Here is a 57080-nt window from a genome sequence, read left to right as displayed (position 1 = left end):
TGGCGAAGATCGCGGCCTATGCAAGTGCGGGCGTGGACCCGGCGATCATGGGTATTGGCCCGGTTTCGGCTACCCAACGCTGCCTGGACAAGGCGGGCTGGCAGCTGGCGGACCTGGACCTGATCGAAGCCAACGAGGCCTTTGCCGCACAGGCGTTGGCGGTGGGCAAGGCCCTGGAATGGGATGCGGCGCGGGTCAATGTGAATGGCGGGGCGATTGCCCTGGGCCACCCGATCGGTGCGTCGGGGTGCCGGGTGCTGGTGACCCTGTTGCACGAGATGATCAAGCGAGATGCCAAGAAAGGGCTCGCCACGTTGTGCATTGGTGGTGGCCAGGGGGTAGCGCTGGCGATCGAGCGTTGATCCGTCATTGATGCCTGCAGGCCCGGCCTCTTCGCGAACAAACCCGCGAAGAGGCCGGGCCTGGTTACTCAGAAGCGCTCATCGGCAATCGCTGGCAGTGTCAGCTCACGCACATAACTGGCCGCCGACAGTTCCAGCATCGTGCGCACCATCAGCACCACATCGTGCAGCGGAATCAGCCCCCCTTCCCCGCGCGCCGCGGCTTCTGCCACTGGCACATCCAAGCCATCCTCGGTGTTCAGGTAGCCCAGGTTCAGGCACGTCACACCAAGCCCCTGCTCGCGATACCCTTCACGCAAGGCTTCAGCAATACCGCGCAGGGCAAACTTGGACGCGGCAAAGGTCACTTCAGGGCGCCCGCTTTGCGGCAGACCCGAGGTGGAACCGGTAAGCAGGATCCGTGGCTTTTCGCTTTCGAGCAGCATCGGCAGCAAGCGCTTGATCAGCAGGATGGTGGCCGTGATGTTGCAGTCGACCATGCCTTGCAGTTCGGCATCGCGGTCGGCAAGAAAGCTGTAGTGCTCGGCAAACGCCTCGGCTTCCCACAGCCCGAGGTTGTAGATGAGGGTATCCACGCCACCGCCCGCCAGCGCCTGGGCAATGGCCTCGACGGCGGCGGCCGGCTGAGCGAGGTCGGCCGCGATCCACTGCACCTCGACATCCTTGCTGGCCACCACCCGCTCGGGGCGCGAGCGGGACACGCCGATCAGCGTATCGCCCGGTTTGCCCAGCCCTTCCATGAAGGCCTTGCCCAGCCCCTTGCTGGCGCCAACTACCAGAACTCTCATCGCATCATTCCCTGTCGATTACCTTTCGAGCCGGCATTATAAGCACCCGTAGCGGCCCGATGATCAAGCCGTGGCGCGCAACGCGCGGGCAGCCTCTGGCGCGTTGACCGCTTTGCTCAGCGCGGCCACTTCCTGGCACTTCTGCACGGCGAAGGCCAACCCGCCTTTGCGCTCGGCGTCGAGCTGGTCTTCACAGGCCAGCCCCAATGGGTTGTGCAACAGCGAGCAGGACGGCGCGACCCACAGGCGGTCACCCAGGCGTTCGGCCGCGTGCTGCAGCACAGCCAGGGCTTTTTCCAGGTCGCAGGCCGAGACACTACAGCCGTCGACCAGGCCCAACGACAGGATCTTGTAAGCCGGCAGGCGGTCGAGCAGGGTCGGGTACTGGTCTGGCGCACGCACCAGGTCGATGTGCAGGCCATCGACGGGCAGGTTCGCCGCCAGGCCCAGGTTTTCTTCCAGGCCACCAAAGTAGGTGGCGATCAGTTTTTTCAGCGGCGCACGTTGCAGGATGTTGTAAACGCGCTCGTAGGCATTTTTCCATTCTTGCGGCAAATCCAGCACCAGGATCGGCTCGTCGATCTGCACCCATTCAACGCCCTGTGCGGCCAGGCGGTTGAAGATTTCGTCGTACAGCGGCAACAACCGGTCGACCAGCTCAAGCTTGTCGACGTCGGCGCCTTGGGCCTTGCCCAGCCACAGATAGGTCAGCGGGCCGATCAGCACGGGTTTGACCGCATGGCCCAGGGCCTTGGCTTCTTCGACCTCTTCGAACAGTTGCTCCCAGCTCAGGGCAAACTGTTGGTCGGCGGTGAATTCCGGTACCCGGTAGTGATAGTTGCTGTCGAACCAGCGGGTCATTTCCTGGGCGTGGGCACCGCTGCTGTCGCTGCGCTCGGTCGTGCCTCGCGCCATGGCAACCACGGTTTGCAAAGTGGGCTTGGCACCGTCGTGGCTGCGAAAGCGCTGCGGGACGACACCGAAGGTCAGCGAATGGGTCAGCACCTGGTCGTGCCAGGCGAAATCGCCCACCGGCAGCAGCTCGATGCCGGCGTCCTTCTGCACCTGCCAATGGCTGGCACGCAGCGCGCGGCCCACAGCGCGCAGGCCGGCTTCGTCGAGTTCACCTTGCAAGAAGGCTTCCTGGGCTTTTTTTAGTTCGCGATCATGGCCGATGCGTTGAAAGCCCAGGGAATGTGCCAGTGCCATGTCTCGTGCCTCAGAATGTCTAAATGAATGTGGGCATTTTCGGGACCAACGAGCGCTGAGACAAACTCATTTAATTTGATATGAAATCAAGATTTACTCATGTTGATGTGTCCACCTGCATGTCTCGTTCAGAGCAGCACCCTACGCATCCGGACATGACCCCATCGGCCCTTTGCCGCACAATGCCACCCTGCCCCAACCCGGTGCCCGATCCATGAGCCTGCTGAAAACGGCGCTGCACGAAAAAACCTTCGTCTGCGTCATGGAGTTCGTCCCCAAGCCCTCGGCGGAACGTTTCGCCGCCATGGAAGCGATCATGGCCCGTGCGCACCTGTGTGGCTGGCCGATGACCCTGGCCATCGGTGATCGCGTCGGCAGCCCACTGGACCTGTCGCCCCTGGACGCCCTCGCCAGCTTCAGCTCACCCGTGCCTGCCCTGCCGCACTTTTCTGGCAAGGACCGCGAACGGCACCACTTGCTGGCGCAACTGCAACGCATGGATGCCGACGGGCTTGACCAACTGCTGCTGCTCACTGGCGACCGCCTGCCTGGGCATCAACCCGCAGAGCGTCCGGTGCGCTACCTGGAATCGGTGGCCGCCCTGCAGCTCGCGCGCCAGGCTTGTCCACACTGGTTGCTCGGTGCCGCGCTCAACCCATTCAAGTACTGCGAGGAAGAAGGCGGCGCGCAGTACTTCAAGGCCGAGAAAAAACTGGCTGCGGGCGCCGACTTCCTGACCCTGCAACTGGGCTTCGATGCCAGCAAGCACCAGGAAGCCCAAACCTGGATGAACCGCCAGCCGCACCCGAAACCCTTGCTGGCCTGCCTGATGAGCCTTACCCATGGCCGCGCCGCAATGCTTGATCACGTGGCTGGCGTGACGGTCACGCCGTCCATGCGCGACATGCTCGAAGCGGAAGCAGCCGTGTCCAAGGCCCACGCCCAGGCGCGCAGCGTCGACCGGCTGGCGCTGCAGGTGATTGGTGTAAAACTGATGGGCTACGCCGGGGTGCACGTGTCGGGCATTCACGAACTCAAGCAGCTGTTGGCCCTGGAACAACGCATCGAACACTGGCAAGCGCAGATCCACTCACTGGAACAGTGGGCGCCAGCCTGGGCGGCCAGTTGGCAGGTGCCCGGCCTGCCTGCCGTGGTCTTTCATCCACCGTCAGCGAGCTGGCGCCAGGGCGAGTCGAAGGTCAGCGCGTCGAACAAAGAGAAGGCGCGGTACCACCTGCTGCACGCGTCCCATGCCTTGCTGTTCAGCCGCAGCAACTGGCTGAGCCAGGCATTCGGCTGGGCCGTTCGCCAACCGTTGTGGGCAACAGCCCGCGGTGCGCGCGTGCTGCACGGGGTGGAGCGTGCGCTGAAGCGACCGCTGGTGGGCTGCGATACCTGCGGCCGCTGCCGCCTCGAAGACACCCTCTACATCTGCCCGGAAACCTGCCCCAAGGGCCTGGCCAACGGCCCCTGCGGCGGTACCTCGCTGAACCGCTGCGAATTCGGCGACCGTGAATGCATCCACAGCGTCAAGTACCGCACCGCCAAGGCCGTGCGGCAGACGGCTGTGCTCACCGAGCGGCTGATCCCGTGCATCGAAGTGCAAACCCGCCACCGCAGTTCATGGCCGGCCTGGTTCGCGGCCCAGGCACCTCACCGGCTCAAGCCCTGCTCAAAGCCTCGAACCCAGCCCGAATCGTAGCCTCGGGCAGGTCATCGGCAATGAACACCAGCACGCTTTCGCGGGCCTCGCCTGCTGCCCATTCGGCATCCCAGTCAAAGCCGTAGAGCTTGAGCACGCCCTGAAACACCAGGCGACGATCGTCCCCGGCAATGTTCAGCACGCCCTTGTAACGCAGCAATTGCTTGCCGTGGGTTTCCAGCAGCGCGTTCATGAAGTCGCTGAGGCGGTCGATATCCAGCGGGGTGTCGGTGCGCAACACCAAGGTCGAGATACGGTCCGGGGTGGCCGGCTTGAGCACTGGGCGCAGGGCCGGTTTGAGGCTGGCGCCCAGGTCGCTATTGAGGTTGAAACCGCGCACATCGAGTAGTTCGGCCAGGTCGATGCGCCCCTGTTCGACCACACGAATGGCGGCACGGCCGTTGATGCGCGACAGGCGCTCGCGCAGGGCATCCACCGCCGCAGGTTCGACCAGGTCGGTCTTGCTCAGCAGCAGGCGGTCGGCAAAACCGACCTGGGCCTGGGCAATGGCCTGGGTCAGGTGCAGCTCGGCATGGGCGGCGTCGACCAGGGTGATGATGCCGTCGAGGATGTAGCGATCACGCAGGTCCTCGTCGATGAAAAAGGTCTGCGCAACCGGTGCAGGGTCGGCAAGCCCGGTGCATTCGATCACCAGGCGGTCGAAGGCGATCTCGCCGGCGTCCAGGCGCTCCAGCAGCAGGTACAGGGCGCGGGTGAGGTCACCATGGATGCTGCAGCACACGCAGCCGTTGGCCAGGGTCATGACCTGTACCGGCTCGTCGCCCAGCAGCTGGCTGTCGATACCGGCCTCGCTGAACTCGTTCTCGATCACGGCGATCTTCAGGCCGTGCTCGGCCTTGAGCATGTGCTTGAGCAAGGTGGTCTTGCCGGCACCCAGAAAGCCGGTCAGTACGGTGACGGAAATAGGCGATTGCACGCAAAAAGCTCCTGAAGCTGAAAATGAATGTGGGAGCCCGGCTGCCCGGGCTCCCACAGGTTCACAGGTGTTGCAGGCTCAACAGCACTTGGGCCCGGACTTGCCACCGTAACGCGCTTCCTGGCGTTCACGGAAGAACGCCTCGTAGCTCATCACCGGTTTGTCCGGGTGCTTGTTCTGCATGTGTTCGACATAGTTGTCGTAGTCGGGCATGCCGACCATCAGGCGGGCTGCCTGCCCCAGGTACTTACCCAGTCGACCCAGGTCGTTGAACATAGCTGCAGTCCTCTCGTTTACGCGTCAGGCAGCGCCTGGAACGGGGTTTCCTTGTCGGTGCGTTCCTTGCGGCCCCAGGCGGCGTAGCCGACCTTGATGGCGAAGAACAGGATGCTGAACACCACCAGCAGGAACAGAATCGTCAGGCCCGCGTTGGTGTAGGCGTTGTAGATCACGTGCTGCATCTGCCCGATGTCCTTGGCCGGGGCCAGTACCTGGCCGGCGTCCAGCGCAGTGCTGTACTTCTTGGCCAGGGCCAGGAAGCCAACGGCCGGGTTCGGGTCGAACAGCTTGATCAGGCCTGCAGCAGTGGTACAGATCAGCAGCCACACGGCCGGCACCAGGGTGACCCAGATGTAGCGCTGACGCTTCATCTTGATCAGCACCACAGTACCGAGCATCAAGGCGATACCGGCCAGCATCTGGTTGGAGATGCCAAACAGCGGCCACAAGGTGTTGATGCCACCCAGCGGGTCGATCACGCCCTGGTACAGCAGATAACCCCACATTGCCACGCAGCCAGCGGTGGCGAGCAGGTTGGCACCCCACGATTCGGTGCGTTTGAGCGCCGGCACGAAGCTGCCCAGCAGGTCCTGCAGCATGAAGCGCCCGGCACGGGTACCGGCGTCCACGGCGGTGAGGATGAACAGGGCTTCGAACAGGATCGCGAAGTGATACCAGAAGGCCATGGTGTTCTCACCCGGCAGCACCTGGTGAAGGATCTGCGCGATACCCACCGCCAGCGTTGGCGCACCACCGGCACGGGCCAGCACGGTGTGCTCGCCAATGTCGCGGGCAACCGCTTCGAGCTGCTCAGGGGTGATCAGGAAGCCCCAACTGCTGACCGTCTGCGCCACCGTAGCAACGTCGGCGCCAACCACCGCAGCCGGGCTGTTCATGGCGAAGTACACGCCAGGCTCGATCACCGAGGCGGCGACCATGGCCATGATGGCGACGAACGACTCCATCAGCATGCCGCCGTAGCCGATGTAACGGGCGTTGGTTTCGTTATCCAGCAGCTTGGGCGTGGTGCCCGAGGAGATCAGCGCGTGGAAGCCCGATACCGCACCGCAGGCGATGGTGATGAACAGGAACGGGAACAATGTGCCCTTCCAGACCGGCCCAGTACCGTCGGTGAACTGGGTCAGGGCCGGCATTTTCAGCTCTGGCGCGATGATCAGGATACCGATGGCCAGGCCAACGATGGTGCCGATCTTGAGGAAGGTCGACAGGTAGTCACGCGGTGCCAGCACCAGCCATACCGGCAGTACGGCAGCGACGAAGCCATAACCCACCAGCATCCAGGTGATCTGCACGCCGGTGAAGGTGAACGCCGGGCCCCAGACCGGGTCCGCAGCGATCACGCCGCCCAGCCAGATCGACGCCAGCAGCAGCACCACGCCGACCACCGAAATCTCGCCGATGCGGCCCGGGCGGATATAGCGCATGTAAATGCCCATGAACATCGCGATCGGAATGGTCGCCATCACCGTGAACATGCCCCATGGGCTCTCGGCCAGGGCCTTGACCACGATCAGCGCCAGCACCGCGAGGATGATGATCATGATCAGGAAGCAACCGAACAGGGCGATGGTGCCCGGGATCCGGCCCATTTCCTCGCGCACCATGTCGCCCAGCGAGCGACCGTTGCGGCGGGTAGACATGAACAGGACCATGAAGTCCTGCACTGCACCGGCCAGCACAACGCCGGCGATCAGCCAGAGCGTGCCGGGCAGGTAGCCCATCTGCGCGGCGAGTACCGGGCCCACCAGTGGGCCGGCGCCGGCAATAGCGGCGAAGTGGTGGCCGAACAGGATGTGCTTGTTGGTCGGGACGTAGTCCAGGCCATCGTTGTTGAGCACCGCCGGGGTGGCTCGGCGCGGGTCGAGTTGCATCACCTTGGTGGCGATGAACAGGCTGTAGTAGCGGTAGGCGACCAGGTAGATGGCCACTGCCGCGACCACGATCCACAAGGCGTTGATCGCCTCGCCGCGACGCAGGGCGACAACACCCAGCGCGCAGGCTCCTATGACCGCCAACGCCAGCCACGGGATGTGGCGTAGCAGGCTGTTATTGTTGTTCATGGCATGCTTCCAGCTAAGTGGTTGGAATAGACAGCCCCTTGAGTCTAGGGCCTGCTTGACGGCTTTACCATCCCGATTTGGCGCTCAGCCACTGACCAGCACGCGCTCTAGCACGCTGCTACCCGAACTACCCGCAGTCCGTGGCGACAACGTTACTTCGGCTGACCTGTCATTTCTGCCAGTTGCGCAGGGAGGCCCCCGCGCATTCAATGATCAGGCAAACCCGTTGTCACGACATGACGCACGGGTTCAAGTGCGCAAACGCTCGAACCGTGCGTCGAACATTTGATAACCAGCAAGCAGGGACCGATGATGACTCAGGATAAGAGCAGCTCCACGTGTGACTCAGACTCAATCGAACTCAAACATGGCTCGATCTCGACGCCCAAGTCCCGAGCGACTTTCGCTGAAGAGAGACGCCTCATTGAGGGAAATCTTCACAACGGCATCGAAAGCGGCAAATTCTTCCCTCAGACCACGGGCGGGCTGGCCGATCCCTACGCCAAGGACGACGTGAGAAGTATGGCGCCACCGGTCGATGGCAAGATTGCCAGCGGCGAGAGGCCGGGCGCTGCCTACCTGGACCGCACAGATGTCGACTGGGACAAGCATGACGTTACCAGCGACACACCGCTGGAGTTCGTCTGGAGCTTCAGCGCGCGCCACAAGTACCGCCGTTTCAACTACTTCATCACCAAAGCCGGATGGAACCCGACTCAGCCGCTTTCGCGTGCACAGTTCGAATCTGAACCCTTCGCCACTTTCCTCAATGAACGCCAACCCTATTGGAGTTACTCGGACGAAGAAATGTGGCCGGAGCAGCCGACCAGACACACCCTGACGTTGCCTGAGCGCGACGGTTATCAAGTGCTGCTTGGGGTATGGGAAATTGCCGAGACCGATAAAGCCTTCTATCAGGTGGTTGACCTGAATTTCGTCTCCAAGTAAGGGTGGCACCGGGCGACGCCCGCTGACGGTACCTTGTCGCTCGCCCTCAGGCAGAAAAGGCCATGGCTGGTCTATAGTCAGAACATCTGACGAGGGGCCCGCCATGACCACTTCTTCCAATAATCGCCGACGCTTCCAGCGCATAGACTTCGACGCCCCCACCGAACTGCGCCAGGGTGACCGCCGCTGGCCGGTCAAACTGCTTGACCTGTCGCTCAAGGGCCTGCTGGTCGAGCGCCCCCAGCCGTGGAATGCCGACCTCTCACAGGACTTCGATGCGGTCATCCACCTTGACCCGCATACCCACGTGCGGATGCAGGTGGAGCTTCGTCATGAAGAAGCACAGCGCCTGGGCTTCGTCTGCCTCTACATCGACCTCGATTCGATGAGCCATTTGCACCGTCTTGTAGAACTGAACGTGGCCGACAGCACCGAAATGATGCGTGAGCTGCGAGAACTCATCGAATAATGGGATCTCTTAGCTAGCTAACATCCTTCCCACCTAGCGTTTCCTGTCTACCCAGACAGCTTTAAGCCTGGGTAGCAGCTCTTTGTACACACCCCTCTAATACAGCCTTTCATGACTTGGTACGCGTTCTGCATTGGGTTTCAGGCCACCCTGAAGCCGGGCTTGTTCGCGCTCCGATCAAAATATTGTATACAATTCTTGTAGCAATCAATGGTGGGAAGTGTCTACAGTAGCGGCACAACAATAAACGCAGAGAGCCTGCTCCATGACTACGTCCCCTAGCACGTCTCCCGCCAAGCGCCCCGAGGATGAAAACCTCGGCCTTGGGGCCAACCTGGCCTATGGTCTGCAGCATGTGTTGACCATGTATGGAGGGATCGTTGCGGTACCCCTGATCCTGGGGCAGGCCGCGGGCCTGAATGGTGCCGAAATCGGCATGCTGATCGCCGCGTCATTGTTTGCCGGTGGCCTGGCCACCTTGCTGCAGACGCTTGGCCTGCCATTCTTCGGTTGCCAGTTGCCGCTGGTGCAGGGCGTATCGTTCGCCGGCGTGGCAACCATGGGCGCCATTCTCAGCAGCGAAGGCGGTGGTGGCCTGCCGGGTGTGCTGGGTGCGGTCATGGCGGCCTCGTTCATCGGCTTCCTGATCACGCCGGTGTTCTCGCGCATCACCAAGTATTTCCCACCGCTGGTAACCGGCATCGTCATCACCACCATCGGTTTGACCCTAATGCCGGTGGCCGCACGCTGGGTGATGGGCGGCAACAGTGCTTCGCCGGAGTTCGGCAGCGTGGCCAACATCGGCCTGGCGGCACTGACCTTCGCCATCGTGCTGCTGCTGAGCAAACTGGGCAGCGCGACCATCTCGCGCCTGTCGATTCTCCTGGCCATGGTGTTTGGCACCCTGATCGCCTGGGCGCTGGGCATGACCGACTTCAGCAAGGTCACCCAAGGCCCGATGTTCGCGTTCCCCACGCCGTTCCATTTCGGCATGCCGGAATTCCACATCGCCGCGATCCTGTCGATGTGCATCGTGATCATGGTGACCCTGGTGGAAACCTCGGCCGACATTCTCGCGGTGGGCGACATCATTGAAACCAAGGTCGACTCCAAGCGCCTGGGCAATGGCCTGCGTGCCGACATGGCGTCGAGCATCCTGGCACCGATCTTCGGCTCGTTCACCCAGAGCGCCTTCGCCCAGAACGTCGGCCTGGTGGCCGTGACCGGGGTCAAGAGCCGCTACGTGGTGGCCACCGGTGGCGTCATTCTGGTGGTGCTCGGCTTGCTGCCGGTCATGGGCCGGGTAATTGCCGCCGTGCCTACCCCGGTATTGGGCGGCGCGGGCATCGTGCTGTTCGGCACCGTGGCAGCCAGCGGCATCCGTACCCTGTCCAAGGTCAGCTACAAGAACAACGTCAACCTGATCATCGTCGCCGCTTCGCTGGGCTTCGGCATGATCCCGATTGCCGCACCGACCTTCTACCACCACTTCCCGAACTGGTTCGAGACCATCTTCCACTCGGGCATCAGCTCGGCGGCGATCATGGCGATTCTGCTGAACCTGATCTTCAACCACTTCACCACTGGCAACTCGGACCAGCAGTCGGTATTTGCCGCAGCCTACGAACGCACCATCCAGTATTCGGACATTTCTGCACTGCGCGATGGCGATTACTTCAAGGATGGCAAGCTGTTCGATGCCGAGGGTATTGAAGTGCCGATGCTGGAGCTGGACGAGCATGGCAACGAGGCGCCCAGGCGCAGCCCGGTTGCCGAGCATTGACCGCTGATTGAGCGGTTAAGCAAGGGGAGCCGATGCGCATCGTCGGCTCCCCTTTTTGTTTGCCTTTACAGGCAATACATCACTCGAACAGGGCATCCAAAGCCTGTTCCAGCCGGGTCACGGCGATCACCTGCAACCCTGCCGGCGGCTCCTTCGGCGCATTGCCCTTGGGCACGATGGCCCGCTTGAAGCCATGCTTGGCCGCCTCTTTCAGCCGCTCTTGGCCACTGGGCACCGGCCGCACCTCGCCCGACAAGCCAATCTCGCCAAACACCAGCAACCCATGGGCCAACGGCCGGTTGCGCAGGCTGGACATCACCGCCGCCAACAAAGCCAGGTCAGAAGCCGTCTCCAGCACCTTCACGCCGCCCACCACGTTGAGGAACACATCCTGGTCATGGGTAGGAATGCCGCCATGCCGGTGCAGTACCGCCAACAACATGGCCAGGCGGTTCTGGTCCAGGCCCAGGGTCACCCGCCGCGGGTTGGCCAGGTGGCTGTCATCGACCAGCGCCTGCACCTCGACCAGCATCGGCCGAGTGCCCTCCCAGGTGGCCATCACCACACTGCCCGGCACCTCTTCCTGGGTGCGATTGAGGAAGATCGCCGAAGGGTTCGAAACCTCCTTGAGGCCGCGGTCGGTCATGCCGAACACGCCCAGTTCGTTGACCGCACCAAAGCGGTTTTTCACCGCCCGCAGCAGGCGCAGGCGGCCATCGGACTCGCCCTCGAAATACAGCACGGTGTCGACCATGTGCTCCAGCACCCGCGGCCCGGCCAGCGAGCCTTCCTTGGTGACGTGGCCCACCAGGAAGATGGCCGTGCCGCTCTGCTTGGCGTAACGCACCAGCAACGCCGTGCTCTCGCGCACCTGGGCCACGCCACCGGGCGCTGATTGCAGCTGTTCGGTGAAAATGGTCTGGATCGAGTCGATGACCATGACTCGGGGCTTTTCCTGGCGAGCCGTGGCGATGATGGTCTCGATACAGGTTTCGGTCATCACCTTGAGCTGGTCCTGGGGCAGGCCCAGGCGGCGCGAGCGCATCGCCACCTGCTGTTGCGACTCTTCGCCGGTGACATACAGCGCAGGCATGTGCACGGCAATGTTGCACAGGGTCTGCAACAGAATGGTCGACTTGCCGATACCCGGGTCACCGCCGATCAGCACCACCGAGCCATCGACCAAACCGCCACCCAGCACGCGGTCCAGTTCGCTGCTGCTGGTGGTGAAGCGCGGGATCTCTTCCACGCTGACTTCGGCCAGGGTCTTGATCTGCGCCTGTTGCCCGGTCCAGCCGGCCCGGCCACTGCTGGGCGCAGCCGCCCCGCCGCTCTCGATCATGGTTTCGACCAGGGTGTTCCAGGCCCCGCATTCGCCGCACTGGCCGGCCCATTTGGGGAAGGTCGCGCCGCATTCGGTGCAGCCATACAAGCGCTTGGCCTTGGCCATGGGCGGTTTCTCCTGGAAAAAACCGCCATGATAGCCGAGCGAGACGTGTCTCGAACGCTTCGGCGTGCGACAAAACTATTCGTTCTAACCGCAGTCACTACCCCTGAACACAACGCATGAAGCGTTTTAGTGGCTTACACTGCGTTAACCTCACCATTTGTTACAAAGGAATCGAACATGGGCATGATCAGTGAGTTCAAGGCCTTCGCGGTCAAAGGCAACGTCGTCGACATGGCGGTCGGTATCATCATCGGCGCGGCCTTCGGCAAGATCGTCTCGTCCTTCGTGGGTGACGTAGTCATGCCACCACTGGGCCTGTTGATCGGTGGCGTGGACTTCAGCGACCTGGCCATTACCTTGAAGGCTGCAGAAGGCGACGTTCCGGCAGTAATGCTGGCCTACGGCAAGTTCATCCAGACCGTGATCGACTTCTTGATCGTTGCGTTCGCCATCTTCATGGGCGTGAAGGCGATCAACCGCCTGAAGCGCGAAGAGGCCGTGGCACCGAGCGCGCCACCCGTGCCAAGTGCCGAAGAGACGTTGCTGACCGAAATCCGCGACCTGCTCAAGACGCAGAACCAGAACCGCCTGCCTTGAAGGTGCCGGGGCCGCGTTGCGGCCCCCGTGTCACCAGTAGTTTTCTACCGCCACCTGCCCTGGCCGCTTGCTCAGGCTCAACTGCAGATCACGCGCCTTGAGCACCTTGCGCGTTTCATCGATCATCTCCGGGTTGCCGCAGAGCATCACACGTGAATGCTCGGGCGACAGCGCAAGCCCCGCCGCCTTCTCCAGCTCACCGTTCTCGATCAACGTGGTAATGCGTGCATTCAACGCGCCCGGATGCTGCTCACGGGTCACTATCGGGATGAACTGCAATTTGCCGGCGTGCTCTGCCAGGTAGTCGCGCTGCTCCAGCTCGGCGATTTCCTTCACGTAGGCCAGCTCCTTCGCTTCGCGCACCGAGTACACCAGCTTGATGCTGTCGAAACGCTCCCAAGCCTCGAAGTCCTGCAGGATGGACATGAACGGTGCAATGCCGGTGCCGGTGGCCAGCAACCACAGGTCGCGGCCGCCAATGAAGCGATCGAGTGTCAAAAAGCCAAAGGCCTGCCGGTCGATCAGCAGGCTGTCACCCTCGCCCAGCCGGCTCAGCTCGCTGGTGAACTCCCCGCCGGGCACCACGATCGAGAAGAAGTCGAGGTACTCGTCATGGGGCGCGCTGACCATGGAATAGGCGCGCCACACCACACTGCCATCGGCCTTGGTCACCCCGAGACGAGCAAACTGGCCGGCCCGGAAGCGAAACCCCGAATCGCGTGTTACCCGCAGGCTGAAGAGGTTCGGCGTCAGTGGCTGAACATCGAGCAGGGTCTGGCGGGTGAACTTTTCGGCGCTGGCAGTCATATCGGGCTCCAAGGTTGACGTGCGCACAGTGTCGCGCAAAGCGGCCTGGATAAAAACCACCCGTTTGTAAGGCCTCACCACCTCGATGCTGCCGATGTCGCAGACAAACATGATCGCTATAACAAAAAATTCCCAACGCTTTAGTAGGTTTTTCCTACAATGATGCGGGTATGCAAACGGATTGGATCCTGTTGCCCCATCCATAGGAGCGTTACGGATGCCTCACTGGAAACCCGAGCATCTCCATCAATTTGTCAGCGAGCGGTGCCCGCGCAAGTTGTTCAACATCGCTGTGCATCTGGTGCAAGACTTGGGTATGGAACACTTGGGGCTGAACATTCGCATCCAGATTGCCACGCAGACACCCCGGCTTTACCTCTACAGCAATTATCCAAGCGAATGGATCGAGCGCTATCAGCGCGATGATTTCTACAAGCAAGACCCGGCCGCACGCTTGAGCCATGGCCAGACCACACCTGTATTGTGGACCGACGAACTGTATTGCGAGGCCCCGCAATTTCGCGAGGCTGCCTGCCAGCACGGGCTGCGTCATGGTTGGACACAGTCGCTGCACGACCTGCAGCACAATGAAAGCCAAGTCAGCGTCGCCAGGCCAGCAGGCCAGATTGCAATCAACGAACTCTACGAAAAAGCCGCCAGCGTGCAGTGGCTGTGCCACACCCTGCACTCGGTACTGTGCGAGCACCACCTGGACGCGCTCTGCCCGCCTCAGCCGAAAATGAGCGAGCGGGAGCTGGAAGTGCTGAGGTGGTCAGCTGCAGGCAAGACCGCCGCCGACGTTGCCTCCATCCTGTCGCTGTCACAAAGTACGGTCAACTTCCATATCCGCAGAGTGATCACCAAGACCAACGCCTCCAACAAGGCAGGCGCCATCGCCATAGCCGCCCTGCGTGGGTGGATCTGACAGCCCCCCCTGCGACTACCGGCAAAGCCCTGTAGAATGGCACGGCAAAGCCCGTGGCGATCCGCAACGGGCAGATTCGTACCCGAGCCAGACGCCATGCCCTTGTTGACCACCCCCTACGCCGAACTCGACCTGATCCGCCAGCCGGACCAGGCCAACGAACCTCTGCAGGCATTCGACGCCGCTGACGAGTACCTGCTCGCGCACTTGCATGAGCAGGCGCCTGACGCCAGCTGCCGGGTATTGGTGCTCAATGACAGCTTCGGTGCCCTGGCCGCCAGCCTGGCCGGGCAGCTTGCAGTGACCAGCAGTGGCGATTCGCACCTGGCGCACCTGGCCTTGGAAAAAAACCTCGCGCGCAACGGCAAGCCGTTCGACAGCGTGCCGTTCGTACCGGCCAGCGAACCGTGGCAGGGTCCGTTCGACCGGGTGCTGGTACGCGTGCCCAAGACCCTGGCCTTACTCGAGGAGCAACTTATTCGTCTGCAGGGCCACCTGGCGCCCGGCGCGCAGGTGATTGCCGGGGCGATGATCAAGCACCTGCCCCGTGCCGCCGGTGAGCTGATGGAAAAGTACATCGGCCCGGTTCAGGCCTCGCTGGCGCAAAAGAAGGCCCGACTGCTGACGGCCACCGTTGCCGACCGCCCGGCCGCGCGCTCGCCCTACCCTAGCCGCTATCAGCTCGAAACGCCGGCCCTTGAGCTGCTCAACCACGCCAACGTGTTCTGCCGCGATGGCCTGGATATCGGCACCCGTGCCTTTCTCCCGCACCTGCCGCGCAACCTGGGCCAGGCCCGTGTTGCCGACCTTGGCTGCGGCAACGGCATCCTGGCGATCGCCAGCGCACTGGCCAACCCCGAAGCGCATTACACGCTGGTCGACGAGTCGTACATGGCGGTGCAATCGGCGCGGGAAAACTGGCAGGCGGCACTGGGCGAGCGCCCGGCATTGATGCTGGCGGCCGATGGTTTGGCGGGGGTAGAAAAGCAGTCGCTGGACGTGGTGCTGTGCAATCCGCCGTTCCACCAGCAACAGGTGGTGGGCGACTTCCTCGCCTGGCGCATGTTCCAGCAGGCCCGGGAGGCACTGGTGGTGGGCGGTGCGTTGTATATCGTCGGTAACCGTCACCTGGGTTACCACAGCAAGTTGGCGCGGCTGTTCCGAGGGGTGGAACAGGTGGCGGCAACGCCGAAGTTCGTGATTCTCAAGGCCCGCAAGTAAGTGGCTGGGGCCGCTTGGCGGCCCCAGCCCCTTTAATGGGTAGTCAGCCCGGCTGCCCCCATGAACAGCCGCATTACCCAGGCCGCCACCCCCAGGGCCGCCACGCTCATCGCCCAGATCAGCACCAGCCAACCCAGCCGCTGCCACAAGGGCTTTTTCTCTTCTACACCATGCTTGCCGGTCATCATGCGGCCCTCCTAGTGATAGCCGTCTTCGTGAGTCACCTTGCCGCGGAACACGTAGTAGCTCCAGAAGGTATAGCCAAGGATGAACGGCAGGATGAACAACGTCCCCACCAGCATGAACCCTTGGCTCTGCGGCGGCGCCGCTGCATCCCAGATCGAGATCGACGGCGGGATGATGTTCGGCCACACACTGATACCCAGGCCGCTATAGCCGAGGAACACCAGCACCAGGGTCAGCAGGAACGGCGTGTAGTTGGCATTGCGCGCGACTGCCTTGAGCAACCCGTAGAAGGTCACCAGCACCAGGATCGGCACCGGCATGAACCAGATCAGGTTGGGCATGCTGAACCAGCGATCGGCAATCTGCGGGTAGGCGAGCGGCGTCCACAGGCTGACGATGCCGATTACCACCAGCAGCACCAGCGCCAGCGGCCTTGCCAGGTCATGCATCTGCAGTTGCAGCGGCCCCTCGGTCTTCATGATCAGCCAGGTGCAGCCCAGCAGGGTGTAGGCGACGATCAGGCCCAGGCCGCTGAACAGGCTGAACGGGGTCAGCCAGTCGAGCGTGCCACCGGCATAGTGGCGGTCGACCACCTTGAAGCCCTCGATGAACGCGCCCAGGGCAACCCCCTGGAAGAAGGTGGCGATCAGCGAACCCCAGATGAACGCCTTGTCCCAGATGTGGCGCTTGTCGTCCTTGGCCTTGAAGCGGAACTCGAAGGCCACGCCACGGAAGATCAGCCCGATCAGCATGAGTATTAGCGGCAGGTACAAGGCTTCGAGCACCACCGAATAGGCCATCGGGAAGGCCCCGAACAGCCCGGCGCCGCCCAGCACCAGCCAGGTCTCGTTGCCGTCCCATACCGGGGCGACGGTGTTCATCATCACATCACGGTCACGCTCGCCCTTGACGAAGGGGAAGAGCATGCCGATGCCCAAGTCGAAACCATCCATCACCACGTACATCATGACGCCGAAGATGATGATCACGGCCCAGATCAGCGGAAGGTCGATACCCATGGCTCAGTTCCCCTTGCTCAGGCTGGCAGTGTCGGCCTCATGGCCATCATCGGCGGCGGACAACGGCCGCGCCGGCGTGCGTTTCTGGCCTGGGCCACCCGGGTTGGGTTCATCACCCTCGCCCGTCTGCGGCCCTTTGCGCACCAGGCGCATCATGTAGCCAAGGCCGGTGCCGAACAGCGCGAAGTACACCACCACGAACGCCACCAGGGTAAAGCCGAGCTGCGCATAACTGTGGTTGGACACCCCTTCGGAGGTGCGCATCAGGCCATACACCACCCACGGCTGGCGGCCGATTTCGGTGGTGAACCAACCCGCAAGGATGGCGACAAGGCCAGAGGGGCCCATCCACAAGGTCAGGTACAGGAACGGCCTGGAGCTGTAGAGCGTGCCGCGCTTGCGCAGCCACAGGCTCCATAGGCCAACGAAGATCATCAGCAAGCCCAGCCCGACCATGACCCGGAACGACCAGAACACGATGGTCGAGTTAGGCCGGTCCGCCGCCGGGAATTCCTTCATCGCCGGCACTTGCTTGTCCAGGCTGTGAGTCAGGATCAGGCTGCCAAGCGCTGGGATCTCGACCTTGAAGCGCGTGGTCTCGGCTTTCATGTCGGGGATGCCGAACAGGATCAGCGGGGTCGGCTCGCCCGGCACGTTCTCCCAATGGCCTTCGATGGCCGCGATCTTCACGGGCTGGTGCTTGAGCGTGTTGAGGCCGTGGAAGTCACCGATCACCGCCTGGACCGGCGCGACGATCAGCGCCATCCACATGGCCATCGACAGCATCTTGCGCACGGCCGGGTTGTCACGCCCGCGCAGCAGGTGCCAGGCCGCCGATGCACCGACGAAGAAGGCGGTGGCGACGAACGCGGCGGTGGCCATGTGCATCAACCGGTAGGGGAACGAGGGGTTGAAGATCACTGCCAGCCAGTCCACCGGCACCACCCGGCCATCGATGATTTCGTGGCCTTGCGGGGTCTGCATCCAGCTGTTGGACGCCAGAATCCAGAAGGTCGAGACCAGCGTGCCAAGCGCCACCATGACCGTGGCGAAGAAGTGCAGGCCACGGCCCACACGGTTCCAACCGAACAGCATGACGCCCAGGAAGCCTGCCTCGAGGAAGAACGCCGTCAGCACCTCGTAGGTCAGCAAGGGGCCGGTGACGGCGCCGGCAAAATCGGAGAAGCGGCTCCAGTTGGTGCCGAACTGATAGGCCATGACCAGGCCAGAGACCACGCCCATGCCGAAGTTGACGGCGAAGATCTTCGACCAGAAGTGGTAAAGGTCACGGTAGACCTGGTGGTGGGTCCGCAGCCAAAGGCCTTCAAGGACCGCCAGATAGCTCGCCAGACCAATGGTGATGGCCGGGAACAAGATGTGAAAGGACACGGTAAACGCAAACTGGATTCGGGCGAGATCTAGGGCCTCTAAACCGAACATAGTGCTTCCTCTTCAGATAATCCGGCGTTCGGGCTCGTGGCCTTTGCGCCTACTGCCCCCACGGTATCGAGTGCGGCGAGTTTGAATTGTTCTGTGCAATCGCAGGGATTCCGGCCCAAGGGCCACATCGTTGCCGGTTCGTTGCAAATACAACGATTGATCCAGATCAACGACTGACTGCAAGCATAGTCCTGAATAGCCAGCCGGGCCGTGTGGTTGATTGCCGCGTGACCTGTTGCCCCACCCTCTTTCAGAACCTGTGAAAAAGTGCCGATCACGGCAAACAGTAACTGCTTGTTACAAACAGATGATAATCTGCCGGCCCCTCTACTGCGCCGAGGCCACAGGTTTCCGATGCCCGATTCCGCACCGCAGTTGTTGCGCCATCATCGCCCCTTCCTCGCCTTCTGGCTGGCCCGTGTGTTCACCGCCAGCGGCTTCCAGATGCTCACCGTGGCCATTGGCTGGCACCTCTACCAGCTCACCGGCAATGTGCTCGACCTGGGCCTGGTCGGCCTGGTCGAATTCGCCCCACGGGTGCTGTTCATGCTGCACACTGGGCATGTCGCCGACCGCTATGACCGGCGCAAGGTCGCTGCCCTGTGCCAAAGCCTGCAGGGGCTGATTGCCCTGGCGCTGGTAGTGGGCAGCGCCACCGACAACGTCAGCCGCGAGCTGATCTTCGCCCTGGCCTTCCTGCTGGGCGCCACGCGCTCGTTCGAGATGCCGGCCACCCAGGCCCTGCTGCCCAATGTGGTGCCGCCGGGGTTGTTCCCACGGGCGGTGGCGGCCTCGGCCTCGGCGACCCAGGCAGCCACCATCGTCGCCCCGGCGGTGGGCGGGTTGCTGTATGCCTTCGGCAGTATCTGGGTGTACGGCCCGACCGTGGCGCTGTACGCCATTGCCTGTGCGCTGACATTGAGCCTGGACGCACGCCAGCAAGTGGCCCAGCGTGGCCGTGCCAGCCTGGAGTCGCTGCTGGCCGGCATCCGCTTCATCCGCAGCCGGCCAGACATCCTCGGCGCCATCTCGCTGGACCTGTTCGCCGTGCTGCTGGGCGGTGCCACCGCGTTGTTGCCGGTGTTCGCCAAGGACATCCTGCTGACCGGCCCCTGGGGCCTGGGCCTGCTGCGCTCGGCACCGGCGGTGGGGGCGTTGCTGATGTCGCTGTGGTTGGCGCGCTTCCCGTTCGAGCGCAAGGTAGGCCGCACCATGTTCACCGCCGTGGGCGTGTTTGGCGTGGCGACCATCGCATTTGGCCTGTCGACGTCGTTCTGGTTCTCGCTGGCGGTGCTGGTGTTACTGGGCGCGGCGGACATGATCAGCATGGTCATTCGCAGTTCGTTCGTGCAACTGGAGACGCCAGATGAGATGCGCGGGCGGGTGAGCGCTGTGAACGGGCTGTTCATCGGTGCCTCGAACCAGCTCGGTGAATTCGAATCGGGCGTCACCGCGCACTGGTTTGGCACAGTGCCGGCGGTGGTGCTGGGGGGCGTGGGCACGCTGGTGGTGACCGGGGTGTGGATAAAATTGTTCCCGACCCTGGCCAAGCGCGACCGCTTGCACAGCGGTTGATGGCTCGGCGGTACTGGCCTCTTCACCGCTAAACCCCACTGCCACAGGCGATGGAAAAGCCATTCCCCGAAGGCCATAGGCCCCTGCCGAGCATGCTGGTATGATGCGCGGCTTTTTTCCGCCCCAGATAAAACCACGGCAACCGGTACGGTCTGTGCTTTGCTGATGGGGTCGATACATATCACGGCGCCGGGGGCGCCTTGGGGAGCGGGCATGCTGGAAAGGCTGTTTCAACTAAAAGCACACGACACCAATGTGCGCACCGAGATTCTTGCGGGCGTCACCACCTTCCTGGCCATGGCCTACATCCTGTTCGTCAACCCCAGCATCCTGGGCGAGACCGGCATGGACAAAGGTGCGATCTTCGTCGCCACCTGCCTGGCCGCGGCCATCGGTTCGGCGACCATGGGCCTGATCGCCAACTACCCGATCGCGCTGGCGCCGGGCATGGGCCTGAACGCCTTCTTCACCTATACCGTGGTTCTGCACATGGGCCATACCTGGCAGGTTGCGCTGGGTGCGGTGTTCCTGTCGGCGGTGATGTTCTTCCTGTTGTCGATCTTCCGCATCCGCGAATGGATCGTGAACAGCATCCCGCTGCCGCTGCGCTCGGCCATTGCCGCAGGCATCGGTTTGTTCCTGGCATTGATTGCCCTGCATAACGCGGGCATCGTCGTCGATAACCCGGCCACCCTGGTGGGCATGGGCGACCTCAAGCAGCCCTCGGTGATCCTCGCCACGCTGGGCTTCTTCCTGATCGTCGGCCTTGAGTCGCTGAAGGTGCGCGGCGCGGTGCTGATCGGCATCCTGGCCGTCACTGTCGCGTCGATCGCGATGGGCGTCACGCCGTTCGGCGGCATCGTGTCGATGCCCCCTTCGCTGGCACCGACCTTCCTGCAACTGGACATCGCCGGTGCCCTCGATGTGGGCCTGATCAGCGTGATCTTCGCCTTCCTGTTCGTCGACCTGTTCGACAACTCCGGCACCCTGATCGCCGTGGCCAAGCGCGCCGGCCTGATGGGCAAGGACGGCCACATGCCGAAGATGGGCCGCGCCCTGATCGCCGACAGCACCGCGGCCATGGCCGGTTCGCTGCTGGGCACCTCGACCACCACCAGCTACATCGAATCGGCTGCCGGCGTGAGCGCGGGCGGGCGTACCGGCCTGACCGCCATCGTGGTGGCCGTGCTGTTCCTGCTGGCGCTGTTCTTCGCACCGCTGGCCGGTAGCGTACCGGCCTTCGCCACGGCCCCGGCGCTGCTGTTCGTCGCCGTACTGATGGCTTCGGGCCTGGCGGAAATAAACTGGGATGACGTCACCGAAGCCGCGCCCGTGGTGGTGACGGCCCTGGCCATGCCACTGACCTACTCGATCGCCAACGGCATCGCCTTCGGCTTCATTTCCTGGACTGCCATCAAGCTGATTTCCGGCCGCCACCGCGACCTGAACCCGGCCCTGGTGATCCTTTCCATCCTGTTCGTCATCAAGCTGGGCTGGTTCAACGCATGAGTGCTGCTTTCGACCCCTCCTCCTACGCCACCCAGCTGGACGCCAAGGTTGCCCGGCTGCGCGAGCTGCTAGCGCCGTTCGGCGCGCCGGAACCGGCTGTTTTCGATTCGCCGCGCGAGCACTACCGCCTGCGCGCCGAGTTCCGCCTGTGGCGCGAGGACGGTCAGCGCCACTACGCGATGTTCGCCCCAGGCGAGAAGCACAAGGCGATCCTGATCGACGACTTCCCCATCGCCAGCGAGCGCATCAACCTGCTGATGCCGCGCCTCAAGGCGGCCTGGCAGGCCAGCGAGGCACTGAGCAACCGGCTGTTCCAGGTGGAGTTCCTTACCACCCTGGCGGGCGATGCGATGGTCACGATGTGCTACCACCGCCCGCTGGACGAGGCCTGGGAAGTGGCCGCACGGCAGCTGGCCGAAGACCTGGGGGTGAGCCTGATCGGCCGCTCCAAGGGCAAGCGCCTGGTGATCGGCCGTGATTATGCGGTGGAGCAACTGGACGTGGCGGGCCGCGTATTCAGCTATCGCCAGCCAGAAGGCGCGTTCACCCAGCCCAACGGCGCGGTGAACCAGAAGATGCTGAGCTGGGCCTACGACGCCATTGGCGAGCGCGACGATGACCTGCTGGAGCTGTACTGCGGCAATGGCAACTTCACCTTGCCGCTGGCCACCCGCGTGCGCCAAGTGCTGGCCACCGAGATCAGCAAGACGTCGGTCAATGCAGCGCTGAGCAACCTCGATGAGAACGGTGTGGATAACGTGCGGCTGGTGCGGCTGTCGGCTGAAGAGCTGACCCAGGCACTGAACGAGGTGCGGCCGTTCCGCCGGCTGGAAGGCATCGACCTGAAAAGCTATACGTTCGGCACCGTGTTCGTCGACCCGCCGCGTGCCGGCATGGACCCGGACACCTGCGAGCTGACCCGGCGTTTCGAGCGCATTCTGTACATCTCGTGCAACCCGGAAACGCTGGCGGCGAACATCGCCCAGCTGCAAGATACCCACCGTATCGAACGCTGCGCGCTGTTCGACCAGTTCCCGTATACCCATCACATGGAAAGCGGGGTGCTGCTGGTTCGGCGCTGATCCGTGTCGCGTTGGGGCCTGGCCGGCCCCAACGCACACTGCCAGGAGAGTTGCGCCGATGGACCAGTTCAGTGCCATGCACACCTTCCGCCGGGTCGTAGACCTCGGCAGCTTCAGCGCCGCCGCCAAGCAGGCCGGCGTCTCGCATACCGTGCTGTCACGCCAGGTGAAGCACCTCGAACGCCACCTCGGCACGCAGTTGCTCACCCGTACCACCCGCCGCCTGCACCTGACCGAAGCCGGTGCGCTGTTCTATCGCCATTGCGTGCAGATCCTCGAACAGATGCAGGCCATGACCCTTGAACTGTCCGAGCATCAGCAACAACCTGCCGGCACCTTGCGCCTGGGCGTTGCCACCGCCTTTGGCGAGCTGGAACTGGGGCGTTGGTTGCCAGATTTTGTCGAGCGCCATCCCCAGCTACAGATTGAGCTGCACTGCAGCGATCGCTTCGTTGACCTGCTGGAGGAGGAGATCGATGTGTGCCTGCGGGTCACCGACCACCTGCCTGACTCCAGCCTGGTGGCACGCCGTCTGGCCACCAGTGAAGTCCTGCTGGTGGCCGCACCGCGCTACCTGCAACGCCACGGTACGCCCGCCTCACCCGACGACCTGGCCGGCCACCCGTTGCTCGGCTACAGCCAGTTGCTGCACCCGCAACGCTTGCAGGTGGCCAACGACACGGGCGAGCAGCGTGAAATCCTGATGCCCCGGCGCTTGAGCGCCAACTCCCCCATGGCCCTGCGCACCGCCGCCATCGGCGCCCTGGGCATCGCCAGTTTCGACCGTTTCATCGTCGATGATGCGCTGCGCGACGGGCGCCTGGTGCAGGTGCTGAGCCATTGGCGGCAGCCGGCGCGCAGCCTGTTCGCGGTTTATCCACAGAGCCGTTACCTGGCGCCCAAGGTGCGTGCACTGCTGGATTACGTGCAGCACTACTATGTAACGCCCAGGTGGCAGGGCTGATTCGTGCTTTATCTGCACAAGTCTTGCGGAGTTGAGGCCGTATTTGTGCTCTTGATGATTCATTAACCTTCGCTGCACGTTACTTCAGCGAAGAGGACTCATCATGAAATCATTGCAGGCAGTCATCACCGGCATCGCGCTCAGCGCTGTGGCAATCCTCGCCCATGCAGCAGAACAAACCGTTTCGGTCCCTGACAACGCGGGCTTGAAGTGGCAGGACGTGCCCAACACCCACAGTGCCGTCAGCTACGCCAACGTCGAAGGCGATATCTTTGGCAAGGGGCCGTATTCGGCTTATGTGAAATTCAGAAAAGGCACCGACAACGGCCTGCACCAGCACAGCCAGACCTTGCCGACAGTGGTATTGAGCGGGACGTTCTACGCAGTGATCGATGGCAAGCGCACCGAGTACCCGGCCGGGGCCTACTACAAACTGCCCGCCGACCTGGTGCATGAAAGTGGCTGCACGGCGGCTGCCGATTGCCTGTTGTTCCAGTATCAGGCCGATGCCTTTGACCTGAAACCGGTCAAAGGTTGAGAGGCCGGGGCCGCCTTGCGGCCCCAAGCTTCACTCAGAAGTCGAAGAACACCGTCTCCCCTTCCCCCTGAATACGGATATCGAAACGATAGGCCGTCTTCCCATCCACTTCGCAACGCTTGGCAACCAACGTCTCACGGCGCTGCGGCTGCTCGATCAGGTTGAGCACCGGGCACTTGGCGTTGGCTTCGGCTTCATCGTCGAAATACAGGCGCGTGTGCAGGTGGATGTTGATGCCACGGGCAAACAGGCTGATGTTGATGTGCGGCGCCATCGGCACGCCAGCAGCATTGTTCACCACACCCGGCTTCACCGTTTGCACGGTCCATTCACCGGCATCGAAGGTGGTGGCGGTGCGGCCAAAGCTGTTGAAGGCGTTTTCCAGGTTGTATTGATCCTGGTACTGGCCGGCGGCATCGGCCTGCCACAGCTCCAGGAACGAATCGCGCACCAGGTGCCCGTTACCGTCATAGACCTGGCCGATCAACAGGATGTGTTCACCCGGTGCTTCTGGCTTGGCCAGGCGGTTCCAGATTTCCTGGTCGCGGGTCGGGTTGCCGGCCGCTTCCAGGGCCAGGCCGATGTGCACGTAGGGGCCGGCAGTCTGCGAAGGGGTTTCCGGCAGCAGTTCGATTGGCATGGCGGGGTCCTCAGCAGTTTTCGAAGTGGGTCTTGCGCTGGCCGCGCAGCACGATGTCGAAGCGGTACGCCAGGCAGTCCATCGGGTTGGCGTTGCTCATGTCGAGCTTGGCGATCAACTGCTGCACAGCCTCGGGGTTGGCGATCGACTTGACGATCGGGCACTTCGGGATCAGCGGGTCGCCCTCGAAGTACAGCTGGGTGATCAGCTTGGTGGCGATCGACGGGCCGCTGATGCCGAAGTGAATGTGCGCAGGGCGCCAGTCATTCGGGCCGTTGCGCCATGGGTACGGGCCGGGCTTGATGGTGCGGAAGCTGTAGTAGCCGTCGCGGTCGGTCAGGCAACGGCCAACGCCACCGAAGTTCGGGTCCAGCGGGGCCAGGTAGCGGTCGTTCTTGTGCCGGTAGCGGCCGCCGGCATTGGCCTGCCACATTTCTACCAAGGTGTTGGGCACCGGTTTGCCGTACTGGTCGACAACCCGGCCGGCAACGATGATGCGCTCACCGACTGGCAGGCCACCGTTGTTGAAGTTCAGCAGCAGGTCATGGTCGTGGGCACCGAAACCCAGGTGGGTGAAATCCGGGCCGGTGGTTTCGCTGATCGACTGCGGGATGCTGACCAGTGCCTGGCGCGGGGAGCGGGCAATGGACGTCTTGTAGTCGGGGGTCAGGGCTTTGGGGTGCCAGTTGCGATCACGGATCACGAAGCGGCTGGTGTCCTGGGCGGGCATGCCGTTTTCCTCTCTTGGTATTATCAAAACGCCTGTACGTGGCAGGCGGACTTGCAGTTTCGGATAACTCGCGTGGGATGAATACTGAAATCAGCCCCTCAATACATAACCATATGGTTATGGCTTAACACCTTTGGCTGACACCTTTCGCTGAGGTGAACTAGTCTTTGTCTTCTTGTTTCACGCTCCGGAGAGCATTCATGGAATGGCGAAAAGGCCGACGCAGCGACAACGTGGTCGATGCCCGAGGCGAAGGTGGCGGTGGTGGCGGCATGCGCTTTGGCGGCGGCAAGGGCCTGGGGCTGGGGGCGATCCTGCTGATCGTGGGCATTGGCTGGCTCACCGGGCAAGACCCGCTGCAGATCCTTGGCCAGCTCACCGGGCAAATGCAACAGCAACAGCAGGCACCCAGTAGCGTGGGCACCAAGGCGCCGCCGGCCAATGACCAGCAGGCCGAATTCGTCGCCTCGGTGCTGGGTGACACCGAAGACACCTGGAAGGCGCTGTTCTCCCAGGCCGGCAAGCAGTACCGCGACCCCAAGCTGGTGCTATTCAACGGCCAGGTCAACTCTGCCTGCGGCTTCGCTTCGGCGGCGGTGGGCCCGTTCTACTGCCCGGCCGACCAGCGGGTGTACCTGGACATGTCGTTCTTCCGCGAGATGGAAACCCGCTTCGCCGCAGCGGGCGACTTCGCCCAGGCCTATGTCATCGCCCACGAAATCGGCCACCACGTGCAGACCCTGCTCGGCGTGTCGGCCAAGGTTGATGCGGCACGCCGCAATGGGCAGCGCATGGAGGGCGACAACGGCTTGCTGGTACGCCAGGAACTGCAGGCCGATTGCCTGGCCGGGGTGTGGGCGTATCAGGCACAAAAGCGCCTGAACTGGCTGGAGCCAGGGGACGTCGAGGAAGCACTGAATGCGGCCAACGCCATTGGTGACGACCGCCTGCAGCAGAAAGGCCAGGGGCGCGTGGTGCCCGACTCTTTCACCCACGGCACCTCGGCGCAGCGCGTGCGCTGGTTCAAGGCTGGCTTTGCCGAGGGCGAAGTGAACAGCTGCGATACCTTCAGTGCACGTAACCTGTGACACCCTGCGGGGCTGCCTGGCAGCCCCCGCTTCAACCGGACGACCGGTTACAAATCTGCTGAAAAAGCGTTTCAGCTTCCAGATTCATTGCCGATAACCCCTGCACGAATCAGCGGGCACCCAGAACAACAACGCCTTGCGATCGACGATCAAGAGAGCGAAAACAATTTCTGGAGTGCGTGCATGAACAGCTGGTTTGCCAACATCAGCGTCAACCTCAAACTCGGCCTGGGCTTCGGCCTGGTGCTGATCCTCACCGGCCTGCTGGCCCTGACTGGCTGGACCAGCCTCGGCAGCCTGATCGACCGCAGCAACTGGATGAGCGATATCAGCCAGCTCAACAAGGACCTGACTGACCTGCGCATTGCCCGCCTGCAGTACATGATTGCCAACGGCGACGATGCGGCGGCTGCCAACACCCTGGCCAAGCTGGATACCTTCAGCAACCAGCAGCAACGCCTGGTCGGCTCGTTCAAGAGCCCGGAGAACGTCAAACTGCTGCACGACCTTGGGCAGACCATCAGCCAGTACAAGGTGTCGCTGGGCACCATGCGCGCAGGCTACAACGCCACCCGCGCCGCCCGCGATGCCATGAATGTTTCTTCAGCCAAGGCCGACCAGGCCATGGATGCCCTCAGCCAGGACGTCATGGCACGCCTCGAAAGTGACAGCGTGCGCTTGGCCCAGTACCAGCTGATCAGCAAGGCCCGCCAGCAACTGCTGCAGGTGCGCATCGACGTGCGCGGCTACATTGCCGATAACAGCGCGGCCAACGAGCAGGCTGCGCTGCGCCAGCTCGAAGCGGCGCTGGCCGAGGTCGACAACCTCAAGCGCCAGCTGCCCACTGCTGATGCCCGCCTGCAACAGTTCGAACAGTCGGTGCTGGCCTACCGTGACGCCGTGCGTCAGTTCCGCGATGCCCTCGCCGATATCACCAGCGCACGCGCAGAAATGACCGTCCAGGGCGCCGACATCGTCAAGACCAGCGACGCGCTGTACAAGATCCAGCTGGAGCGCCGCGACATCGAGAGTGCACAGGCCCGCAGCCTGCAGGCCATCGCGACCCTGCTGGCGTTGCTGGTAGGCATACTGGCAGCGGTGCTCATCACCCGGCAGATCACCCGCCCGCTGCAGGAAACCTTGCAAGCGGTGGAACGCATCGCGGGCGGCGACCTGACACACGACCTGCGTGTCACCCGCCGTGATGAGCTGGGCGTGCTGCAACAGGGCATCGCCCGCATGGGCACCACCCTGCGCGAACTGATCAGCGGCATCCGCGACGGCGTCACCCAGATCGCCAGCGCCGCCGAAGAGCTGTCGGCCGTTACCGAACAGACCAGCGCAGGTGCCAACAGCCAGAAGGTCGAAACCGACCAAGTGGCCACCGCGATGCATGAAATGGCGGCAACCGTTCAGGAAGTCGCCCGCAACGCTGAGCAGGCCTCGCATGCCGCCACCGGTGCCGATGACGAAGCCCGTGCCGGCGACCGTGTGGTCGGTGAGGCAATCAGCCAGATCGAACGCCTGGCCGCAGAAGTGCACCGCTCCACTGAAGCCATGAGCCTGCTGCAGCAGGAAAGCCAGAAGATCGGCAGCGTCATGGACGTGATCAAGTCGGTGGCCGAACAGACCAACCTGCTGGCGCTGAACGCCGCGATCGAAGCCGCCCGTGCCGGCGAGGCGGGCCGCGGCTTTGCCGTGGTCGCCGACGAAGTGCGCGGCCTGGCGCAGCGTACGCAGAAGTCCACCGAAGAGATCGAAGAGCTGATCGCCAGCTTGCAGCACGGCACCCAGCAAGTGGCCACGGCCATGCAGGGTAGCCGGACCCTGACCGACAGCAGCGTCGAACTGGCACGCAAGGCCGGTGCCTCGCTGGAAAGCATCACCGGCACGGTGTCGAACATTCAGTCGATGAACCAGCAGATTGCGGCGGCGGCGGAAGAGCAGAGCGCGGTGGCGGAAGAAATCAGCCGGAGCATTCTGAATGTGCGGGATGTGTCTGAGCAGACCGCGGCGGCCAGTGACGAGACGGCGGCGTCCAGTGTTGAGCTGGCGCGGTTGGGGGGGCAATTGCAGATGCTAGTGAGCCAGTTCCGTGTCTGATCTCTGAAGCGCATTCGCGGGGCAAGCCCGCTCCCACAACCTGATAGTTTGTGGGAGCGGGCTTGCCCCGCGAACGGACTCCCCGCACGCTGGAAGCTATTACTTGACGACCATCCCCACCCCGCGCCCACGCGGGTCCGACGCCGTCTCAAGCTTCGCCCCGTTCACCCGAATGGCCTGGATATCGCCCATCTCCCAGCCTTGGTCTTCGAGCACGTAACCCATTTTCTTCAGGTCGTCCGCTACCGGCCCGGTCAGCGGCGCATAGCTGTCGAAATAAAGGGTGTCCTTGGGCAGCAACTGATGGTGCACGCGCTGTGCGGCCACCGCCTTCTCAAGTGGCATGCCGTAGTCGTACAGGTTGTTCATCACCTGGAAGATCGACGTGAAGATCCGCGAACCGCCCGGCGTGCCGATCACCAGCTCGACCTTGCCATCGCGGGTCATCAGGCTTGGGCTCATGGATGACAGCATGCGCTTGCCGGGCTCGATGGCGTTGGCATCACCGCCGACCACGCCAAAGGCATTGGCCGCCCCCGGTTTGGCGCTGAAGTCGTCCATCTCGTCATTGAGCAGGAAGCCGGCGCCCTTGACCACCACACCACTGCCGTAGTCGAGGTTGAGGGTGTAGGTGTTGCTGACCGCATTGCCCTGCTTGTCGACGATCGAGAAGTGCGTGGTCTGGTGCGGTTCCAGGCCCGGCTTGACGTCGTCGGTTGCCGAAATGGCCTTGGGGTTGACCTGCGCGGCGCGCTTGGCCAGGTAATCCTTGGCAATCAATTGATCCACCGGCACCTTGGTGAACGCCGGGTCACCCAGGTAGTCGGCGCGGTCGGCGAACACGCGCTTCTCGATCTCGGCCAGCAAGTGGATGTACTGCGCAGAGTTGTGCGCGACGCCTTTGAAGTCCGCCGCACGGTCTTCCTTGATACCCAGCAGCTGGGCCAGGGCCACACCGCCAGAGCTTGGCGGCGGCGCGGTGTAGACCACGTTGCCACGCCAGCTCAGGGCCATCGGCTCACGCCAGACGGCCTTGTAGTCCTTGAGGTCTTGCTTGGTGATCAGGCCTTTGTCCGCCTGCATCTGCGCCACCAGCAGGTCGGCGGTCTTGCCCTGGTAGAACTCGCTCACGCCCTTGTCGGCAATGCGTTCGAGGGTCTGGGCCATCTCGGGCTGCTTGAACAGCTCGCCCACCTTCATGGTGCCGAAATAGTCGTTGAAATTGGTCGCGGTCTTGAACAGGCCTTGGGCATCGTTGCGATACTGGTACTGCTTTTCGGCGATCTTGAAGCCGTTTTTCGCATAACCGATGGCCGGGGTCAGCAACTCGCTCCAGGGCAGCTTGCCGAACTTCTGGTGCGCCTCCCACAACCCCATCACCGTGCCGGGCACGCCGGCGGCGCGCACGCCAACCAGGCTCAGGTTCTCGATCACTTCGCCCTTGTCGTCCAGGTACATGTTGCGGCTGGCGGCCTTGGGTGCCACTTCGCGGTAGTCGAGGAAGTAGGGTTTGCCGTCGACGAACAGGGTCATGAAGCCACCGCCGCCGATGTTACCAGCTTCAGGGTAGGTCACCGCCAGGGTGAACGCCGTTGCCACGGCGGCGTCCACGGCGTTGCCGCCTTTTTTCAGAATATCGGCGGCCACCTGTGCGCCATATTGATCAGGCGCGGCCACTGCGCCACCCTCAAGGGTGGCCGCAAAGGCCGAGGAACAGCTCAGGATAGCGGCTCCGAGGGCCATGGACTGGAACAGGACAATACGCATGACACTTCCTTGGTGTTGTTTTTGTTGATCAGTCAGTAAGGCCGAAGCGCGTCGACTGCGCAATCCAACGTAGGAAGTTGCGCCGCCTTTGGGCAGGATTTGTCGCGTTCAGGCAACTCAGCAGGCGTACATCGCCAGCTTGCGCTGGATGAAGTCGAGGAAGCACTGGATGCGCAGCGCCAGCTGGGTGTTGCGGTAATACACCGCATGGATCGGCTGACGGTACCCGTTGTTGGCATCGCCCAGCAGCACCTGCAGGCGGCCGCTGCGGATGTCTTCGTGGGTCATGAAGTGCGACAGGCTGACGATGCCCTCCCCGGCCAGGGCCAACTGGCGCAGGGTCTCGCCGCTGGAGGCGATCAGCGCAGGGCGGATCGCCCAGCGGTCGCCCTGGGCATGGCGCAACGGCCAGTGGTTGAGCGACTCAGGCTGGCTGAACCCCAGCAGGCAGTGGTTGGCCAGGTCTTCGACGTGCTGCGGCGTGCCATGGCGTTCCAGGTAGGTAGGGCTGGCCAGCACCTGCACCGGGCTGCAGCCCAGGTTGCGGGCGTGCAGGCTGGAATCGGCCAGCTCACCGATGCGGATCGCCACATCGGTGCTTTGCTCCAGCAGGTCGATGATCAGGTCGTCGGTGTTGAGTTCCAGCTCGATGCCGGGGTACTGGCGGCGGAATTCGCCGATCCAGGGCAGGATGGCATGCAGCATGAACGGCGCAGCGGCGTTGATGCGCAGGCGCCCAGTGGCGGTCTGGCGGTTCATCGACAGGCGCTCTTCCATCTCGTCCATCTGTTCCAGAATCACCCGCGAGCGCGCCAGGAAGAAACGGCCTTCTTCGGTCAGGTCCATGCGCCGGGTGGTGCGGTTGACCAAGGTGGTGCCGAGTTTGGCCTCCAGGCGCGACAGGGTGCGGCTGACGGCGGACGGGGTCTGGCCCATCTGCTCGGCAGCGGCGGAGATCGAACCGCAGTCGATCACGGCGACGAATACCTGGAGTTCTTCGGATCGGGTTTTCACGCGCTTGGCCTTGGCTGGAGTGTGCGGTGATAGATAGCGGGTCAGTCGGGTCTGTGCAAGGTGGCTGCTGTGCAGCCCCTGTCACAGGCGCTTACGCAGCCTTGCCAAACACCTTGCCCAGGTGCGCTTCATAAGCGGCCAACGCCGCTGGTACATCCGGGCGCTTCATTACATCCACCGCCAGGAAGGTCGGCAACCCGGTCATGCCGAGGAACTGGTTGGCCTTGTGGAACGGGAAGTACACGGCGTCCACACCCTTGCCCTCGAAGAAATCGCCAGGGTTGTCGAACGCTTGCTGCGGGGCATTCCAGGTCAGCGACAGCATGTACTGCTTGCCCTGGATCAGGCCACCGCTGCCGTACTTCTGCGAAGCATCCGAGCGGGTCCGGCCGTCGCTGGCGTACAGGCTGCCGTGCCCTTCGGTGAAGACATCATCGATGTACTTCTTCACCGTCCACGGTGCGCCCATCCACCAACCGGGCATCTGGTAGACCACCACATCCGCCCAGAGGAACTTCTCGACCTCCTCCTGCACGTCGTAGCCACCGTCGATGAAGGTCTGGCGCACGTCGAAACCGGCACGGTCCAGATGAGCGAGCGCCGCTTCGTGCAGGGTCGCGTTGAGGCGGCCATCGGAGTGAGCGAACTGTTTACCGCCGTTGAGCAAAAGGATCTTTTTCATGCTGGCCTCGATGTGTCGATGTCGATCCGAGGCCTGATTGCCTTGATCGAGTCAAATGGGATGACCGGCAGATTAGGGAGTCGCTGGCCTGGGAAAAAGCAGGCATGAGGCAAAATACAATTGACTTGAAATCACGAATGACCAAGCCATTATTGCCTTAGAATCGTTTCATCATTCACCAGCGAGTAGCGATCCATGAGCGAGCAGTACGCTTTTATCCTCAAAGCCAAGACCCGCCCGGAAATGGCCGAAGCCTTCGAAACCCTGTTCCGCGCCTATGTCGAACCAAGCCGCCAGGAGCCGGGCTGTATCGAGTACCACATGCTGCGCGACAAGGCCGACCCCAGCCTGTTCGTGTTCTACGAGGTGTGGGCAGACAAGGCGGCACTGGATGTGCACTCGGCCCTGCCGCACATGGCCGCGTTCTTCGAAAAGCGCATGGACTACCTGGAGCGCGAATTCGATGTCCAGTTGATCGACATGCTCAGCGCCGCCTCTGCTAACCGTTGATCAGCAAATGGCCGCCGAGCACGGCCAGGCCGATGAAGAAGCAGCGTTTGAACAGCGCCGCGCTGATGCGCTGGCGCAACCACTGGCCCGCCAGCATGCCCACCAGCGCTGGCGCCAGCATCAGCAGTGACGCACCCAGCGCCTGGCCGCCCAAGGCATCTTGCCCGGCCAGGCCCAGGGCCAACGCCACGGTCGAGACCGTGAACGCCAGGCCCAGCGCCTGGATCATCTCGTCACGGTTCAAACCCAGGCTTTGCAGGTACGGCACTGCCGGCATCACGAACACCCCGGTAGCGGCCGTTACCACGCCCGTCACCAGCCCGCAGATCGGCCCCAGCCACCACTCCCGCCTGTGCGCCACGCTCAGCCCCGAGCCAATCAACCCATACACGGCATAGGCCACCAGCGCTGCGCCAAGCGCATGCACCGCCCAGGGGCCGCTGTTGATGCCCAACCAGGCGCTGCCGGCCAGGGTGCCGACGAAGATCATCGCCAGCATTGGCCCCAGCCGCCGCAGCAGCGCCAGCAGATGGCCGCCGGCCGCCAGTTGCCAGAGGTTGGTGAGGGTCGAAGGTACGATCAACAAGGCGGCAGCCTGCGCGGGCGGCATAGCCAGCCCCAGCAGCCCCATGGCGATGGTCGGCAGCCCGAGGCCGATGACACCTTTGACGGTGCCTGCCAGCAGGAAGGTAATCACCACCAGCAAAGTCAATGCCGGGCCGAGGGTCTGATAGAACGCGATCAAGGTATTCATGCCGCCATGATGGCGTGCGGCTGGCTGGCTGAAAATCTGCCATATACTCAGCCAGACTATCGCCAGGACAGAGGCACATGCACTTCGACCTGATTGACCTCGCGCTTTTCCGGCACACCCTGGAGTGCGGCAACATCACTGCCGGCGCGCGCCGCAGCCACCTGTCGCTGCCCGCTGCCAGCGCCCGTATTCGCGCCATGGAAGCCTCCCTGGGTACACCGCTGCTCGCGCGTAATCGCCGTGGCGTACAGCCGACCCCAGCCGGCCAAGCGTTGCTGCAACATGCCCGGCTGATCGGGCAGCAGGTCGAGCGCCTGCAGTTCGACCTGGCTCACTATGCCCAGGGCCTGCAAGGCCAGGTACGGCTGCTGTGCAACACGGCGGCGCTGACCGAATACCTGCCCGAGTTGCTGGCCTGCTACCTTGCCGACCACCCCGCCGTCAGTGTCGATGTCCAGGAGCTGCCGAGCTTGCACATCGTGCAATCGATCACTCAGGGCATGGCGGACCTGGGGATCATCTCGAGCGCAGCGCCCAGTGAGCATCTGCAGACCCTGCCGTTTCGCGATGACCCACTGGTGCTGGTGACACCCCTTGAGCACCCCTTGGCGGCGCACCCTGCCCCGAGCTTCATCGACAGCCTCGCCCATGGCCATGTCGGGCTGGGGGCGGACAGCGCCTTGGCGTTGTACCTGGAGGAACAGGCACTGCGTGAGGGCAGGCGTATGCGCGTACGGGTGCGGGCCGATGGCTTCGATGGGGTGCTGCGCATGGTCGCGGGCGGCGCGGGGGTGGGGGTGGTGCCACTGGCTTCGGTGAAGCGCTGGCAAGGGCTGTTGCCGCTGCACTGGGTGGCGCTGCACGAGGGCTGGGCCAATCGCCAGCTGCTGGTGTGTGCACGGGACTTCGCCGCATTGCCGGGGTATGCCGCGGGTTTGGTCAGGCGCTTGACCAGCCGGCCAAGCGCGGTTGTGTAGGCGCGCAAATCTGGCGACCGCGCTTGCCGCCAGGCGGGCTCTTTGCCCACAATCAGGCTGCACCAAGAAAAGGAGTTTCCAGTGCCATCGATCTACCAGCTCAAGCCCCGCTTCCAGGCCCTGCTCCGCCCCGGCGTGAAGCGCCTCCACGAGCGCGGCGTCACCGCCAATCAGGTCACCGTCGCCGCCGGCCTGGTGTCGGTCCTGCTGGGCCTGCTGCTGGCAGGCCTCAGCCACATCACTTGGCTGTTCATCCTGATCCCGGTGTGGATGCTGCTGCGCATGGCCCTCAATGCCGTCGACGGCATGCTTGCGCGCGAATTCGGCCAGCAATCCAGGCTCGGCGCCTACCTCAACGAACTGTGCGACGTGATCGCCGACGCCGCGCTGTACCTGCCCTTCGCCCTGTTGGCCGGCGTCTGGCCGAGCCTGGTGGTGCTGGTGGTACTGAGCGCCACGGTGAGTGAATACGCCGGGGTAATGGGCCCGCTGGCAGGCGCATCCAGGCGCTACGACGGGCCGATGGGCAAGAGCGACCGGGCATTTGCCTTCGGCGTGCTGGGCACCGCCGTAGCCTTCGGCCTGCTCGACGCCAACTGGCTGAACGGCCTCTTGCTGGTCATCTTCGCGCTCTCGCTCTATACCCTCTACAACCGGGTTCGCCGAGGGCTGGCCGAAGCCCGCTGAGCCCATCGCCCCGGACAAGGATTCTCGCCATGCGCCAAGCGCAATCGCTGCATTTCTCCACCCATGACGGTGTCGAGCTGCACTACCGTCATTGGCCCGCTACCCGCAACGAACACCAGCCACGCCGTGCCGTGGTGATGTTCCACCGTGGCCACGAACACGGTGGGCGCATGGCCCACCTGGCCGACGAACTGGACATGCCAGGCTACGACTTTTTCGCCTGGGACGCCCGCGGCCACGGCCAGTCGCCAGGTGCCCGCGGCGACAGCCCGGGGTTCGCCACCAGCGTGCGCGACGTGCAGACCTTCATCGAGCATCTGCAGACCGTGCATGGCATCGCCGAGCAGGACATGGTGGTGCTGGCGCAAAGCGTCGGCGCCGTACTGATCGCCACCTGGGCGCACGACTACGCGCCCAAGGTGCGCTGCCTGGTGCTGGCCTCGCCAGCGTTCAAGGTCAAGCTGTACGTGCCCTTCGCACGCCCTGGCCTGAAACTGCTCAAGGCCGTGCGCGGCAACTTCTTCGTCAACAGCTACGTCAAGCCGCGCCTGCTCACCCACGACCCCGAGCGGGTCATGTCGTATGTGGCCGACCCGCTGATCAGCCGGCCAATTTCTGTGACCATGCTGTTGGGCCTGTACGACGCGGCCGACCGCGTAGTGGCGGACGCCCAGGCGATCCAGGTGCCGACCCAGCTGCTGGTCTCGGGTGCCGACCTGGTGGTCGAGCGCAAACCGCAGGTGCGCTTCTTCGAGCGCCTGGGCAGCGCGCGCAAGGAAATGCACACCCTCCTAGGCTTCTTCCACGACACCCTCGGTGAACGCGACCGCGCCCATGCACTCAGGCGTATCGAGCGTTTCGTCGGGCATTGCTTCGACAGCCCTGTGCAGGCCCCTTCGCTGCTCGATGCCGACAAGGTCGGCGCCAGCTGCGCAGAGGCCGAGAGCCTGGCCGCGCCCTTGCCGCGCAACTCGCCGCGCGACCTCTACTGGCGTGCCACCCGCGCCGGCCTGCGCCTGGGCCAAGGGCTGGCCGAAGGCGTGAAGCTGGGGTTCGACACCGGCTTCGACTCCGGCAGCACCCTCGACTACGTCTACCGCAACCAGGCAACAGGCAAAGGCACGCTGGGCCGCATGATCGACCGCAACTACCTCGACGCCATTGGCTGGCGCGGCATACGCCAGCGCAAAGTGCACGTCGAAGCGCTGCTGCGCGAGGCCATCACCCGCCTGCGCGCGCAGCAACGGCCGGTGCATATCGTCGACATCGCCGCCGGCCATGGTCGCTACATCCTCGAAGCCCTGCAGGACCTCGAACAACTGCCAGACTCGATCCTGCTGCGCGACTACAGCGAGCTGAACGTGCAACAAGGCAGCGCATTGATCGCCGAAAAAGGCCTGGCCGAGGTTGCCCGCTTCGTCCAGGGCGATGCCTTCGACCGCGCCAGCCTCGCGGCGCTGCAGCCAGGCCCTACGCTGGCGGTGGTATCCGGCCTGTACGAACTGTTCCCCAGCAACACCCAGGTAGGCAACTCTCTCGCTGGCCTGGCCGATGCCGTCGAAGAGGGCGGTTACCTGGTCTACACCGGCCAGCCCTGGCACCCGCAACTGGAAATGATCGCCCGCGCCCTGACCAGCCACCGCGGCGGCGAAGCGTGGGTAATGCGCCGGCGCAGCCAGGCAGAGATGGACCAACTGGTCGAGGCGGCGGGCTTTCGCAAGCTGGCCCAGCGCATCGACGAATGGGGCATCTTCAGCGTCAGCCTGGCGCAACGGGTGCGTGAATGAACCCACCGCGTGAGCCCGGGCTGATCCGCCGTGGCGTGCTCTGGCTCCTGCTGCTGGGGCCGTTCTTCTTCCTCAGCTATGGGCTGGTGAACACCCACACCGCCGGGCGCAGTGATGTCGGCAGCCTGGTGTTCGGCTGGGAACAGCACATGCCGCTGTGGCCGTGGACGATCATCCCGTACTGGTCGATCGACCTGCTGTATGGCTTGTCGTTCCTGCTGCCGCGCACCCGCCGGGAGATGGACCGGCATGCCCTGGCGTTGCTCACGGCACAGGTGATCAGCGTGAGCTGCTTCTTGCTCTGGCCGCTGCGCTTCACCTTCGAACGGCCCGAGATAGGTGGGCTGTATGGCGGGTTGTTCGATGTGCTGATGGGCTTCGACAAGCCTTACAACCAGGCGCCATCGCTGCATATCGCCTTGCTGGTGATCATCTGGGCGATGTTCGCCCGGCACGTGCACCGCCAGCCCTGGCGCTGGGCCATGCACAGCTGGATGGCGCTGATCGGCGTGTCGGTGCTGACCACCTGGCAGCATCATTTCATCGACGTGCCCACCGGCGCGCTGGCGGGGTTTGCCTGCCTGTGGCTATGGCCGCGCCAAGGGCTGTTGCCGTGGCAGCAGGCGCGGCTGGCGCGCGATCGTAAATGTTGGCGGCTTGCGCTCTACTACGGTTTGGGGGCGTTGCTGTGCGCGCTGGCGGTGTTCACGGCAGGTGGCGCATGGCTGTGGTTGGCATGGCCTGGCGTGGCGCTGCTGCTGGTGGCGCTGAACTACAGCGTGTTCGGTGCCGGCGGTTTTCAGAAAGACACGCAGGGGCGCTTGTCGGCTGCTGCCTCCTGGCTGATGGCGCCCTACCTGATCGGGGCGTGGATCAACTCACGGCTATGGACCTGGCGCCGTCCGCAGCCAGACGCGGTATGTGACGGTGTATTCCTGGGGCGGCTACCTGGGCGTGGCGAAGGTGGGCAGTTCGCTGCCATCGTCGACCTTTGCGCAGAGCTGCCGCGCCGTTCGGCCGGCACTGGCCCCTTCGCGCAGCAGGGCTATCGAGCGCTCGCCACCCTGGACCTGATCGCCCCCGACAGCACCCTGCTGCACGACGCCGCCGCCGCCATCGAGCAACTGCGCCCTCAAGGCCCCTTGCTGGTCTGCTGCGCCTTGGGTTACTCGCGCAGCGCCAGCGCCGTGGCGGCGTGGCTACTGCTCACTGGCCGCTGCCCCGACGCAGAGCAAGCCGAGCAGCGGGTTCGCCAGGCCCGCCCTGGCGTGGTCTTGCACCCCGCCCATCGGCAGGTGCTGCAACAGCTAGGCGCGCAGCGATGAGCCTGCACCTGATCGCCAGCCTGCTGGCCCGTGGCCGTCAGCTGGAGCACCTGTCGGACGGCATCACCCTGTTGGCCCTGGGCTATGGCCTGGCCCCCTTGCTGGGCGCACAACTGCCTGCCCTGGCCAGCCTGTTGTGCGCCGTGTTGCTGGTGCTGGGTGTGCTGCACAAGTACTGGGCCATCCGCGTCGCGCTGGACGCCGAGCTGTTCGCCCGCCTCGCCAGCAGCCCTGACCTGCCAGCCGACACCCAGGCCCTGGACCGCGCCCTGTTCGACCTCAACCTCAAACCGCATGCCACCGACAGCCGCGACTGGCCCGCCCGCAGCCACGCCGCGCTGGCCCTGCTGCGCCGTCAGGCCGCGTGCCTGGGCCTGCAACTGTCGCTGACCTTGGCTACCCTGCTGACACTGCCTTTTACCGGATGACTACCGCCCCATGCTTGCGACCCTGACCGCCTTCGTCATCACCTCCGCCGCCCGGCTGATCACCGGTGCCCGTGCCTTGTGGCTCGGCTGCACGCCGTTGCCGGTGCAACGCCTGTACTTCGCCAACCACAGCAGCCACGGCGACTTCGTGCTGCTGTGGGCGTCGCTGCCAGAACCCCTGCGCAAGCGCACCCGCCCAGTGGCCGGAGCCGACTACTGGGCAAAGCCCGGCATCCGCGATTTTCTCATCCGCAAAGTCTTCAACGGCATATTGATCGAGCGACAGCGCACAGAAGGCCAAGGCAGCCCCCTGCAGCCAATACTCGAAGCGGTGGCCCAAGGCGACTCGTTGATCTTCTTCCCGGAGGGCACCCGCAACCTTGGCGACGAACCGCTCATGCCGTTCAGAAGCGGGCTGTTCCACCTGGCCGCAGCCAACCCCGAGGTCGAGTTGGTGCCTGTGTGGATCGCCAACCTCAACCGGGTCATGCCAAAGGGCCGCGCCCTGCCATTGCCGCTGCTGTGCACATTGAGCTTCGGCGAACCCCTGAACCTGCACGCTGATGAAAGCAAGCAGGCCTTTCTGCAGCGGGCCAGCCAGGCCCTGCTGAACCTGGCGCCGAAGGATGCCTGACATGGATGACAACACACTTTCCCTGTTCGCCGGCATCGGCGCCCTGCTGCTACTCGCCAGCGTGATCGGCCGCCTGCTCAAGTGGCGTGCCGGCCCGGCGCCGCATGCGGTGATCGACAACCTCAATGCCCGCATCAACGCCTGGTGGGTGATGGTGCTGGTGATCGGCATCGCCTTCGTATTTGGCAAGTACGGCGTGATCGTGCTGTTCTATGGCGTGTCGTTCTACGCCCTGCGCGAGTTCATGACGCTGACCCCGACCCGGCGCAGCGACTACCCGGCGCTGGTCGCCGCGTTCTATGTGGCGCTGCCGGTGCAGTACCTGCTGATTGCCATGGACTGGTACGGCCTGTTCAGCATCTTCATTCCGGTGTACCTGTTCCTGCTGCTGCCGATCCTGGCCAGCTTCGGTGGCGATACCACACGCTTCCTGGAGCGCGCATCGAAGGTGCAGTGGGGGCTGATGATCGCGGTGTACTGCGTTTCCTCCGTGCCCGCGCTGATGACGCTTGATATCCCGGGTTTCGAGGGCCGCAACCTGCTGCTGATCGCCTGGCTAATCCTGGTGGTGCAGATCAGCGACGTGTTGCAGTACGTGTGCGGCAAGCTGTTCGGCAAACGCAAGGTGGCGCCCAACCTGTCCCCCTCGAAAACCCTCGAAGGCCTGGTCGGTGGCGTGGCACTGGCCACTTTGATCGGCGCCCTGCTGTGCTGGATCACCCCGTTCAACTTCTGGCAGGCGGCCCTGATGGCCCTGACCGTCAACGCCATGGGCTTCTTTGGCGGGTTGGTGATGTCGGCGATCAAGCGTGACCGTGGGGTGAAGGACTGGGGGCACATGATCGAAGGCCACGGCGGCATGCTCGACCGGATGGACTCGGTGTGCTTTGCGGCGCCGGTGTTCTTTCACTTCGTGCGGTACTGGTGGGCTTGAGTAATGAGCGGCTCTGACACGCCGGGGCCGCTATGCGGCCCATCGCAGGCAAGCCAGCGCCTACAGGTGCCGCGTATACCCTCGGAAGACCAGATATAGCGCGGTCAGGCACCTGGACGTCGAGCCCAGGCAACTGCGGCCCGGCCGATAGCCCTATGGTGACGGGTCATTCATCCAGTCACCAGGAGTTGTGCCATGTCCGATTTCATCACCGTCCTGCGCGAGACCTGCCCGACGCCGGTCGTGGACGCCACCAAGTGGAAGCGCATCGGCGGCGATCCGCACACCGTCAACCTCAATGCCTACCTGTCGGCCGACGGCAGCAAGATCATGGGCACCTGGATCTGCACCCCGGGCAAGTTCGAGGTCAACTACGACAAGTGGGAGTTCTGCCACTTCCTCGATGGCTACTGCATCATCACCCCGGAAGGCGAAGAGCCGAAGCACCTGAAGGCAGGTGATGTATTCGTGATCGAACCCGGGATGAAAGGCACCTGGGAAGTGGTCGAGACCGTGCGCAAGTACTTCGTTTTCGCCTGATAGCCAAGCCCTGCTTACGCAGGGCACCTTCAGCATCCGTAAATCCTGGGCAAAAAAAATCGCGGAGCAGGTGCCCTTCCCTCTGGTGCGCAGTTACAGAGGGAAGGCCGCCTGGCCCGCGATGAAGTCCACCTCGCTCGTCAATCCTTTTTGCGGTACCCCTCGACGATGGCCGAGAAGTCCTTGCCACCCTCCCCGCGCAGGCTCATCGCCTGATACAACTGCTGGGCCACGGCCCCGAGAATCACCGGCTGGTGCGCCTGACGGGCAGCCTCGGTAGCCAGCCCCAGGTCCTTGAGCATCAACTCGGCGCCAAAGCCGCCGGTGTACCCGCGTGAAGCAGGCGCGGTCTCGATCACGCCGGGCCATGGGTTGTACGTGTCTGAGCTCCAGCAACGGCCGGTCGAGCTGTTGATGATGCCGGCCAGCACCTGGGTGTCGATGCCCAGTGCATTACCCAAGGCCATGGCCTCGGACACGCCGATCATCGAAATGCCCAGCAGCAGGTTGTTGCAGATCTTGGCAATTTGCCCGGTACCCACCTCACCGCAATGCACGATGTTGCGGCCCATCTGCTCCAGCACCGGTTTGAGCGTGGCGAACAGCTCGGCGCTGGCACCGACCATGAAGGTCAGGGTGCCGGCCGCCGCGCCGCCGGTGCCACCGGAGACCGGTGCATCGCCCATGTCGACGCCCTTGGCCGCTGCGGCCTTGGACACCTCACGGGCGGTCTGCGGGTCGATGGTGCTGCAGTCCACAGTCGGTGTGCCGGGGCGTACGCCGGCCAGCACGCCGTCATCGTTCAGGTAGACGCTGCGCACATGGGCTGCGGCCGGCAGCATGGTGATCACCAGTTCGCTGTTGGCCGCTGCTTCCTTGGGTGAAGGGCTGACCTGCCCGCCCAGTTCGGCGAGCTCGGCCAACACGGTCTTGTTCAGGTCGAACAGGTTCAGCTGATGCCCGGCCTTGATCAGGTTGCGGGCCATGGGCGCGCCCATGTTGCCCAGGCCGATGAATGCGATACGCATGGCGAACTCCTTAGCGCAGGCTGATGGTGGTGTTCACACCGTCATTGACGCTGTCGTCATCGAACCAGCGGGCGGTGACGGTCTTGGTCTGAGTGTAGAACTGCACCACTTGCTTGCCGTACGGGCCGAGGTCGCCGAGCTTGGAGCCGCGCGAGCCGGTGAAGCTGAAGTACGGCACCGGCACCGGGATCGGGATGTTGATGCCGACCTGGCCGATGTCGATCTCGCTCTGGAACTTGCGCGCCGCCGCGCCGCTCTGGGTGAACAGGCCAGTGCCGTTGCCGAACGGGTTGCTGTTGACCAGGGCGATGGCCTCATCGAGGGTATCGACCTCCAGGGTTACCAGCACCGGGCCGAAGATTTCCTGGGTGTAGACCTGCATGTCGGTTTTAACCCCGGAGAACAGGGTTGGGCCGACGAAGTTACCTTGCTCATAGCCTGGCACTTTGACGTCGCGGCCATCGAGTTCGAGCTTGGCGCCTTCCTTGATGCCGCTTTCGATCAAGCCCAGCACCCGCTCCTTCGCACGCTTGGAGACCACCGGCCCGACGTCGGTACCCGGCTCGGACCCTGCATTGACCTTGAGCTTGCTCGCGGCCTCCTTGATGTCCGGCAGCCACTCGCGGGCCTTGCCCACCAGCACCGCCACCGAGGTGGCCATGCAACGCTGGCCGGCAGCACCAAAGGCCGCGCCGACCAGGGCGTTGACGGTCTGGGTGCGATTGGCGTCAGGCAGTACCACGGCGTGGTTCTTCGCGCCCATCATCGACTGCACGCGCTTGCCGTGCTGGCTGCCCAGGTTGTAGACGTGGGTGCCGACTTCGGTGGAACCGACGAACGAGATTGCCTTGATGTCCTGATGGGTGCAAATCGCATCCACCACCTGCTTGCCACCGTGCACCACGTTGAGCACACCGGCCGGCACGCCGGCTTCGAGCGCCAGCTCGACCAGCATCATGGTCGACAGCGGGTCCTGTTCGGAAGGCTTGAGCACGAAGGTGTTGCCGCAGACGATGGCCATGGGGAACATCCACAGCGGGATCATGGCCGGGAAGTTGAACGGGGTGATGCCCGCGCACACGCCGATGGGCTGGCGCAGGGTGTAGGTGTCGACGCCGCCGGCTACGTTCTCCGCGAATTCACCCATCTGCAAGGTGCCGATGGACGCCGCATGCTCGACCACTTCCAGGCCGCGGAAGATATCGCCTTCGGCATCGGCAATGGTCTTGCCCTGCTCGGCGCTGAGGGTCTGGGCGATGCGTTTGGAATGTTCGCGGATCAGCGCCTGCAGCTTGAGCATGATGCGCATGCGCGCGCCGATCGGGGTGTCACGCCAGGTCTTGAAGGCGCGATGGGCAGCCGCCACGGCAGCGTCGACTTCTTCGACGGTGGCGAACGGCACCCGCGCCAGCACTTGCTGGGTGGCCGGGTTGACGATATCGCGCCACTCGTCGGTCTTGGATTCGACCCACTGGCCATCGATCAGCAGCTTGACCTGCTCGACCTTGGTCTGGTCGGGGGATTGAGGTGCGTTCATCTGGGTTCTCCTTGGAATTATTGTCGGGTCGAGATCGCCAGCGCCGTGCAAACGCGAGGTGGCGTCCTGGGGCTTGTTTCGAGTATAGATGTGCAAACATCCAACAAGAACGCACAAAAAAACCGGATCATCATGCAAAAAGACCTCACATCCCTCAGCTCGCTCAACTGGGACGACCTGAAGTTTTTCCTCGAAGTGGCACGCACCCGCAAAGCCAGCAGCGCCGCCAAGCGCCTGAGCGTCGACTACACCACGGTGTCACGGCGCATAACGTCGCTGGAGGGGGCGCTGGGCACGCTGTTGTTCGAGAAGTCCCGGACCAACGGCTTCGTGCTTACCGCCGAAGGCCAGCGTTTGCTGGGCTATGCCGAGTCGATCGAGAGCACGCTGCACATGGCATGCGAGCAGGTGTCAGGCTCGGGGGTGGCGTTGTCGGGGCATGTGCGCATGGGCTGCACCGAAGGTTTCGGCAGCTTCTTCGTCACGCCGCAACTGAGCCACTTCGTCGATGCGTATCCGGCCATTTCGGTGGATATCCTGCCGCTGCCGCACTTCATCAGCCTGTCCAAGCGCGAGGCGGACATCGTCATTGCCCTGGAACGGCCCGAGCACGGCCCTTATGTGTGCTGCAAGCTGTGCGACTACCGGTTGCGGCTGTATGCGACCCAGGCGTACCTGGATAACCACGCGCCGATCCGCCAGGTGGGGGATTTGGCCAAGCACCCCTTCATCAGCTACGTGGATGACCTGGCGTTCAGCTCCGAGCTGCTGTACCTGGCCAACCTGATCCCCAATGCCAACGCGCATTTGCGCAGTACCAGCGTGATTGCGCAGTACACCGCAGCATTGCAGGGGCGTGGGCTGGCGATTCTGCCGTGTTTTCTGGCGGCGCAAGACCCGCGATTGGTCACGGTGCTACCAGAGCAGATCGAGGTGACGCGGCAATTCTGGATGTATTGCCGGGAAGATTTGCGCAAGTTGAAGCGCATTACCCTGCTGTGGGATTACATCCGTGGGGTGACCGAGGCGAATGCGCCGTTGTTGATGGGGGAAACCCGTGAGATGCGGTTTGCTCAGGAATGATGCAGCCCTCAGCAACGGCGCCGTACAGGTAGGAGCTGGCTTGGCCTGCGATGGGCCGCAACGCGGCCCCAGGTTGTTGCGGGCTATTGAAGATTCTTGCCCATGCCCCGCTCCATATCATCGATCAGCGCCTTCGCCATTTCGCTCAGGATTCTCGCTGCACTTCCTGCCACTCCCTGAGCCGTGGCGCGAGAACTTTTGTGATCGGTAAGGGCGTTGATCACTCGGCACAGCAGACGGATATTCATGCCCATGGCGTCGCGCATGAGGCTTGGACCGCTCTCGATCAGAACGCTGGTGGTCTGTTCCACTGTCAGAGTCAAAGCTCGGATCAGCAGGTCGCATTCCTCGATGCCAGGAGGATCTTGGAGTGATAGGTGGGGAGGATCTAACAGAAGAAGGGTTGATGCAGGAGGATCGGGGACGAGCTTTTTCATGATGGAGCTCCCTTAAGCAAACCAGGAACTGCCTCCCTCTTCGTCTCAAGGATTTGGGTGGCAGTCGTGCACGGTTTGAGACCCGGGACACATGAATACCGGCCAGGCCGAAGCCTGCCCGCGCACGACCGCCATGAAGCGGTGCCAACACATGTAGTCCGGGGGTCTCAAGCCCGATCGCCTTGAACGGCGACTCAGGGACGTTATCCCAGGGGCTCTTTCCCGCCTACGTGGCAACTTCTGACAGCGGCGTAGGATAGTTCGCTATATGCCGAAACCCGAAGCAATTGGTTTCAAACTCAGAAATGTCTTACGGCTAGACGGCCAAGTCGAGGGCTGCGCCCTCGATCGCAGCCAAGCCAGCGCCTGCAGGGACCGAGTCGGTCTGCAAGAGATCGCTCAGTACGACGCGACAACAATCGACACCCGTCGATTCTCGGTGCGCCCGGCACTGCTGCGGTTGTCCGCCACGGGTTGGGTACTGCCCAGGCCGCGGGTCTGGATGTTCTGCGCAGGCATGCCGATACCGATCAGCGTTCTGGCCACACTCTGCGCCCGGCGCTCGGACAATTGCTGGTTGTAGGCCGCCCTGCCCGACGCATCCGCGTGCCCATCCACCCGCACCCCCTGGATACCAACCCCCAGCAGTGCTTTGCCAATACGCTCGACAATCGCCTGGCTCTGGCTATTCAGGCCGTCCAGGTCACTGCCGAACAGTACCTTGCCCGACAGATCGAAGGCCCAGCCTTCATCCGTCGGGGCAAAGCCTTCGCGCTTGAGCACGGCGATCTGCTCGGCAGTCAGGCCCTTGGGCGGTGTGCTCTGGCAGCCGGTCAGCGCGAGCAAGGTGAGCAGCAAAGCCCAAAGGGGGAAACGCAAACGATGAATCACGGGTTCAACTCCTGTTTTTGATTTCGGCGGCGGACCGTTCCGTCTGCGCCACTTGCCACTGGCCACGGCGTTTTCGCTTGGCCTGGTACATTGCCGCATCGGCGGCGTCGAGCAGGCTGGCAGGGTCAGTGCCATCGACCGGGTAATAGGCGATGCCGACACTCAGCGAGGTGGCAATGCTGCTGCCACTGTCCAACTGCACCGGCAGCTTCATGCTGGCGACGATCTTCTCGGCGATGAGCTCGGCGTCTTCACGCGAATGCAGCGGCGTCAGCAACACCGCAAACTCGTCACCGCCCAGGCGCGCCACCAGGTCGTGCTCACGCAGTTGGGCGCGGATGCGGTCGGCAACGCTGATCAGCACCTCGTCGCCTACGGCATGGCCCAAGCTGTCATTGATCTGCTTGAAGTGGTCACTGTCGAGGAACAGCACCGCCAGGTGATCCTGCTGGCGCGCAGCATTGCGCAGGCAACGGCTGAGGCGCCCTTCGAAGAAGGCGCGGTTGGGCAGGCCGGTCAGGCTGTCATGGCTGGCCTGGTGGGCCAGGGTCTGGTTTTCGCTCTGCAGGTGGCTGTGCCACACCTCCAGTTCATCGAGCAAGGCATTGAAGTCGTTACCCAGCTCGTTGAGTTCGGCGATCGGCGCCTCCGGCACGCGACGGTCGAAGCGCCGTTCGCGCCGCGCGGCATGAGCAACGCTGGCCAAGCCGCGCAATGGCCGGACGATGTCGCCGAGCAGGCGCCGCGACAAGTACAGGGCGATGACTGCGCTGAGCACCATGCACAACAGGATCCCGCCCAACCCGCCGAGCAGGAACAGCAACAGGCTGCGGCCTTGGCCAATCAGCTCGATGTGCCCGACCTTTTGCTGCTGGTGATGGATCGGCAGGTTGACCGGTTCGTCCAGCAGCGTGGTAGCGACAAGGGTTTCCAGGTGGGCGAGCATGCCGCTGTCGTTGCGTTGCCAGTGGGCCAGTTGCTCACCGTCATTGTTGAACACCTTGGCGTCGGCCACCTCTTCGGTACTGGCGATCAGCGCCAGCGCCTCATTGGCTGCGACGCGGTCGTCGAACACCACGGCGGCTTCCACGGTGTAGGTGATCGAGCGGGCGATCAGGTGCAGGTTGTGGTTGGCATAGACCTGCAGGGCAAGCACGCCCAGCACGGTCAGCGAAACACCGACCAGGCCTACGGCGAGCAGGGCAACATTGAGGTGCCCACGGCCGAGCACCGAACGCAGGGTCGGGCGCATGCGCTTGTTGGCAGCTTTCATGGCTGCGCACCTCGGCGCCGGGACAATTGCAGCACGCTGGGGTGGATGCGTACGCCCGAACGGGCCACGGAGTCGAGGTTCACTTCAAAGGCGACCTGCTGATCGCTGACCCGCAGGCAGAACAAGCTGCCGACGGTACAGGGGTCGTCGGCCTCGCTGATGCTCAATACCGGGTGACCGCTGACGCGCTGGAACAACCGATCGCGTTGGCCTTGATCGAGCTTGCCGATGTAAATGGCATCGCAGGCCTGGGCGACTTGTGCATCGTCAGCCAGCAGGCGACGCACCTGCAAAGGCCGCCCGGATTCCTGCACATGCCCTTTGATCAGGTCGTCGGCGTACTCGGTAGGGCCGACCAGGCACAGGCGCAACGGCGCAGGTTCGGCTGGCCAGCGTGCGTAGCTGAAGATTCCCAACACCACCTGGGTGACGGCCTTGGCGCGTTGCTGTGCTTGCACAGCGGTGGCTGAGGATTCCGCCCAGGCAGGGCCTGCCGGTAGCGACAGGGCGGCCAGCAACAGCGAAAGCATACAGCTCGTCAATCGCCTCCCGGCCACGGTCATGTGGGAAATCTCTCGAAGTCCTTTCAGATATTGGCGCAACGATAGCACATGGCCGCCAACCCTGACTTGCGTGGCTTTTGTAGGAGCGGCCTTGCGTCGCGAAAGGGCTGCGCAGCGGCCCCGGCGATCTTGTTGCAACCACAGAACCTTGTTGCAACCACAGAACCTTGTTGCAACACAGAACCTTGTTGCAACACAGAACCTTGTTGCAACACAGAACCTGGGGCTGCTGCGCAGCCCTTTCGCGACGCAAGGCCGCTCCTACAAGGGCCGCGCCGCAATGATGGCAGCAGTGGGAGATTCAGACCTGTTCGAGCATCAGGCCGGAGATCCGCCGTACCTTGCGTGACACCGCCTCTTCGAATATGCCCTGGCGTGGCTCGATCAGGCTGAAGCAATGCTTGGCCCGGGTGATGCCGGTGTACACCAGCTCCTTGGTCAACACCGGGTTGAGGGCATCCGGCAGCACCAGCGCGGTATGGCTGAACTCCGAGCCCTGGGACTTGTGCACGGTCATGGCGAACACGGTTTCCACCTCGTTGAGCCGGCTTGGCAAGACAAAACGTACTCCGCCGTTGCCATCGTTACGCGGGAAGGCCACCCGTAGCAGCGGCTCGCCCCGCTCATCCGGCAGGCGCAAGGCGATGCCGATGTCACCGTTCATCAGGCCCAGGCCATAATCGTTGCGCGTCACCAGCACGGGCCGGCCCTCGTACCAGGGCTGCTGGGCGTCGATCAGCCCGGCATTGTGCAGCACCCGAGCCACCCGCTCATTGAGGCCCTCCACCCCCCAAGCGCCCCGGCGTACCGCACAGAGCAGCTGGAAGTCCTCGAAACCGTGCAGTACCTTGCTCGCCCATTGCTCCCACAGTGGGTCGTCATAAGCAGTGCCAGGTGCCGGCCGATAACGCCCCAGGGTCCGCAGGTAGCTGCGATAGCCTTGCGGGCCCTCGGCGCCGCGGTTGAGGCCGTCGAGCAGCAAACGGTCGAAGGCCCGGTCCTGTTCGTTCTTCAGCGACAGGCCATTCACATCAGGCGGTGGCAGGGCGAGCAGATTGCGCGCCGCATGCGATTCCTGACGGTTGACCAGCCGAGCCAATTGGCCAATACCGCTGCCCTCGCCGAAGCGCCGGGAAAAACGCAGCATCACCACTTGCTGCGCCAGCGGATTGCGCTGCGCATCACCGGCCACCAGGCCACTGCCCTGCAGCGACTGGCCGCCGATCTGCTCCAGCCACGCCTGGGTCGCGGCCGAGTAGCAACCGTCCTCGGCATCCCGGCACAGGTCACCCAGTACCGCACCCGCCTCGACCGAGGCCAACTGGTCTTTATCACCCAGCAGGATCAGCCGCGCGCGAGGTGGCAGCGCATCGAGCAGGTTGGCCATCATCTCCAGGTCGATCATCGAGGCCTCGTCCACCACCAGCACGTCCAGTGGCAACGGATTACCCGCATGGTGGCGGAAGTGCCGCGACCCTGGGCGGCTGCCCAACAGCCGGTGCACGGTGCTGACCTCGGTGGGGATCTGCCCGCGCACGGCAGTACTGACCTGCAGCCGCTCGACCTGCTGGCCGATGGACTCGGTCAGGCGCGCCGCCGCCTTGCCGGTCGGCGCGGCCAGGCGAATGCGCAAAGGCCTGCCCTGCTCCACCGCCGGCGCCTGCAGCAAGGCCAGCAACCGCACCACCGTGGTGGTCTTGCCGGTGCCGGGGCCGCCAGTGATGATGCTGAAGCCGGCCCGGGTCGCCAGGGCGCAGGCAAGCTTTTGCCAATCGACCTGGCCAGCCAGGGCGCCTTCGTCGAACAACTGGCCCAGGCGAGCCGGCAAGTCGCTGGGCGCTGCCTCGTGCTGGCTCAGGCGCTGGCGCAGGTTGTGGTCGATGCGCCGCTCGTAGCTCCAGTAGCGGCGCAGGTACAGACGCTCGCCACTGATTACCAGCGGCCGCGCCTGCTGGCCGGGTGTGTCACCACTGGCCACCAGTGGGCTGGCCGCGATGCGCTGGCGCCAGGCCTGAAGGTCCAGGCCGGCAAGCAGTTGCGAAGGCAACAGCAAGGGGCCGATCAGGGCGTCACCCTCCGGCGGCAGCGACAGCGCGAAGTCTGGCTCGGCCAGGGTCTGCTGCAGGTCCAGGCAGACATGCCCATGGCCCAGCTGATGGCTTGCCAAGGCTGCCGCCAGCAACAGCAACGGATCGCTGCCGGGCGCACGTTCTTCGAGAAACGACACGAAGGCACGGTCGAGGGCACGCAGCCAGCCACGCTCGACCCAACGGTCCAGCAGTAGCAGCAGGTCGCCGCTGTCGCGCTGCGGCGCGAGGGCCAGCAGGTGCTCGGCATGCAAGGGGGTGGGCAACAGGTCGGTGAGGCTTCGGCTCATGGCGCGGCTCCGGCAAACAGGTCCTGCTGCTCGGGCACAGACTCACCACGGAACAGTGCATCGAGTGCTTCGATCAGCACACGCGGCGGCTTGGCGAAGTACACGCCATGGCCGCTGCTGCTGGCACCACGCAGGAAGATGAACAGGGCGCCGCCGACATGGCGGTCGTAATCGTAATCAGGCAGCCGGGCGCGCAACTGACGGTGCAGGGCCAGCAGATACAGGACGTACTGCAAGTCGTAGCGATGCTCGAGGATGGCTTTTTCCATGGCCAAGCTGTCGTAAGCCTGGATGTCCGGGCCCAGCCAGTTGGATTTGTAATCGGCCACGTAGTAGCGCCCGTCCAGTTCGAAGGCCAAGTCGATGAAGCCCTTGAACATGCCGTTGAGCAACGTCGGTTGCGCCGCCGGGCGCGCATGGCCTGGGTGGGTGTGGCGCGCCACCAGCTGATCGAGCTGTTCGGCGTCGACCTGATGGCTGGCGAACCAGAACTCCATTTCGATCTGGTAATGACGCAACTGCGCAAGGGTCAGGCTTACTTCCTGGCCCAGGACAGGCAATGGTTCGTTCAGCAACATGTGCAACCAGGGCGTCAGCGACGCGATCCAGCCGGTCCAGTCACGCCGATTGCAGCGCTGCCCGACGGTGCGCTCGATCAGTTCAAGGTTGCCGCTGACCTCGGCGAAACCTTCACGGCCGGCCCATTCCAGCAGGCCGTGCAGGAAGGTACCGGGGTTCGGCCCCCGCGGGAAGCGGTGGATATCGCCGCCTTCTACCGGCACCTCGCGCAGTACCTGGGCGTCGACCACTTCGTCATCCAACAGTTGCTGGGCCTGCGAGCTGTCGGCGCCGAGAGTCTGCTCGCCGACGCGCAGGGCACTGTAGGACGCGATCCACCAGTTCTCGGCGGCCGCCCGCCGGGGTTTGCGCGCAGGCAGCAGCTCACGTTCGGCTTGCGGCATGCGATACCCCTGATCGTCGGCCAGCGGCAGCGGCGGGCAGGCAATGTACGGGCAGGCCGATGCCAACGCCTGCAGCCAGCCCGCCAGTTGCCCGGAACTCGGCAGGGCAAGGCCACCGCCCAGCAGATAACCGAGCGCCGAACGGTGCAGTTGCGAGTGCTTCTGGTTGCCGCGTTTCAGGTCGGCGACCCCAAGCCAGCAGGCATGCTGGGCGCGGGTCAGGGCCACATAGAGCAGGCGCAGGTCTTCGGCCAGGCGCTCGTCATCGGCCCGGGCGATCTGCTCTTGATCAGGCGTAAGGGTCAGGTGGGCGTTGCCTTGGCTGTCATGCCAGGCCAACGGCAGGCGCGTACCGTCTACCGGCTTGCTGGTGCAGATGAACGGCAGGTAGACCAAGGGGTATTCCAGGCCCTTGGACTTGTGGATAGTCACCACCTTGACCAGTTGCTCATCGCTCTCCAGCCGCAGGATCTGCTCTTCGCCGGCCTGGCCGGAGCTGGACAGGTGCTCGGCCAGGTGACGGATCAATGCCTGCTCGCCATCCAGCTCACCTGCCGCCTGTTGCAGCAATTCGGCCAGGTGCAGCAGGTTGGTCAGCACGCGCTCGCCGTCACTGCGGGCGATGAGCGTGCGCGGCAGCTGGAAGTCGTGCAGCAGGTGCCGCAGCATCGGCAGCACACCCTGGCGCTGCCAGGTCTCGCGGTAGCGACGAAAACGCATGACCCAGTCTTCCCACACGCGCTCGTCTTGGTTCAGCTTGTCCAGCGCGGCCAATGACAGGTCGAGGGTGAGGCTGGCCAGGGCGGCCTTGAGCAGGCGCTCCGAGTCCGGTTCGGCGCAGGCCTTCAGCCACGCCAGCAGGTCATGGGCCTCCTGGGCGGCGAACACCGAGTCTTTGTCGGACAGGTACACGCTGCGCACATCCCGAGCAGCCAGCTCGCCACGGATCATCTGGGCTTCGTGGCCGTCGCGCACGAGGATGGCGATATCCGATGGCAGGCAAGGGCGCAGTTCGCCTTCGCCGTTACGGAAACCCGCCGTGCCCTGCTGGCCACCGTTGAGCAGGGCGACGATATGGCTGGCGCAGCTGGCCGCCAACTGCTGACGGTACAGGGTGCCCGAGACCGGTTCTTCGCTCTGCAGTTGCCAGCATTGCAAGGCTGCACACACCTCGCCATCCACCAGCAGCTGTTCGCCACGGCCTTTGGCACGCACCTCGATGAACGGCAACGGGTTGTCTTCGGCTTCACGGAACAGGAACGCCCCTCGCCCCTGGCTTCGCGTCTCGGCCTGGAGGAACACCTGGTTAACCGCCGCGACCATCGCCTGGCTCGAGCGGTAGTTGGTGTCCAGGCTGTGCAGGCGCCCGGTGGTGGCACGACGGGCGGCAAGGTAGGTAAAGATGTCGGCGCCGCGGAAGGCATAAATCGCCTGCTTGGGGTCGCCGATCATGAACAGCCCGGTTTCGGTGCGGTTTTCGGTGATCTGGTAGATCCGCTCGAAGATGCCGTACTGGACCGGGTCGGTGTCCTGGAATTCGTCGATCAGTGCCACCGGGAACTGCTCACGAATCAACCCGGCCAGGCGCTCGCCGGCCTCGCTGGCCAGGGCATGTTGCAGGCGCAACAGCATGTCGTCGAAGCCCATTTCGGCGCGCCGACGCTTCTCCACTTCAAAACGCGCCGAGACCCAGCTGGCAGCATGTTCGAGCAGCCGCGCATCCGGGCTGGCCAGCGCCTGCAATTGCTGCTGCAGCGTCTGCATGGCACGCAGCCCCGGGTGATCGGGTGGCTCGCCTGACTTCCAGGCCTCGGCCATGCCGGCCGGGGTCAGGCGGGTGAAGCCGGTACCCAGGTCGAGTTCGACGATGTGTTCGTCGGCGGCCCATGCGCTCAGCTTGTCGAACCAAGGTTCGAAGTAGCGTGCCTGCATCTTGCGGCCGTCGGCCAGCTTGGCGGCCACGGCATCGCGGCAGATCTGCCGCAGCTCATCGGCCCACTGTGCCCAGGGCGCCTTGAGCTGGGCCAACTGCTCGGTACGTTGCGCAAGCGCGTCTTCAATCAACGCCTCGGGTTCTTGCTCGTGCTGCTGGGCCCGTACCCGACCGAACAGCGGGCGAATGCGCGGCAACAGCGCGTCGGGGCTGCCCCAGTGGCCACGCACCCAGGCCAGCGCCTCACCCTGCATGCCATAGCAGAACCGCCGCCAGTAATCGCGCATGACCTGGCCAAGCAGGTCGGTGTGATCGGTCTCCAGCGTCTGGGTGAACAGGCTGCCGCTGTCGAACGCGTGCTCGCGAAGCATGCGTTGGCACCAACCGTGGATGGTCGACACCGCCGCTTCATCCATCCATTGCACGGCGATTTCCAGGCGGCTGGCGCAACGCGGCCAAGCTTCTTGCGGGTAATCGTCGCGCAACTGATGCAGCAGTGGGTCGGCCGCTTCAAGCTCGCCACGGAAGAACCGCGCCGCTTCGGCCAGGCGGGCCCGTATGCGTTCGCGCAGCTCTTTGGTGGCGGCGTCGGTAAAGGTCACCACGAGGATCTGCGGGGGCAACAGTTCACGGCCGAAAGCCTGTTCGCCGCCGTGGCCGAGGATCAGCCGCAGGTACAGCGCCGAGATGGTGAATGTCTTGCCGGTACCGGCGCTTGCTTCGATCAGCTGGCTACCATGCAGGGGAAAACTCAGTGCCAGGGGACGGTCCAGCGTCATGCGCCACTCTCCGGGTTGCCCAGGGCCTGCCAGGGTGCGTTGAACAATGGGCGGTACAAGGTTTCGCACCAGCCTTCAAAGGTTTCGTCGGCGCTGAGCGCGGCGAAATCACGGAACTGCCGGGCCAGGGCAATACTTTCGCTGCGCTCGCCGAAGCTGTTGCGCTCGTCACCTTCATAGGCACGGGCCGCTGCGGCCAGCGCCTTGTCGGCATCGTCCTGACCCAGCCAGGCAAAGGCGGTCTTGGCTGCCACCGACAGTGGCGCGTTCATTGCCGCCTGGCGCGCTACCAGCAGGTCGCCGAGCAGCTGCGCCGCCTCACCTTGCGGCAAGGGCACAAGCAGCAGGGTCAGGTCACTGGCCACCAGCGCACTGTTAAGCGGGTAACCCGCAGCACAGGCGGCCAGGTGCATGACCCAGGGCGCGATCAGCCGGTGCCACTTGTAGTTGTTGCGCCCGGCGCTGATGGTGTTCGGGACCGTGGTGATACTGAGCAGGCTTTGATCTTCTGCCTGGTAAACACGGCCCAGCCAGCCTTCGAGGCGATGCCTGCCCTGTTCGAAATGAACAGGCAATGCGCCTTCGACCAGGTGAGGCCAGCGTTGCAACAACTGGCGATGGCGTTGTAGCAGATCGGGCAGCGGCTGGATCAGCTCGGCCTGCAAGAGCTGCCCGAAACCGGCAAGGGGTAACAGGCCACAGGCTTGCAGGCGGCGGGCCTGCGCCTGCAAGGCAGGCTCGGCATGGTCCGGGTCAGCCAATGCGGCATTCAACAGGCTTTCGGCGGCACCATAGCGTTGCAAGGTATCGAGCACGAACGGCTCTTCATCCGGGGTCGGCGCCTCCAGGGCCTCGAAGAACACCTTCAAACGCTGGCTGAAGAAGTGCCGCACCGGGTGGCGAAGAAAGTCGTGCAGTTGCGTCAGGCTCAGCGCTTCATCATCGACGTAGGGCGGCAGATCGGGATCGGGCTGCGCGAGCGCCTGCCCGGGCAGATGCAGCACCTGCCACTCATGGGCGAAGCTGAACAAAGGGCTGCCCTTCTGGAAGTAACGCGGGCTGAACGGCTGTAGCGGGTGCTCCTGCGTCAAGGCATGCAGCAACCGCTCGTCCGGCCCAAGCCCTGGGCCCGCGTCGGTGCCGGCCAAACGCCAACCTGCAGCCACATGGTCGCGTAACTGGCCGATAAGCACTGAGGCCGGGCGCTCACTGTTGTCGCGGATACTGCGCCCGACCCAGCTGACATACAGCTGATCGCGTGCCGACAGCAGGGCTTCGAGCAGCAGGTAACGGTCATCCTCACGGCGCGAGCGATCACCGGGGCGGTAGTCGCTGGCCATCAGGTCGAAGTCCAGCGGCTGCTGGGCGCGGGGGTAGTCACCATCGTTCATGCCCAGCAGGCAGACCACCCGGAAGGGGATGGCGCGCATGGGCATGAGGGTGCAGAAGTTTACCGAGCCGGCGAGGAAGCGCTGGGACAGCTTGCCCTGATCCAGGCCAGACAACCATGCTTCGCGGACCACGGTCAGCGGTAGCGAGTCCTGCAGGCCGACGGTTTCGCACACTTGCAGCCAGGCATCGCGCAAGTCCTGCAGTTGCATCAACAGAAACTCGTCGTGCTCACCTTCAGCCAGGAAGAACACCTGCAACAAGGCATTCAGGCGTTCGCCCCACTGGGTGACGGTCGCGGGCTGGGCCAGTGCCTGGCACGCCACATCCAGGGCATCCAGCAGGGCCACCAGCGGGCCGATCAGTGCAGCATCCAGGCCGCCGATTTCGTCATAGGGTTCAATGCCGTCACAGCCCTCACCTACGCCAACAGCATACCCCAGCAGCATACGCCGCAGGCCAAACCGCCAGCTGTTCTGCTCCAAGCCTTCCGGCAAGCCCAGGCTGGCGCGCTGCTCGGCATTCAGGCCCCAACGGATACCGGCGCCTTCGATCCAGCGATGCAGGGTGGGCAGGTCACTTTCACGGATGGCGAAACGGGCGCGTACCGCCGGCACGTCGAGCAGGTCGAGCACTTCGCTGACGGCGAAACGGCTATCCGGCAACTTGAGCAGGTGCTCCAGGGCAATCAGCAATGGCTCCCGACCGCGTTGGCCTTGATCGGTGAGGGTGAACGGAATGTAGCGTGGGTCATGACGCTGCAACTGCCCGAATACGGCGCGGATATGGGGCGCGTAGCTGTCGATTGCCGGCAGCATCACGATCACGTCGCGCGGGCGCAGGGTAGGGTCGGCGCTGAAACGTGCCAGGAGCTGGTCGTGGAGAATCTCCACCTCGCGTTGCGGGCTGTGCGCGACGTGAAAGCGCATCGAACGGTCCTGCCCGAGGTCGACTTGCGGCCAGCGCTCACGGGTTTCGGCGAGCGGGCGCAGTTCAAGGATGTCATCTTGCAGCTGGTTGAGCAGCGTGGTCGGCGAACCCTCGCTGAACAGGTCGATGCGCCCCTCGCTGAACACACCGCGGTAGCTGCCCGGGTCGTCATAGCTGTCGAGCAGGTTGATGTAGTCACGGCCCTGCTTGCCCCAGGCGGCCAGCAGCGGATGCGCGTGCTGGTGCAGGGATTGGTCATCCAGCAGCAGCGGCATGCCCTGCTTGCGCTGTTGGCGCTTGTACTGATGGCGCAGCAGGTCTTTGTCGGCGACGATATCGGCCCAGTGATGGCGGCAAGGGTTGTGAACGCAAAGCAGTACTTGGCTGAACCGGGCCAGCCCAGCCAACGCCTCCAGTGCCTGAGCCGGCAGGGAAGAGATACCGAACACGATCACCCGCGATGGCAGGCCCGCAGGGGCTTGTTCCAGGCTGTTGATGCGCTCGATGAAACGCTGATGCACGCCCGCGCGACTCTGCGCCATGCCTTGTTCGCCGACATCTTCCAGCAGGGCGCGCCACAGCTCGGCCTGCCAGCGATTGCCAGGGGGCAGCGCTTTACGCTCGCCCCGAGCGGTATTGAGGACGTGATCACCGCCCGCCCAGTCCTTGAGCCAGTCGGCTCGGTAGACCTGGTATTGGTCGAACAAGTCGGCGAGGCGCTCGGCAAGCTGATAACGCTTGCGCAGGTCGCTATCGTCGGTAAGAAAACGCCGCAAGGGCTCGAAGTGCTCGCGCTCGATCAACGACGGCAGCAAGCGCATCAGGCGCCAGGTCAGCGGCGCCTTGTCGAGCAAGGACACCTCAGGGATTTCATCGCGGCCCAGCACTCGACGGTAAAGCTGCCACATGAAACTGCCAGGCAGTTGCACATCGATCGCGGCCGCGATGCCACAGCCGCCCAGGTCACCCTCTTCAGGGTCTTCAGCCAGCGCCAGTTTCAGCCACTGGGCAATGCCGTTGCTTTGCACCAGGGCAATTTCGTTTTCCAACGGCGCTAACGGGTACCGACGCATCCAGCTCACCACCAAGCTGCGCAAGTCGTCGAGGCGGTTGCCATGCACGATCATGAAGCCGGGCTGAAGGGTGGTGGTGTTGACCATTGAGCATTCCCTGGAAGGCAGTGGGTTCTGATGCGGAACCATATCACGGGGCATGCCCGGGCTTATGGCGAGCATGGCGACAATTCTTTTCCAGCCGCAAAGACAAAACCCCTACCTGCTCGCGCAGATAGGGGTTTTGCGAAATGAATCTTGACGATGACCTACTCTCACATGGGGAGACCCCACACTACCATCGGCGATGCATCGTTTCACTACTGAGTTCGGGATGGGATCAGGTGGTTCCAATGCTCTATGGTCGTCAAGAAA

General features: G+C 63.7%; 49 protein-coding genes, 1 rRNA gene and 1 pseudogene (1 of these 51 running past the window's edge). 25 read left to right on the top strand and 26 right to left on the bottom strand.

Translation table 11 applies throughout. The features are described from left to right. Positions 1–362 carry the end of an acetyl-CoA C-acetyltransferase gene (locus HU770_RS06400; RefSeq protein ID WP_186663329.1) on the top strand. Its footprint begins 817 nt before the window's first position, so the window shows 362 of its 1179 coding nt (coding positions 818–1179); its start codon lies beyond the left edge, outside the window; its stop codon occupies positions 360–362. Positions 363–430: 68 nt separating this feature from the next. Here the strand turns inward: HU770_RS06400 and HU770_RS06395 are convergent, their stop codons facing one another. Together HU770_RS06395 and HU770_RS06390 are read right to left on the bottom strand one after the other, a co-directional pair. Then, positions 431–1150, bottom strand: coding sequence for an SDR family NAD(P)-dependent oxidoreductase (locus HU770_RS06395; RefSeq protein WP_186658871.1), 720 nt, complete (start codon positions 1148–1150; stop codon positions 431–433). Positions 1151–1237: 87 nt separating this feature from the next. Next, positions 1238–2359: pseudogene (locus HU770_RS06390) on the bottom strand (5-methyltetrahydropteroyltriglutamate--homocysteine S-methyltransferase); the annotation flags it as partial. A gap of 214 nt (positions 2360–2573) precedes the next feature. Between HU770_RS06390 and HU770_RS06385 the strand changes: the two are divergent. Beyond that, positions 2574–4061: a methylenetetrahydrofolate reductase C-terminal domain-containing protein gene (locus tag HU770_RS06385; protein WP_033702932.1), complete on the top strand. Its 1488-nt coding sequence runs from the start codon at positions 2574–2576 to the stop codon at positions 4059–4061. Here the strand turns inward: HU770_RS06385 and yjiA are convergent. From yjiA to HU770_RS06370, 3 genes are all read right to left on the bottom strand, one after another. Then, positions 4021–4998 (bottom strand): GTPase, encoded by a 978-nt coding sequence (gene yjiA, locus HU770_RS06380; protein ID WP_186663327.1) that lies wholly within the window; start codon positions 4996–4998, stop codon positions 4021–4023. The two genes, HU770_RS06385 and yjiA, sit on opposite strands and share 41 nt — an antisense overlap. A gap of 78 nt (positions 4999–5076) precedes the next feature. Continuing rightward, a complete protein-coding gene (locus HU770_RS06375) occupies positions 5077–5274 on the bottom strand; it encodes a YbdD/YjiX family protein (RefSeq protein WP_027595234.1) in 198 nt (65 codons plus the stop codon). A 17-nt stretch (positions 5275–5291) separates the two neighbouring features. After that, on the bottom strand, positions 5292–7358 hold the full coding sequence (locus tag HU770_RS06370; protein WP_033702935.1) for a carbon starvation CstA family protein: 2067 nt from the start codon (positions 7356–7358) through the stop codon (positions 5292–5294). A gap of 312 nt (positions 7359–7670) precedes the next feature. Between HU770_RS06370 and HU770_RS06365 the strand changes: the two genes are divergently transcribed. From HU770_RS06365 to HU770_RS06355, 3 genes are all read left to right on the top strand, one after another. Then, on the top strand, positions 7671–8306 hold the full coding sequence (locus tag HU770_RS06365) for a lytic polysaccharide monooxygenase auxiliary activity family 9 protein (RefSeq protein WP_186663326.1): 636 nt from the start codon (positions 7671–7673) through the stop codon (positions 8304–8306). 103 nt (positions 8307–8409) lie between these two features. Next, entirely contained in the window at positions 8410–8775 is a 366-nt protein-coding gene (locus tag HU770_RS06360) for a PilZ domain-containing protein (protein WP_033702937.1), read from the top strand. Between the two features lie 265 nt (positions 8776–9040). Further along, on the top strand, positions 9041–10558 hold the full coding sequence (locus HU770_RS06355) for a nucleobase:cation symporter-2 family protein (protein WP_033702938.1): 1518 nt from the start codon (positions 9041–9043) through the stop codon (positions 10556–10558). Positions 10559–10637: 79 nt separating this feature from the next. Here the strand turns inward: HU770_RS06355 and radA are convergent, their stop codons facing one another. Further along, positions 10638–12008, bottom strand: a complete 1371-nt coding sequence (gene radA, locus HU770_RS06350; protein ID WP_033702939.1) for a DNA repair protein RadA — start codon at positions 12006–12008, stop codon at positions 10638–10640. A gap of 177 nt (positions 12009–12185) precedes the next feature. Here radA and mscL point away from each other — a divergent pair, with 177 nt between their 5' ends. Continuing rightward, positions 12186–12605, top strand: coding sequence for a large-conductance mechanosensitive channel protein MscL (mscL, locus tag HU770_RS06345; protein WP_033702940.1), 420 nt, complete (start codon positions 12186–12188; stop codon positions 12603–12605). 30 nt (positions 12606–12635) lie between these two features. On the opposite strand, the gene HU770_RS06340 is transcribed toward mscL, so the two are convergent. Next, positions 12636–13412, bottom strand: coding sequence for a ferredoxin--NADP reductase (locus tag HU770_RS06340; protein ID WP_033703015.1), 777 nt, complete (start codon positions 13410–13412; stop codon positions 12636–12638). A gap of 217 nt (positions 13413–13629) precedes the next feature. Between HU770_RS06340 and HU770_RS06335 the strand changes: the two genes are divergently transcribed. After that, positions 13630–14337 (top strand): autoinducer binding domain-containing protein, encoded by a 708-nt coding sequence (locus tag HU770_RS06335; RefSeq protein WP_186663325.1) that lies wholly within the window; start codon positions 13630–13632, stop codon positions 14335–14337. Positions 14338–14433: 96 nt separating this feature from the next. Next, complete coding sequence (locus HU770_RS06330; protein WP_186663324.1) at positions 14434–15558, top strand: methyltransferase; 1125 nt, start codon at positions 14434–14436, stop codon at positions 15556–15558. 32 nt (positions 15559–15590) lie between these two features. On the opposite strand, the gene HU770_RS06325 is transcribed toward HU770_RS06330, so the two are convergent. From HU770_RS06325 to HU770_RS06315, 3 genes are read right to left on the bottom strand one after another with little or no spacing between them, the layout of a single operon-like run. Next, the gene (locus HU770_RS06325; protein WP_033702943.1) at positions 15591–15746 is read right to left on the bottom strand and encodes a DUF2474 domain-containing protein; all 156 of its coding nucleotides are present in this window, start codon (positions 15744–15746) and stop codon (positions 15591–15593) included. A 9-nt stretch (positions 15747–15755) separates the two neighbouring features. Further along, complete coding sequence (gene cydB / locus HU770_RS06320) at positions 15756–16763, bottom strand: cytochrome d ubiquinol oxidase subunit II (protein WP_033702944.1); 1008 nt, start codon at positions 16761–16763, stop codon at positions 15756–15758. A gap of 3 nt (positions 16764–16766) precedes the next feature. Then, positions 16767–18203: a cytochrome ubiquinol oxidase subunit I gene (locus tag HU770_RS06315; RefSeq protein ID WP_033702945.1), complete on the bottom strand. Its 1437-nt coding sequence runs from the start codon at positions 18201–18203 to the stop codon at positions 16767–16769. 354 nt (positions 18204–18557) lie between these two features. Here HU770_RS06315 and HU770_RS06310 point away from each other — a divergent pair, with 354 nt between their 5' ends. From HU770_RS06310 to HU770_RS06290, 5 genes are all read left to right on the top strand, one after another. After that, entirely contained in the window at positions 18558–19778 is a 1221-nt protein-coding gene (locus HU770_RS06310; RefSeq protein WP_186658891.1) for an MFS transporter, read from the top strand. 213 nt (positions 19779–19991) lie between these two features. Further along, positions 19992–21287, top strand: a complete 1296-nt coding sequence (locus HU770_RS06305) for an NCS2 family permease (RefSeq protein WP_033702948.1) — start codon at positions 19992–19994, stop codon at positions 21285–21287. After that, positions 21284–22369, top strand: a complete 1086-nt coding sequence (gene trmA / locus HU770_RS06300; protein ID WP_033702949.1) for a tRNA (uridine(54)-C5)-methyltransferase TrmA — start codon at positions 21284–21286, stop codon at positions 22367–22369. Before HU770_RS06305 ends, trmA begins: the two co-directional genes overlap by 4 nt. Positions 22370–22427: 58 nt before the next feature. Further along, positions 22428–23333, top strand: a complete 906-nt coding sequence (locus tag HU770_RS06295; protein ID WP_186658894.1) for a LysR family transcriptional regulator — start codon at positions 22428–22430, stop codon at positions 23331–23333. A 103-nt stretch (positions 23334–23436) separates the two neighbouring features. Beyond that, a complete protein-coding gene (locus HU770_RS06290) occupies positions 23437–23871 on the top strand; it encodes a cupin domain-containing protein (RefSeq protein WP_186658896.1) in 435 nt (144 codons plus the stop codon). Positions 23872–23905: 34 nt separating this feature from the next. On the opposite strand, the gene pcaG is transcribed toward HU770_RS06290, so the two are convergent. Both pcaG and pcaH read right to left on the bottom strand, forming a co-directional pair. After that, positions 23906–24511, bottom strand: coding sequence for a protocatechuate 3,4-dioxygenase subunit alpha (gene pcaG, locus HU770_RS06285; RefSeq protein WP_033702952.1), 606 nt, complete (start codon positions 24509–24511; stop codon positions 23906–23908). A gap of 10 nt (positions 24512–24521) precedes the next feature. Then, positions 24522–25241, bottom strand: a complete 720-nt coding sequence (gene pcaH, locus HU770_RS06280) for a protocatechuate 3,4-dioxygenase subunit beta (protein WP_033702953.1) — start codon at positions 25239–25241, stop codon at positions 24522–24524. Between the two features lie 200 nt (positions 25242–25441). Here pcaH and HU770_RS06275 point away from each other — a divergent pair, with 200 nt between their 5' ends. Together HU770_RS06275 and HU770_RS06270 are read left to right on the top strand one after the other, a co-directional pair. Continuing rightward, positions 25442–26329, top strand: coding sequence for a neutral zinc metallopeptidase (locus HU770_RS06275; RefSeq protein ID WP_095064169.1), 888 nt, complete (start codon positions 25442–25444; stop codon positions 26327–26329). Positions 26330–26512: 183 nt separating this feature from the next. After that, positions 26513–28432, top strand: a complete 1920-nt coding sequence (locus HU770_RS06270; protein ID WP_186663323.1) for a methyl-accepting chemotaxis protein — start codon at positions 26513–26515, stop codon at positions 28430–28432. A 99-nt stretch (positions 28433–28531) separates the two neighbouring features. Here HU770_RS06270 and ggt read toward each other — a convergent pair whose 3' ends face one another. From ggt to HU770_RS06255, 3 genes are all read right to left on the bottom strand, one after another. After that, positions 28532–30199 (bottom strand): gamma-glutamyltransferase, encoded by a 1668-nt coding sequence (ggt, locus tag HU770_RS06265; protein WP_186658906.1) that lies wholly within the window; start codon positions 30197–30199, stop codon positions 28532–28534. A 117-nt stretch (positions 30200–30316) separates the two neighbouring features. After that, a complete protein-coding gene (locus HU770_RS06260) occupies positions 30317–31213 on the bottom strand; it encodes a LysR family transcriptional regulator (protein WP_033702958.1) in 897 nt (298 codons plus the stop codon). A 91-nt stretch (positions 31214–31304) separates the two neighbouring features. Beyond that, complete coding sequence (locus HU770_RS06255; RefSeq protein ID WP_156311108.1) at positions 31305–31895, bottom strand: NAD(P)H-dependent oxidoreductase; 591 nt, start codon at positions 31893–31895, stop codon at positions 31305–31307. 195 nt (positions 31896–32090) lie between these two features. Here HU770_RS06255 and HU770_RS06250 point away from each other — a divergent pair, with 195 nt between their 5' ends. After that, on the top strand, positions 32091–32405 hold the full coding sequence (locus HU770_RS06250; RefSeq protein ID WP_033702960.1) for a putative quinol monooxygenase: 315 nt from the start codon (positions 32091–32093) through the stop codon (positions 32403–32405). Here the strand turns inward: HU770_RS06250 and HU770_RS06245 are convergent. Continuing rightward, positions 32395–33159 (bottom strand): sulfite exporter TauE/SafE family protein, encoded by a 765-nt coding sequence (locus HU770_RS06245; protein ID WP_156311106.1) that lies wholly within the window; start codon positions 33157–33159, stop codon positions 32395–32397. The genes HU770_RS06250 and HU770_RS06245 overlap by 11 nt on opposite strands. Before the next feature lie 77 nt (positions 33160–33236). On the opposite strand from HU770_RS06245, the gene HU770_RS06240 reads away from it, so the two are divergent. From HU770_RS06240 to HU770_RS06205, 8 genes are all read left to right on the top strand, one after another. Beyond that, entirely contained in the window at positions 33237–34136 is a 900-nt protein-coding gene (locus HU770_RS06240; RefSeq protein ID WP_156311105.1) for a LysR family transcriptional regulator, read from the top strand. An 81-nt stretch (positions 34137–34217) separates the two neighbouring features. Beyond that, the gene (locus HU770_RS06235) at positions 34218–34823 is read left to right on the top strand and encodes a CDP-alcohol phosphatidyltransferase family protein (protein ID WP_095064164.1); all 606 of its coding nucleotides are present in this window, start codon (positions 34218–34220) and stop codon (positions 34821–34823) included. Between the two features lie 29 nt (positions 34824–34852). Next, on the top strand, positions 34853–36610 hold the full coding sequence (locus HU770_RS06230) for a bifunctional alpha/beta hydrolase/class I SAM-dependent methyltransferase (RefSeq protein ID WP_186663322.1): 1758 nt from the start codon (positions 34853–34855) through the stop codon (positions 36608–36610). Beyond that, positions 36607–37935, top strand: a complete 1329-nt coding sequence (locus HU770_RS06225) for a phosphatase PAP2/dual specificity phosphatase family protein (protein ID WP_033702965.1) — start codon at positions 36607–36609, stop codon at positions 37933–37935. Before HU770_RS06230 ends, HU770_RS06225 begins: the two co-directional genes overlap by 4 nt. After that, positions 37932–38363, top strand: coding sequence for a hypothetical protein (locus HU770_RS06220; protein ID WP_033702966.1), 432 nt, complete (start codon positions 37932–37934; stop codon positions 38361–38363). The genes HU770_RS06225 and HU770_RS06220 overlap by 4 nt, the downstream gene beginning before the upstream one ends. Positions 38364–38373: 10 nt before the next feature. Beyond that, positions 38374–38997: a lysophospholipid acyltransferase family protein gene (locus tag HU770_RS06215; protein ID WP_033702968.1), complete on the top strand. Its 624-nt coding sequence runs from the start codon at positions 38374–38376 to the stop codon at positions 38995–38997. Between the two features lies 1 nt (position 38998). Beyond that, complete coding sequence (locus HU770_RS06210; protein ID WP_033702976.1) at positions 38999–39931, top strand: phosphatidate cytidylyltransferase; 933 nt, start codon at positions 38999–39001, stop codon at positions 39929–39931. Positions 39932–40126: 195 nt separating this feature from the next. Beyond that, complete coding sequence (locus tag HU770_RS06205) at positions 40127–40471, top strand: cupin domain-containing protein (RefSeq protein WP_003251579.1); 345 nt, start codon at positions 40127–40129, stop codon at positions 40469–40471. Positions 40472–40611: 140 nt separating this feature from the next. Here HU770_RS06205 and mmsB read toward each other — a convergent pair whose 3' ends face one another. Both mmsB and HU770_RS06195 read right to left on the bottom strand, forming a co-directional pair. Further along, positions 40612–41499: a 3-hydroxyisobutyrate dehydrogenase gene (gene mmsB, locus HU770_RS06200; protein WP_033702977.1), complete on the bottom strand. Its 888-nt coding sequence runs from the start codon at positions 41497–41499 to the stop codon at positions 40612–40614. A 10-nt stretch (positions 41500–41509) separates the two neighbouring features. After that, the gene (locus tag HU770_RS06195; protein WP_033702978.1) at positions 41510–43036 is read right to left on the bottom strand and encodes a CoA-acylating methylmalonate-semialdehyde dehydrogenase; all 1527 of its coding nucleotides are present in this window, start codon (positions 43034–43036) and stop codon (positions 41510–41512) included. Between the two features lie 132 nt (positions 43037–43168). Here HU770_RS06195 and HU770_RS06190 point away from each other — a divergent pair, with 132 nt between their 5' ends. After that, positions 43169–44119: a LysR family transcriptional regulator gene (locus tag HU770_RS06190; RefSeq protein WP_033702979.1), complete on the top strand. Its 951-nt coding sequence runs from the start codon at positions 43169–43171 to the stop codon at positions 44117–44119. A gap of 83 nt (positions 44120–44202) precedes the next feature. Here HU770_RS06190 and HU770_RS06185 read toward each other — a convergent pair whose 3' ends face one another. The 8 genes from HU770_RS06185 to rrf all read right to left on the bottom strand — a co-directional run bounded on the left by HU770_RS06185 (position 44203) and on the right by rrf (position 57077). Then, positions 44203–44556 carry a hypothetical protein gene (locus tag HU770_RS06185; protein WP_238347471.1) on the bottom strand — a complete coding sequence of 118 codons (354 nt, stop codon included), beginning with the start codon at positions 44554–44556 and terminating at the stop codon, positions 44203–44205. 399 nt (positions 44557–44955) lie between these two features. Then, positions 44956–45447, bottom strand: coding sequence for an OmpA family protein (locus tag HU770_RS06180; RefSeq protein WP_047582598.1), 492 nt, complete (start codon positions 45445–45447; stop codon positions 44956–44958). A 4-nt stretch (positions 45448–45451) separates the two neighbouring features. Continuing rightward, entirely contained in the window at positions 45452–46720 is a 1269-nt protein-coding gene (locus HU770_RS06175; RefSeq protein ID WP_033702981.1) for a diguanylate cyclase, read from the bottom strand. After that, a complete protein-coding gene (locus tag HU770_RS06170; protein ID WP_033702982.1) occupies positions 46717–47283 on the bottom strand; it encodes a YfiR family protein in 567 nt (188 codons plus the stop codon). Before HU770_RS06170 ends, HU770_RS06175 begins: the two co-directional genes overlap by 4 nt. A 301-nt stretch (positions 47284–47584) precedes the next feature. Then, positions 47585–49660 (bottom strand): exodeoxyribonuclease V subunit alpha, encoded by a 2076-nt coding sequence (gene recD / locus HU770_RS06165; RefSeq protein WP_033702984.1) that lies wholly within the window; start codon positions 49658–49660, stop codon positions 47585–47587. Beyond that, a complete protein-coding gene (recB, locus tag HU770_RS06160) occupies positions 49657–53334 on the bottom strand; it encodes an exodeoxyribonuclease V subunit beta (protein WP_186663321.1) in 3678 nt (1225 codons plus the stop codon). The genes recD and recB overlap by 4 nt, the downstream gene beginning before the upstream one ends. After that, positions 53331–56813 (bottom strand): exodeoxyribonuclease V subunit gamma, encoded by a 3483-nt coding sequence (gene recC, locus HU770_RS06155; protein WP_186663320.1) that lies wholly within the window; start codon positions 56811–56813, stop codon positions 53331–53333. The genes recB and recC overlap by 4 nt, the downstream gene beginning before the upstream one ends. Positions 56814–56961: 148 nt before the next feature. Beyond that, a 5S ribosomal RNA gene (rrf, locus tag HU770_RS06150) occupies positions 56962–57077 on the bottom strand. Positions 57078–57080: the final 3 nt, after the last annotated feature.

The sequence above is a fragment of the Pseudomonas sp. SWRI68 genome (assembly GCF_014269165.1).
GTDB lineage: Bacteria > Pseudomonadota > Gammaproteobacteria > Pseudomonadales > Pseudomonadaceae > Aquipseudomonas > Aquipseudomonas capeferrum.
This window is presented reverse-complemented; position numbering and strand designations above follow the sequence as displayed.

What these genes read in the sequence shown, in the direction of transcription:
- HU770_RS06250 (WP_033702960.1), top strand. Translation starts at nt 32,091, where the DNA reads ATGAGCGAGCAGTACGCTTTTATCCTCAAAGCCAAGACCCGCCCGGAA.
- pcaH (WP_033702953.1), bottom strand. Translation starts at nt 25,241, where the DNA reads ATGCCCGCCCAGGACACCAGCCGCTTCGTGATCCGTGATCGCAACTGG.
- cydB (WP_033702944.1), bottom strand. Translation starts at nt 16,763, where the DNA reads ATGGGTATCGACCTTCCGCTGATCTGGGCCGTGATCATCATCTTCGGC.
- HU770_RS06365 (WP_186663326.1), top strand. Translation starts at nt 7,671, where the DNA reads ATGACTCAGGATAAGAGCAGCTCCACGTGTGACTCAGACTCAATCGAA.
- HU770_RS06355 (WP_033702938.1), top strand. Translation starts at nt 9,041, where the DNA reads ATGACTACGTCCCCTAGCACGTCTCCCGCCAAGCGCCCCGAGGATGAA.
- HU770_RS06275 (WP_095064169.1), top strand. Translation starts at nt 25,442, where the DNA reads ATGGAATGGCGAAAAGGCCGACGCAGCGACAACGTGGTCGATGCCCGA.
- HU770_RS06375 (WP_027595234.1), bottom strand. Translation starts at nt 5,274, where the DNA reads ATGTTCAACGACCTGGGTCGACTGGGTAAGTACCTGGGGCAGGCAGCC.
- HU770_RS06310 (WP_186658891.1), top strand. Translation starts at nt 18,558, where the DNA reads ATGCCCGATTCCGCACCGCAGTTGTTGCGCCATCATCGCCCCTTCCTC.
- HU770_RS06340 (WP_033703015.1), bottom strand. Translation starts at nt 13,412, where the DNA reads ATGACTGCCAGCGCCGAAAAGTTCACCCGCCAGACCCTGCTCGATGTT.
- HU770_RS06330 (WP_186663324.1), top strand. Translation starts at nt 14,434, where the DNA reads ATGCCCTTGTTGACCACCCCCTACGCCGAACTCGACCTGATCCGCCAG.
- HU770_RS06225 (WP_033702965.1), top strand. Translation starts at nt 36,607, where the DNA reads ATGAACCCACCGCGTGAGCCCGGGCTGATCCGCCGTGGCGTGCTCTGG.
- HU770_RS06290 (WP_186658896.1), top strand. Translation starts at nt 23,437, where the DNA reads ATGAAATCATTGCAGGCAGTCATCACCGGCATCGCGCTCAGCGCTGTG.
- HU770_RS06245 (WP_156311106.1), bottom strand. Translation starts at nt 33,159, where the DNA reads ATGAATACCTTGATCGCGTTCTATCAGACCCTCGGCCCGGCATTGACT.
- HU770_RS06295 (WP_186658894.1), top strand. Translation starts at nt 22,428, where the DNA reads ATGGACCAGTTCAGTGCCATGCACACCTTCCGCCGGGTCGTAGACCTC.
- pcaG (WP_033702952.1), bottom strand. Translation starts at nt 24,511, where the DNA reads ATGCCAATCGAACTGCTGCCGGAAACCCCTTCGCAGACTGCCGGCCCC.
- HU770_RS06210 (WP_033702976.1), top strand. Translation starts at nt 38,999, where the DNA reads ATGGATGACAACACACTTTCCCTGTTCGCCGGCATCGGCGCCCTGCTG.
- HU770_RS06175 (WP_033702981.1), bottom strand. Translation starts at nt 46,720, where the DNA reads ATGAAAGCTGCCAACAAGCGCATGCGCCCGACCCTGCGTTCGGTGCTC.
- HU770_RS06305 (WP_033702948.1), top strand. Translation starts at nt 19,992, where the DNA reads ATGCTGGAAAGGCTGTTTCAACTAAAAGCACACGACACCAATGTGCGC.
- HU770_RS06240 (WP_156311105.1), top strand. Translation starts at nt 33,237, where the DNA reads ATGCACTTCGACCTGATTGACCTCGCGCTTTTCCGGCACACCCTGGAG.
- ggt (WP_186658906.1), bottom strand. Translation starts at nt 30,199, where the DNA reads ATGCGTATTGTCCTGTTCCAGTCCATGGCCCTCGGAGCCGCTATCCTG.
- HU770_RS06370 (WP_033702935.1), bottom strand. Translation starts at nt 7,358, where the DNA reads ATGAACAACAATAACAGCCTGCTACGCCACATCCCGTGGCTGGCGTTG.
- HU770_RS06385 (WP_033702932.1), top strand. Translation starts at nt 2,574, where the DNA reads ATGAGCCTGCTGAAAACGGCGCTGCACGAAAAAACCTTCGTCTGCGTC.
- HU770_RS06230 (WP_186663322.1), top strand. Translation starts at nt 34,853, where the DNA reads ATGCGCCAAGCGCAATCGCTGCATTTCTCCACCCATGACGGTGTCGAG.
- HU770_RS06335 (WP_186663325.1), top strand. Translation starts at nt 13,630, where the DNA reads ATGCCTCACTGGAAACCCGAGCATCTCCATCAATTTGTCAGCGAGCGG.
- HU770_RS06190 (WP_033702979.1), top strand. Translation starts at nt 43,169, where the DNA reads ATGCAAAAAGACCTCACATCCCTCAGCTCGCTCAACTGGGACGACCTG.
- trmA (WP_033702949.1), top strand. Translation starts at nt 21,284, where the DNA reads ATGAGTGCTGCTTTCGACCCCTCCTCCTACGCCACCCAGCTGGACGCC.
- HU770_RS06395 (WP_186658871.1), bottom strand. Translation starts at nt 1,150, where the DNA reads ATGAGAGTTCTGGTAGTTGGCGCCAGCAAGGGGCTGGGCAAGGCCTTC.
- recB (WP_186663321.1), bottom strand. Translation starts at nt 53,334, where the DNA reads ATGACGCTGGACCGTCCCCTGGCACTGAGTTTTCCCCTGCATGGTAGC.
- mscL (WP_033702940.1), top strand. Translation starts at nt 12,186, where the DNA reads ATGGGCATGATCAGTGAGTTCAAGGCCTTCGCGGTCAAAGGCAACGTC.
- HU770_RS06195 (WP_033702978.1), bottom strand. Translation starts at nt 43,036, where the DNA reads ATGAACGCACCTCAATCCCCCGACCAGACCAAGGTCGAGCAGGTCAAG.
- HU770_RS06205 (WP_003251579.1), top strand. Translation starts at nt 40,127, where the DNA reads ATGTCCGATTTCATCACCGTCCTGCGCGAGACCTGCCCGACGCCGGTC.
- HU770_RS06170 (WP_033702982.1), bottom strand. Translation starts at nt 47,283, where the DNA reads ATGACCGTGGCCGGGAGGCGATTGACGAGCTGTATGCTTTCGCTGTTG.
- HU770_RS06360 (WP_033702937.1), top strand. Translation starts at nt 8,410, where the DNA reads ATGACCACTTCTTCCAATAATCGCCGACGCTTCCAGCGCATAGACTTC.
- HU770_RS06255 (WP_156311108.1), bottom strand. Translation starts at nt 31,895, where the DNA reads ATGAAAAAGATCCTTTTGCTCAACGGCGGTAAACAGTTCGCTCACTCC.
- mmsB (WP_033702977.1), bottom strand. Translation starts at nt 41,499, where the DNA reads ATGCGTATCGCATTCATCGGCCTGGGCAACATGGGCGCGCCCATGGCC.
- HU770_RS06215 (WP_033702968.1), top strand. Translation starts at nt 38,374, where the DNA reads ATGCTTGCGACCCTGACCGCCTTCGTCATCACCTCCGCCGCCCGGCTG.
- HU770_RS06270 (WP_186663323.1), top strand. Translation starts at nt 26,513, where the DNA reads ATGAACAGCTGGTTTGCCAACATCAGCGTCAACCTCAAACTCGGCCTG.
- HU770_RS06185 (WP_238347471.1), bottom strand. Translation starts at nt 44,556, where the DNA reads ATGAAAAAGCTCGTCCCCGATCCTCCTGCATCAACCCTTCTTCTGTTA.
- HU770_RS06220 (WP_033702966.1), top strand. Translation starts at nt 37,932, where the DNA reads ATGAGCCTGCACCTGATCGCCAGCCTGCTGGCCCGTGGCCGTCAGCTG.
- HU770_RS06315 (WP_033702945.1), bottom strand. Translation starts at nt 18,203, where the DNA reads ATGTTCGGTTTAGAGGCCCTAGATCTCGCCCGAATCCAGTTTGCGTTT.
- recD (WP_033702984.1), bottom strand. Translation starts at nt 49,660, where the DNA reads ATGAGCCGAAGCCTCACCGACCTGTTGCCCACCCCCTTGCATGCCGAG.
- HU770_RS06325 (WP_033702943.1), bottom strand. Translation starts at nt 15,746, where the DNA reads ATGATGACCGGCAAGCATGGTGTAGAAGAGAAAAAGCCCTTGTGGCAG.
- recC (WP_186663320.1), bottom strand. Translation starts at nt 56,813, where the DNA reads ATGGTCAACACCACCACCCTTCAGCCCGGCTTCATGATCGTGCATGGC.
- radA (WP_033702939.1), bottom strand. Translation starts at nt 12,008, where the DNA reads ATGGCCAAGGCCAAGCGCTTGTATGGCTGCACCGAATGCGGCGCGACC.